45 protein-coding genes and 1 tRNA gene (2 of these 46 running past the window's edge) are annotated in these 57,671 nt (G+C 62.5%); 22 read left to right on the forward strand and 24 right to left on the reverse strand.

Annotation, left to right across the window (positions count from 1 at the left end):
* The 6 genes from DXT74_RS02910 to DXT74_RS02935 form a co-directional block, all read left to right on the forward strand.
* Nucleotides 1-356 carry the 3' portion of a fimbrial protein gene (locus DXT74_RS02910; RefSeq protein WP_043641161.1) on the forward strand. The gene continues 229 nt to the left of window position 1, outside the view, so 356 of the gene's 585 nt are visible here — the last part of the coding sequence; its start codon lies off the left edge, out of view; its stop codon occupies nucleotides 354-356.
* Nucleotides 357-405: 49 nt separating this feature from the next.
* Complete coding sequence (locus DXT74_RS02915; RefSeq protein WP_256870453.1) at nucleotides 406-1,137, forward strand: fimbria/pilus periplasmic chaperone; 732 nt, start codon at nucleotides 406-408, stop codon at nucleotides 1,135-1,137.
* A gap of 89 nt (nucleotides 1,138-1,226) precedes the next feature.
* Nucleotides 1,227-3,947, forward strand: a complete 2,721-nt coding sequence (locus tag DXT74_RS02920) for a fimbria/pilus outer membrane usher protein (protein WP_194427283.1) — start codon at nucleotides 1,227-1,229, stop codon at nucleotides 3,945-3,947.
* 18 nt (nucleotides 3,948-3,965) lie between these two features.
* Complete coding sequence (locus tag DXT74_RS02925) at nucleotides 3,966-5,663, forward strand: ShlB/FhaC/HecB family hemolysin secretion/activation protein (RefSeq protein ID WP_194427284.1); 1,698 nt, start codon at nucleotides 3,966-3,968, stop codon at nucleotides 5,661-5,663.
* A 71-nt stretch (nucleotides 5,664-5,734) separates the two neighbouring features.
* Nucleotides 5,735-8,797: a GLUG motif-containing protein gene (locus DXT74_RS02930; RefSeq protein WP_194427285.1), complete on the forward strand. Its 3,063-nt coding sequence runs from the start codon at nucleotides 5,735-5,737 to the stop codon at nucleotides 8,795-8,797.
* A 108-nt stretch (nucleotides 8,798-8,905) separates the two neighbouring features.
* Nucleotides 8,906-10,021 (forward strand): fimbrial protein, encoded by a 1,116-nt coding sequence (locus tag DXT74_RS02935; RefSeq protein WP_194427286.1) that lies wholly within the window; start codon nucleotides 8,906-8,908, stop codon nucleotides 10,019-10,021.
* A gap of 68 nt (nucleotides 10,022-10,089) precedes the next feature.
* Here DXT74_RS02935 and DXT74_RS02940 read toward each other — a convergent pair whose 3' ends face one another.
* The 3 genes from DXT74_RS02940 to DXT74_RS02950 all read right to left on the reverse strand — a co-directional run bounded on the left by DXT74_RS02940 (nucleotide 10,090) and on the right by DXT74_RS02950 (nucleotide 13,429).
* Complete coding sequence (locus tag DXT74_RS02940; protein ID WP_194427287.1) at nucleotides 10,090-11,205, reverse strand: alkene reductase; 1,116 nt, start codon at nucleotides 11,203-11,205, stop codon at nucleotides 10,090-10,092.
* A 69-nt stretch (nucleotides 11,206-11,274) separates the two neighbouring features.
* Nucleotides 11,275-12,081: a 2,5-didehydrogluconate reductase DkgB gene (gene dkgB / locus DXT74_RS02945; RefSeq protein WP_194427288.1), complete on the reverse strand. Its 807-nt coding sequence runs from the start codon at nucleotides 12,079-12,081 to the stop codon at nucleotides 11,275-11,277.
* Nucleotides 12,082-12,226: 145 nt separating this feature from the next.
* On the reverse strand, nucleotides 12,227-13,429 hold the full coding sequence (locus DXT74_RS02950; RefSeq protein ID WP_194427289.1) for an MFS transporter: 1,203 nt from the start codon (nucleotides 13,427-13,429) through the stop codon (nucleotides 12,227-12,229).
* Between the two features lie 100 nt (nucleotides 13,430-13,529).
* Here DXT74_RS02950 and DXT74_RS02955 point away from each other — a divergent pair, with 100 nt between their 5' ends.
* Complete coding sequence (locus tag DXT74_RS02955; protein WP_194427290.1) at nucleotides 13,530-14,456, forward strand: LysR family transcriptional regulator; 927 nt, start codon at nucleotides 13,530-13,532, stop codon at nucleotides 14,454-14,456.
* Nucleotides 14,457-14,606: 150 nt separating this feature from the next.
* Here the strand turns inward: DXT74_RS02955 and DXT74_RS02960 are convergent.
* A tRNA-Ala gene (locus tag DXT74_RS02960) sits at nucleotides 14,607-14,682 on the reverse strand.
* Nucleotides 14,683-14,850: 168 nt separating this feature from the next.
* Here DXT74_RS02960 and DXT74_RS02965 point away from each other — a divergent pair.
* Nucleotides 14,851-15,477 (forward strand): glutathione S-transferase family protein, encoded by a 627-nt coding sequence (locus DXT74_RS02965; protein WP_194427291.1) that lies wholly within the window; start codon nucleotides 14,851-14,853, stop codon nucleotides 15,475-15,477.
* 23 nt (nucleotides 15,478-15,500) lie between these two features.
* Complete coding sequence (locus tag DXT74_RS02970) at nucleotides 15,501-17,867, forward strand: ATP-binding protein (protein WP_194427292.1); 2,367 nt, start codon at nucleotides 15,501-15,503, stop codon at nucleotides 17,865-17,867.
* Between the two features lie 58 nt (nucleotides 17,868-17,925).
* Here DXT74_RS02970 and DXT74_RS02975 read toward each other — a convergent pair whose 3' ends face one another.
* The 8 genes from DXT74_RS02975 to metH all read right to left on the reverse strand — a co-directional run bounded on the left by DXT74_RS02975 (nucleotide 17,926) and on the right by metH (nucleotide 29,918).
* Complete coding sequence (locus DXT74_RS02975; RefSeq protein ID WP_194427293.1) at nucleotides 17,926-18,144, reverse strand: hypothetical protein; 219 nt, start codon at nucleotides 18,142-18,144, stop codon at nucleotides 17,926-17,928.
* 75 nt (nucleotides 18,145-18,219) lie between these two features.
* Nucleotides 18,220-18,351 carry a hypothetical protein gene (locus DXT74_RS23010; protein WP_255524777.1) on the reverse strand — a complete coding sequence of 44 codons (132 nt, stop codon included), beginning with the start codon at nucleotides 18,349-18,351 and terminating at the stop codon, nucleotides 18,220-18,222.
* Between the two features lie 847 nt (nucleotides 18,352-19,198).
* The gene (locus DXT74_RS02980; protein WP_194427294.1) at nucleotides 19,199-19,822 is read right to left on the reverse strand and encodes a hypothetical protein; all 624 of its coding nucleotides are present in this window, start codon (nucleotides 19,820-19,822) and stop codon (nucleotides 19,199-19,201) included.
* 188 nt (nucleotides 19,823-20,010) lie between these two features.
* The gene (locus DXT74_RS02985; RefSeq protein WP_194427295.1) at nucleotides 20,011-22,668 is read right to left on the reverse strand and encodes a cytochrome c peroxidase; all 2,658 of its coding nucleotides are present in this window, start codon (nucleotides 22,666-22,668) and stop codon (nucleotides 20,011-20,013) included.
* Between the two features lie 205 nt (nucleotides 22,669-22,873).
* On the reverse strand, nucleotides 22,874-24,055 hold the full coding sequence (locus DXT74_RS02990) for a DUF1566 domain-containing protein (protein WP_194427296.1): 1,182 nt from the start codon (nucleotides 24,053-24,055) through the stop codon (nucleotides 22,874-22,876).
* A 390-nt stretch (nucleotides 24,056-24,445) separates the two neighbouring features.
* A complete protein-coding gene (locus tag DXT74_RS02995) occupies nucleotides 24,446-25,195 on the reverse strand; it encodes a S1 family peptidase (RefSeq protein WP_194427297.1) in 750 nt (249 codons plus the stop codon).
* 489 nt (nucleotides 25,196-25,684) lie between these two features.
* Nucleotides 25,685-26,215 (reverse strand): DUF2878 family protein, encoded by a 531-nt coding sequence (locus DXT74_RS03000; RefSeq protein ID WP_194427298.1) that lies wholly within the window; start codon nucleotides 26,213-26,215, stop codon nucleotides 25,685-25,687.
* Nucleotides 26,205-29,918 carry a methionine synthase gene (metH, locus tag DXT74_RS03005; protein WP_194427299.1) on the reverse strand — a complete coding sequence of 1,238 codons (3,714 nt, stop codon included), beginning with the start codon at nucleotides 29,916-29,918 and terminating at the stop codon, nucleotides 26,205-26,207. The genes DXT74_RS03000 and metH overlap by 11 nt, the downstream gene beginning before the upstream one ends.
* Nucleotides 29,919-30,035: 117 nt before the next feature.
* On the opposite strand from metH, the gene DXT74_RS03010 reads away from it, so the two are divergent.
* Complete coding sequence (locus DXT74_RS03010) at nucleotides 30,036-30,803, forward strand: ABC transporter substrate-binding protein (protein ID WP_194427300.1); 768 nt, start codon at nucleotides 30,036-30,038, stop codon at nucleotides 30,801-30,803.
* A 25-nt stretch (nucleotides 30,804-30,828) separates the two neighbouring features.
* Here the strand turns inward: DXT74_RS03010 and DXT74_RS03015 are convergent, their stop codons facing one another.
* From DXT74_RS03015 to hemA, 5 genes are all read right to left on the reverse strand, one after another.
* The gene (locus DXT74_RS03015; protein ID WP_114152862.1) at nucleotides 30,829-31,251 is read right to left on the reverse strand and encodes a MarR family winged helix-turn-helix transcriptional regulator; all 423 of its coding nucleotides are present in this window, start codon (nucleotides 31,249-31,251) and stop codon (nucleotides 30,829-30,831) included.
* Nucleotides 31,244-32,824, reverse strand: a complete 1,581-nt coding sequence (locus DXT74_RS03020; RefSeq protein WP_231138262.1) for an MFS transporter — start codon at nucleotides 32,822-32,824, stop codon at nucleotides 31,244-31,246. The genes DXT74_RS03015 and DXT74_RS03020 overlap by 8 nt, the downstream gene beginning before the upstream one ends.
* Nucleotides 32,825-33,110: 286 nt before the next feature.
* Nucleotides 33,111-34,031 carry a transcriptional regulator GcvA gene (gene gcvA / locus DXT74_RS03025; RefSeq protein ID WP_019102440.1) on the reverse strand — a complete coding sequence of 307 codons (921 nt, stop codon included), beginning with the start codon at nucleotides 34,029-34,031 and terminating at the stop codon, nucleotides 33,111-33,113.
* 633 nt (nucleotides 34,032-34,664) lie between these two features.
* Entirely contained in the window at nucleotides 34,665-35,741 is a 1,077-nt protein-coding gene (gene prfA, locus DXT74_RS03030) for a peptide chain release factor 1 (protein ID WP_043636449.1), read from the reverse strand.
* Nucleotides 35,741-36,994: a glutamyl-tRNA reductase gene (gene hemA / locus DXT74_RS03035; RefSeq protein ID WP_019102442.1), complete on the reverse strand. Its 1,254-nt coding sequence runs from the start codon at nucleotides 36,992-36,994 to the stop codon at nucleotides 35,741-35,743. The genes prfA and hemA overlap by 1 nt, the downstream gene beginning before the upstream one ends.
* Before the next feature lie 218 nt (nucleotides 36,995-37,212).
* Here hemA and pdxH point away from each other — a divergent pair, with 218 nt between their 5' ends.
* From pdxH to DXT74_RS03050, 3 genes are all read left to right on the forward strand, one after another.
* Nucleotides 37,213-37,854 (forward strand): pyridoxamine 5'-phosphate oxidase, encoded by a 642-nt coding sequence (gene pdxH / locus DXT74_RS03040; protein WP_043636452.1) that lies wholly within the window; start codon nucleotides 37,213-37,215, stop codon nucleotides 37,852-37,854.
* 578 nt (nucleotides 37,855-38,432) lie between these two features.
* Nucleotides 38,433-39,926, forward strand: a complete 1,494-nt coding sequence (locus DXT74_RS03045; RefSeq protein ID WP_114152861.1) for a M4 family metallopeptidase — start codon at nucleotides 38,433-38,435, stop codon at nucleotides 39,924-39,926.
* Between the two features lie 95 nt (nucleotides 39,927-40,021).
* A complete protein-coding gene (locus DXT74_RS03050; protein ID WP_194427301.1) occupies nucleotides 40,022-41,275 on the forward strand; it encodes a M28 family metallopeptidase in 1,254 nt (417 codons plus the stop codon).
* A gap of 75 nt (nucleotides 41,276-41,350) precedes the next feature.
* Here DXT74_RS03050 and DXT74_RS03055 read toward each other — a convergent pair whose 3' ends face one another.
* Nucleotides 41,351-41,818, reverse strand: a complete 468-nt coding sequence (locus DXT74_RS03055; protein ID WP_081556664.1) for a GNAT family N-acetyltransferase — start codon at nucleotides 41,816-41,818, stop codon at nucleotides 41,351-41,353.
* Between the two features lie 166 nt (nucleotides 41,819-41,984).
* Between DXT74_RS03055 and parC the strand changes: the two genes are divergently transcribed.
* From parC to DXT74_RS03080, 5 genes are all read left to right on the forward strand, one after another.
* On the forward strand, nucleotides 41,985-44,354 hold the full coding sequence (gene parC / locus DXT74_RS03060) for a DNA topoisomerase IV subunit A (protein WP_081556665.1): 2,370 nt from the start codon (nucleotides 41,985-41,987) through the stop codon (nucleotides 44,352-44,354).
* Entirely contained in the window at nucleotides 44,351-45,904 is a 1,554-nt protein-coding gene (locus DXT74_RS03065; RefSeq protein WP_081556666.1) for a PAS domain-containing sensor histidine kinase, read from the forward strand. Before parC ends, DXT74_RS03065 begins: the two co-directional genes overlap by 4 nt.
* Nucleotides 45,897-47,228 (forward strand): sigma-54 dependent transcriptional regulator, encoded by a 1,332-nt coding sequence (locus DXT74_RS03070; RefSeq protein ID WP_043636466.1) that lies wholly within the window; start codon nucleotides 45,897-45,899, stop codon nucleotides 47,226-47,228. The genes DXT74_RS03065 and DXT74_RS03070 overlap by 8 nt, the downstream gene beginning before the upstream one ends.
* A gap of 390 nt (nucleotides 47,229-47,618) precedes the next feature.
* Nucleotides 47,619-48,377: an ABC transporter substrate-binding protein gene (locus DXT74_RS03075; RefSeq protein WP_052370474.1), complete on the forward strand. Its 759-nt coding sequence runs from the start codon at nucleotides 47,619-47,621 to the stop codon at nucleotides 48,375-48,377.
* Between the two features lie 311 nt (nucleotides 48,378-48,688).
* Nucleotides 48,689-48,904 (forward strand): YdcH family protein, encoded by a 216-nt coding sequence (locus tag DXT74_RS03080; RefSeq protein ID WP_043593468.1) that lies wholly within the window; start codon nucleotides 48,689-48,691, stop codon nucleotides 48,902-48,904.
* 213 nt (nucleotides 48,905-49,117) lie between these two features.
* Here the strand turns inward: DXT74_RS03080 and DXT74_RS03085 are convergent, their stop codons facing one another.
* Both DXT74_RS03085 and alr read right to left on the reverse strand, forming a co-directional pair.
* A complete protein-coding gene (locus tag DXT74_RS03085; RefSeq protein WP_081556668.1) occupies nucleotides 49,118-49,411 on the reverse strand; it encodes a hypothetical protein in 294 nt (97 codons plus the stop codon).
* 117 nt (nucleotides 49,412-49,528) lie between these two features.
* A complete protein-coding gene (gene alr / locus DXT74_RS03090; RefSeq protein ID WP_194427302.1) occupies nucleotides 49,529-50,758 on the reverse strand; it encodes an alanine racemase in 1,230 nt (409 codons plus the stop codon).
* A 336-nt stretch (nucleotides 50,759-51,094) separates the two neighbouring features.
* On the opposite strand from alr, the gene DXT74_RS03095 reads away from it, so the two are divergent.
* Nucleotides 51,095-51,910, forward strand: coding sequence for a transporter substrate-binding domain-containing protein (locus DXT74_RS03095; RefSeq protein ID WP_043636630.1), 816 nt, complete (start codon nucleotides 51,095-51,097; stop codon nucleotides 51,908-51,910).
* A gap of 215 nt (nucleotides 51,911-52,125) precedes the next feature.
* Here DXT74_RS03095 and DXT74_RS03100 read toward each other — a convergent pair whose 3' ends face one another.
* Both DXT74_RS03100 and DXT74_RS03105 read right to left on the reverse strand, forming a co-directional pair.
* Nucleotides 52,126-52,596: a hypothetical protein gene (locus DXT74_RS03100; RefSeq protein WP_052370476.1), complete on the reverse strand. Its 471-nt coding sequence runs from the start codon at nucleotides 52,594-52,596 to the stop codon at nucleotides 52,126-52,128.
* A 304-nt stretch (nucleotides 52,597-52,900) separates the two neighbouring features.
* Nucleotides 52,901-53,155, reverse strand: coding sequence for a hypothetical protein (locus DXT74_RS03105; protein WP_156038937.1), 255 nt, complete (start codon nucleotides 53,153-53,155; stop codon nucleotides 52,901-52,903).
* 384 nt (nucleotides 53,156-53,539) lie between these two features.
* On the opposite strand from DXT74_RS03105, the gene ompR reads away from it, so the two are divergent.
* Both ompR and DXT74_RS03115 read left to right on the forward strand, forming a co-directional pair.
* A complete protein-coding gene (ompR, locus tag DXT74_RS03110; RefSeq protein WP_043636475.1) occupies nucleotides 53,540-54,265 on the forward strand; it encodes a two-component system response regulator OmpR in 726 nt (241 codons plus the stop codon).
* A gap of 3 nt (nucleotides 54,266-54,268) precedes the next feature.
* Nucleotides 54,269-55,573 carry an ATP-binding protein gene (locus DXT74_RS03115; protein ID WP_194427303.1) on the forward strand — a complete coding sequence of 435 codons (1,305 nt, stop codon included), beginning with the start codon at nucleotides 54,269-54,271 and terminating at the stop codon, nucleotides 55,571-55,573.
* 173 nt (nucleotides 55,574-55,746) lie between these two features.
* On the opposite strand, the gene DXT74_RS03120 is transcribed toward DXT74_RS03115, so the two are convergent.
* A complete protein-coding gene (locus tag DXT74_RS03120; RefSeq protein WP_019103774.1) occupies nucleotides 55,747-56,166 on the reverse strand; it encodes a hypothetical protein in 420 nt (139 codons plus the stop codon).
* A gap of 97 nt (nucleotides 56,167-56,263) precedes the next feature.
* Between DXT74_RS03120 and DXT74_RS03125 the strand changes: the two genes are divergently transcribed.
* Nucleotides 56,264-57,127 carry a LysR family transcriptional regulator gene (locus DXT74_RS03125; protein WP_194427304.1) on the forward strand — a complete coding sequence of 288 codons (864 nt, stop codon included), beginning with the start codon at nucleotides 56,264-56,266 and terminating at the stop codon, nucleotides 57,125-57,127.
* Nucleotides 57,128-57,140: 13 nt separating this feature from the next.
* Here DXT74_RS03125 and DXT74_RS23110 read toward each other — a convergent pair whose 3' ends face one another.
* Nucleotides 57,141-57,671, reverse strand: partial view of a methylated-DNA--[protein]-cysteine S-methyltransferase gene (locus DXT74_RS23110; protein WP_043636484.1) — the 3' portion only. It continues 330 nt past the right edge of the window; the window shows 531 of its 861 coding nt (coding positions 331-861); its start codon lies off the right edge, out of view; its stop codon occupies nucleotides 57,141-57,143.

Below are 57,671 nucleotides of genomic sequence, written 5' to 3' on the forward strand. Positions count from 1 at the left end.
GCCAATCCGACGTGTGCAACGCCTCCCGCGTGCAGATCGCCTTCAACCCCAACAACCAGAACGTGAACAAAGAAACCGGCCGCCTGAAGCTGAGCGGACCGAGCGCCGCGTCCAACCTGGAAATCGAACTGTACAAAGGTTCTGGCGGCAGCGCGGTCAAGATTCCGCTGGGCTCCACCAATAGCGCGGACATGCCGAGCGCGGCCTTGGCTCCCGATGTTCCGACAACAGGCCAGCCAGTACAACGCTCCGCCAATATCCCCTTGTCGGCCAAGCTGCAGCGCGTCAACACCGGCACCGTGCCGGGCAGCGGCGCGGTATTCAGTCAGATCGACTATGTGCTGGCTTACCAGTAATCAGCACGTTTTTCTGACTGTCAGCTAGGGAGGAGCGGCCATGGCATGGATGGCGCGCAAGTATGCGGGAATAGCGGCTGTGTGTGCTGTGGCGGCTTTTTGCTGGACGAGCGCCGTGGAAGCGGCGCTCGTGATCCGCGGGACGCGGATTATTTATCCCGCTCAGGAACGGGAAGTGAGCATCCAGCTGGAGAACAAGGGCAAGGACCCGATCCTGGTTCAGTCCTGGCTGGATTTGGGCGACGCCACCGTCGCGCCCAGCGATATTCAGGTGCCCTTCACCTTGTCGCCGCCGATTGTCCGCCTGGACGGCGACAAACGACAAGTGGTGCGCATGGTGTACAGCGGGGACGCTTTGCCGCCAGACCGCGAATCGGTGTTCTGGATCAACTTTCTGGAAGTTCCGCCCAAGGCGGCGGGGGACAACTACCTGCAATTTACCTACCGCACTCGGCTGAAAGTGTTTTTCCGGCCCCAGGCCTTGACGGGCGAGCCCGCGCTGGCGCCGAAAAAAATGCAATGGCGAGTGGTGACGGAAAACGGGCAGCGTTATCTGGAAGCCCAAAATCCCACGCCGTTCTTCGTCTCCCTGTTCCAGGCCAAGCTGGCCGCTGACGGCGCCAAACCGGTCGAGGTGGCGGTTGATATGGTGAAGCCTTTCTCCTCAGAACGGTTTTTGATCAAACGGCAAGCTCACGCCTTCAAGACTGGAGCCTTACTGCAATTTCAGGCCGTCAGCGACTTTGGCGGAACCATAGACGCGGAGGCACGGCTGCAATAAGTCCGGCGCGCGTTCTCAAGATTTCCATCCCCAACCGCCGACAAGGGCTCGCCCCTGCCGCGGCGGCACAGCGCAATACGAGGCACTTCATGATCGGCTTGAGCGTAAGCGACAAAGCCCGGGCGCGTGCGCCCAAAACCAAGCCTCTGGCTTGGTGGGCAGCGGGTGTGTTTGGCGGCATGCTGGCCGGCGCGGCGCCCTCCGTTGGCGCGTCCGGCAATACGGGTACGGCCGATTTGCCCGACTCCGCCGAAGCCCACAGCGCCGCGCTGACCGCCATCCGGCAGCCCGCAGCCCCCGCCGCAGGCCATGCGCGCGGACTGGTGTTCGACTCCGCCTATCTGTTTACCGGGACGGGCGGGCCGCCGCTGGACCTCAGCCGCTTTGAGCAGGAAGGAAAAAACCCGCCGGGGACCTACCGTCTGGAAATCAGCGTCAATGGCCGCTGGCAGGGCATGGAAGACATCGAATTCGTCGAAACGGCATCCGGGACGGGGGCGCGCCCCTGCTTCCGCAGGGAGCAGTTGGAGCGGCTGGGCATCGATATGGACAAGGCCGCGCGAGGCCAAAGCGGGTCAGACGAGCTCAACCCCATGCCGGACGCCTTGTTCTGCGGCGATCTGGCGCAATACGTTCCAGGCGCCAGCGTCAATACCGACATGGCCGAGCAAAAACTATCCTTGCAAGTGCCGGCCATCTTCGTGCATTTCGCCTCCGCCAGCACCTACGTTGGCCCGGAAAAATGGGAAAACGGCGTCACCGCCGGCCTGCTCAACTACAACGTCAACCTGTACAGCAGCGAAAACCAGGGCAAGCGCTCCAATAGCGGCTACCTGGGCCTCAACGGCGGCCTGAACCTGGGCGCGTGGCGGCTGCGTCACAACGGTGCCTTGTCTTGGGGGACAGGACGCGCCGCTCGCTATCAAAGCGGCTCGGTCTATCTGCAAACCGATGTGCCGGCTTGGCGTTCGCAGCTAGTGCTGGGCGAAACCGCCAGCAGCGGCGAGCTGTTCGACAGCCTGTCCTTCCGCGGCGTCCAGCTCAGCAGCGACGAACGCATGATGCCGGACACCCAGCGCAATTACGCGCCGGTGATTCACGGCACGGCACGGACCAACGCCAAAGTCAGCGTAAGCCAGCGCGGCTATCTGATCTATGAAACCACCGTGGCGCCCGGCGCCTTCACCATCAGCGACCTGCAGGCCAGCGGCGAAGGCGGCGACCTGCTAGTCAAAGTCACCGAGGCCGACGGCCAGGAATACACCAGCGTGGTGCCCTATGCGGCCACGCCGCAGCTTTTGCGCGGCGGAGTCCAGCGTTACAGCCTGATCGCCGGCCAGGTCAAGCAGCCCGGCCTGACAGACGACCCGCTGTTCGCCCAAGCCATTTACCAGCGCGGCCTGAACGGCATGTGGACGGCTTACGCCGGCGCGACGGCCTCCCAGGGGTACGCCTCGGGGCTGTTTGGCGTGGCGGCCAATACCAGCGTCGGCGCTTTCGCCGCTGACCTGACCCGGGCCGAAAGCCGCTTGTCCGGCGACCGGCGCATCCAGGGCAACAGCCTACGGCTGTCGTACAGCAAAAAGCTGAACAGCACCGGCACCAACTTCTCGCTGCTGGCCTATCGCTACTCCACCTCCGGTTATCTGAGCCTGACCGAGCGCATCGTCGCGGAAGATCAATACCAGCGCCGGCGGACGCTGAACGCGATCGTGCGCCAGCGTCATCGCTTCGACGTCAACATCAGCCAGCAACTGGGCGGCGGCTCCTTGTACGCCAATGGCTCCATGCAACAGTTTTGGGGCAGCGACAGCAAGGAGGTCAACTTCTCGGTGGGTTACGGCGGCAGCGTGGGCTCCGTCAGCTACACCCTCTCCGCCCAACGTGCGCGCAACCTGGCCCAGGACCAGACCACGCAGGAACGCAGCCGGACCACCTATGCGCTCAATGTAAGCGTTCCCCTGGGCGACAGCCGGCGTTTCCCCACCCTCAGCGGCTTCCTTTCCCATGACTCCGAAAGCGGCTTGCAAACCACCACCAGCCTGGCCGGCACGCTGGGCGACGACAACCGCGGCAGTTACTCCGTCTCCGCCAGTCATTCCGAACGCGGCGGCGGCAGCGGCAGCGCCGGCCTGGGGTATCAGCTGCCTTACACGCAGTTGAACGCCAGCGTCAGCGCGGGCCGAGGCTACAACCAGTATTCCGCCAGCGCCGCCGGCGCCCTGGTGGCTCACCCCGGCGGCGTGACGCTGGCGCAGACATTGGGAGAAACCCTGGCCGTGGTGCGAGTGCCGGACGCGGAGGGCGCCTTGGTCGGAGCCGCTCGGGCGCGGGTGGACGCCCACGGTTACGCCGTGGTGCCCAGCCTGACGCCTTATCACCTCAACACCATAGAAGTGAATCCCAAAGGCATGCCGCTGGATGTGGAGCTAAAGCAGTCCACCAGCAAAGGCCTGGCCCCGCGCGCGGGTTCCGTGGTGATGCTGTCCTACGCCACCGAAGTGGCGCGCGCCACCCTGATCGACAGCCGGATGCCGGGCGACAAGCCGCTGCCCTTCGGCGCCGCCGCGCGCAACGCCCGGGGCGACAACGTCGGCGTGGTAGGGCAAGGCGGCCGCCTCTTCGCCAAAGGCTTGGAGCCCAACGGCTGGCTCATCGTCGAATGGGGCGGCGCGCCGGAACAGCAATGCCGCATCGACTATCAACTGCCGGAAAAACGCGCCGGCCGCCAACAGCGCTACGACATGCTCGTCGCCCCCTGCCTGCCTCAGGCGCAGGCGGCGGCATCCACATCCCAGCCTTCGCCATAACGATAAATCGAAAAACAGATGAAGAACCCACTCCGCCTCCCGTCCCGCGCGCCCAGATTCAAGCAGCGCGCCCATAGCCTGCTGTTAACAGCCGGCCTGGCCCTGGTTTGGAGCGCGCCCAGCCTGGCGCAACGACCGGACGCCGGCCAGTCCTTGCGCGACATTGAGTCGGCGCGGCCGCAACTGCTGCCTACCCCGGCGCCGCAGCTGGAGCTGACGCCGCCGGCCGCCGAATCCCCAGCCGCCGAGGACGCCGGCCCGCGCCTGCTGGTGACCGGTTTCCGCTTCAGCGGCAACAGCGTATTCCCTCAAGACACGCTGGCCCGGCAACTGCAAGCCTTGGCCGGCCAGGAACTCAGCCTGGCCGAACTCCACGCGGCGGCCAAGGGCATCACTCGCTTCTATCAGCAACATGGCTATCTGCTGGCCCAAGCCTATCTACCGCCTCAGGACATCGAGGGCGGCTGGGTGCGCATCGACATTCAGGAAGGCCGTTACGACCAAGTGACGCTGGACAACGCCTCCGCCGTGCGCAACGAGGTGCTTCAGGCGCCGCTGCGCGCTTTGGCGGGCCAACTGGTGGAGCGCGACGCGCTGGACAGCGCCCTGTTGCGCTTGAACGACCTGCCCGGCGTCAAAGTGCGCTCCATCCTGCGGCCCGGCACCCAGGCCGGCAGCTCCGATCTGCTGGTGCAGGCCCTGCCTGGAGACCGGTTGAGCGGCAGCGTCGAACTCGACAACTACGGCAGCAAATACACCGGCGAATACCGGCTGGGCGGCAACCTCAACTTCAACAATCCTCTGGCGCTGGGCGATCAGCTCAGCCTGCGGGCAATGGGCAGCGACGGCCGCCAGCAATACCAACGCCTGTCCTATCAACTGCCGGTCGGCCCCTGGCTGACGCGGGTGGGCGCCGCTTACTCCAATATGGAATACCGTCTGGGACGGGACTTCACGGATCTGGAAGCCCACGGCAACGCCCGCATCCAAAGCGGATTTCTCTCCCAGCCGCTGTGGCGCGGCCGGAATGCCAGCGTCTACGCCCAACTGATGTATGACGACAAGCGGCTCAAAGACGATATCGACTTGACTGACAGCCGCAGCGACAAACACGTGCGTCTATGGACCGCCATGCTCAGCGCCAACGGTCAGGACGGCTGGGGCGGCGGCGGCATCAGCCAGGCTTCTCTGGCCTACGGTTACGGCCGACTCGGCATTGACAACCCGGTAGCGCGGAGCAACGACCGGCTGACCGCCGATACCCAAGGCCATTTCAGCAAGCTCAGCCTCAGCGCCGTCCGCCTGCAACGGCTCAGCCAACGCTTCAGCCTCTACGCTCAATTCAACGGCCAGTGGACGGACCGCAACCTGGATTCCTCGGAAAAAATCAGCTTGGGCGGCCCGTACGCGGTGCGCGCCTATCCGGCCGGCGACGCCAGCGGCGACCAAGGCTGGATAGGCAACCTGGAGCTGCGCTACGCCGCCTGGCCCGGCGTGGAAACCGCCTTGTTTTACGACTATGGCCTAACCCGCGCCAACAAGCGCGATTGGGGCGGTAGCAACCCCGTCCTGAGCCGCGCCGCGGCGGGGCTGGGCCTGAACTGGCTGCGCGACAGCCTGAGACTGAATGTGAGCGCGGCCTGGCGCGTCGGCAACGACGGCGGCCAGAACACGCGCAACCCCGCTATCTGGGCGCAGGCGACCTGGCAACTTTGACGTCGCCGCGCTGGATACCGCCTCCCTCACACGGGAGCCTGCATTTCGCTTATCAACAAGATGGAGTTGTCATGAATAAGAATTACGCTCTGATTTGGAATTCCCTGCGCCAGTGCTGGAGCGTTGGCAGCGAACTCAGCCGCGCTCGCGGCAAGCCGGGCAGCGGCAGCCGCCTGCTGGCGCGCAGCCTGCCGGCTCTGGCCCTGCTGCTGACGGCGCACGTCCAGGCGGCCAACTTGCCGGACGGCGGCAACATCAAGGCCGGCAACGGTAACATCCTGGTGTTCGACAACGGCAAGCAAATGTCCATCAATCAATCCAGCGACAAACTGGCGATCGACTGGAACAGCTTCAATATCGGCAACGGCCATAAAGTCACCTTCAACCAGCCCAACAGCGCCTCCATCGCCCTCAACCGCGTGGTGGGCGTGGACGGCAGCAACATCATGGGGCAGTTGAACGCCAACGGCCGCGTGTTCCTGGTCAACCCCAACGGCGTGCTGTTCGGCAAAACCGCGCAAGTCAACGTGGGCGGCCTGGTCGCCTCCACTCAGGACCTCTCTGTTGAACGCTTCATGGCCGGCAACTACCGTTTTGAAGGCAACTCCGCGGCGGAAGTCTCCAATCAGGGCACCCTCGCAGCCCAAAATGGCGGCGCCGTGGCGCTGCTAGGGGCGCGCGTCAGCAATACCGGCGTGATCCAGGCCAACCTGGGCAAAGTGGCCCTGGCCGGCGGCAAGGCCTTCACCTTGAACTTCGACGGCTCCGGCCTCGTGAACCTGCAAGTGGATGAAGCGGCGATCAACGCCGAAGTGCGCAACGGCAACCTGTTGCGCGCCGACGGCGGAGAGGTGCTGATGACCGCCCGCGCCAGCAACACCCTCCTGAGCAACGTCGTCAACAACACCGGCGTGATCGAAGCCCGCACCCTGCAAAACCGCGCCGGCAAGATCGTGCTGGACGCCGGCGACAATCAGCGCGTCAACGTGGCCGGCACGCTTAACGCCAGCGCTCAAGGCAGCTTCCTGGGCGACGGCGGCCAGATCGAAGTCAAAGGCAAGGCCGTGACCGTTGCACTGGCCACCAACGTGACCACCGCGGCCAGCAACGGCCGCACCGGCACGTGGAAAGTCAGCGCCGAGCAACTGGACCTCAGCCCCTCCGCCTCTACTCCGGTATCCAGCGGCCTCTACAGCGACACCGTCTCGCGCAACCTGGCCAACACCAATATCGAGCTGGTCAGCACTCAGGGCGACCTCAACGCCAACGGCAAGATCAATTGGTCCAGCGGCAACAAGCTGACGCTGCGCTCCGACCGGCAAAACGTCAATCTGAACGCCGACCTCAACGCCAGCGGCGCAGGCGCCGCGGTGAATCTGACCGCCCAAAAGCAGGTCATGCTCAACGCCAACCTCAGCCTGAGCGGAGCCGGCGCCTCGCTGGCGCTCAACCACGAAGACACCACCGGCCAAGGCCGCGTGGTCGCCGCCGGCAAGCGCGTCACCCTGTCCGGCAAGGGCGCCGGCTTCGAATCCAACGGCAAGCGTTACACCGTGATCCAGGACGTGGCCCAACTGCAAGCCGTCAACACCAATCTGAACGGCCTCTATGTGCTGGGCAACGCCATCGACGGCTACGGGCGCGTGTTCAACTCCATAGGCGGCAACGGCGGCGCGGCGTTCTCCGGCGTGTTCGACGGCCTGGGCAACAACATCACCCGCCTGAACATCCAGAACGCCGGCCCGGCGCTGGGCTTGTTCGCCAACAACGCCGGCGTCATCGGCAACGTCAACCTGATCAACAGCTCCGTAACCGGCTACGCCAATTACACCGGCCGCGTCGAAATCGGCAGCCTGGTGGGCCGCAACACCGGCACCGTCCACAACGCCACCAGCAACGCCACCGTCAACGCCTACGGCAGCCCGATGAACATCGTCGGTGGCCTGATCGGCGCCAATACCGGCGACGTGTTCAACTCCGCCTATACCGGCAACGTCTACGGCAACGGCTACACCCAAGTGCTGGGCGGCCTGGTGGGGGAAAACCGCGGCGTCATCCATGCCTCCCGCACCGATGCCCGCGTGTACGCCTACTACATGCCGCGCAATGAAATCGGCAGCGGCGGCGTGGGCGGCCTGGTGGGCCTCAACAACGGCGGCACAATCAGCGGCTCCAGCGCCGCCGGGGCTATCGACGCCCGCGCCGGCGTCAATGTCGGCGGCCTGGTGGGCTACGCCAAAGGCGGCCGGATTATCGACTCCCAAGCCAGCAACAGCGTATACGCCACCTACGACAGCCGCATCGGCGGCCTGGTGGGCCACAACGAAGGCGGCCAGATCGTGAAATCCAGCGCCAGCGGCAAGATCACCGGCGTGGGCAGCTCCGCCATTGGCGGCCTGGTGGGCCTTAACCAACGCGGAGAGCTGGAAGACGTCAGCGCCACCGGCACGGTGTACGACACCTCCGGCGCCAGCCTGGGCGGCCTGATCGGCACCAACAACGGCGGCAACATCCGCACAGCGGAAGCGCGCGGCGCGGTGACCGGCGGCCATAACAGCCGCGTGGGCGGCCTGATAGGCAGCAACAACAGCGGCAACGTCAGCTATGCGCGCGCCAGCGGCAAAGTCAGCGGCTGGACCAATAGCCAAGTAGGCGGCCTGGTGGGCTACAACGGCGGCAACCTGGAATCCGTGGATGCTTCCGGCGACGTTTCCGGCGGCAACACCAGCCGCGTCGGCGGCCTGGTGGGCGTCAACAGCAACAGCGAAAACGCCGGCCGCATCACCACCGCCCAAGCCACCGGCAATGTGCGCGGCGAATACCGCAGCATCGTCGGCGGCCTGGTAGGGCTCAATCAGAGCGAAATCCAGAGCTCCGTGGCCAGCGGCGCGGTCAGCGGCGGCGTGGAAAGCATCCTGGGCGGCCTGGTGGGCATGAACGAAGACGGCGGCACCGTCGACTACTCCACCGCCAGCAGCAAGGTCAACTTCGTCAATGGCTGGCGCCAGACCTATGGCGGCCTGGTGGGTTGGAACTACGGCCTGATGCGCGCCAATGAAGTAACGGGCAATGCGCTGCTGGTGCCGCTGTACGGCGTCAACCAGGGCACCATCTCGTCTTACTACTACTTCTAAGCCCCGCCCGGCCGTCGGTCTATCCGGCGGCCTGACCAGGCTGTAATCCGGTTCGCGCCGCCTCCACTGGAGCGGCGCGGACCGTCATCGGTTCCCAAGGAAGGAAAAATGGCCCACGCAATCCGCTCCACTCCACAAGCGCGGCTTATCCGGCGCGCATGCGCGGCCTGCCTGACCGCCCTTTTGCTTAGCCATGGCGTCACAGCCCACGCGGCGGCGGCGCGCAACTGCACTCTCGCCAACACCACGCCCGGCCCCTGGAACGGCTTGAGCGGCAGCGCCATCACCATTACCGCCGACACCCCGCCGGGCACCGTGCTGGCCAAGCGCGGCATTGCCGTGCGCGGGGAATATCAAGGCCAGGCCGTCGGACCGGACATCGTTCGCATCCACGGCGCCTGGACCAACGGCAACGGCGGCCAGCTTGGGCTCCATGAAACCATGCCCACCAATATCGCCGGCATCGGTTTGCGCTGGAGCTACCGAGCAGAGAACGGGGAGCCCTCTCTGCCGTACGACCCCACTATGGAGCGCGTGTTGACCTCGAAACTCGCCGAATCCACGAGTGGCGGCGCATTCGACACCCTAACCTTGCAGCTGTACCAGGAACTGATCTTGACCGGTCCCACGCCGGGCGGCACCGTGGGGAACGTGCCCGGCGCCGGCGCCTCCTTCTACATTGACGCCACCCGCCACGGCAATGTAACAAGAGATTGTTACCAGCAGGCCTCTTTTGGCGAACTGTTGAACATCAACGTGCCCGTGGCCAACACCTGCGAACTGCAGACCGCCAACATCACCGTCCCGATGGGACAGTACACCCCGGCGGACTTCCCCGCCTTGGGCCAGCCATCCACCCGAGCGCCCCAGCAATTCTCGCTGCAGCTCAGCAAATGCGCGGCGCAAGCCCGGCCCAAGATTCAATTCAGCGACGCCAACCAACCTGGCAATCGCAGCCGGCTGCTCAGCATCAACGCCAACCCAGAAGGAGGCGTCGCCGCCGCCCAAGGCCTGGGGCTGCAACTGAGCCGGAGTCTGGCCGGCGCGGAAAGCGACATCATCGCGTTTGGGCCGGAAAACGATGCCGGCACGCCCAGCTTCGACATGGGTTCGCCCCTGGACGGAATGGTCAGCATGCCGCTGTTCGCCCACTATGTGCGCACCGGCAATGTCACCGCCGGCCACGCCAATGCCAAGGCCGTCTTCATCATCACCTACCCCTGAGCCCGCGCCATGGAGCGGATCAAGGAGAACGGAACAGCCATTCAGCGCCGTCCTCGCGGACGGCTGGCTCAAGCCAACGACTCGGCCAGCACCGGATAGTCTGTCAGCCCATGCGCGCCGCCGCCAAACAAGGTTGCGCGGTCATGCGTCGCCAACGGCGCGCCGGTGCGCAAACGCTCAGGCAGATCCGGGTTGGAGACGAAGGGCCGGCCGAAGGCGATCAGATCGGCCCAGCCGGCGGCAATCGCCTCGCGCGCCCGCTCCGCGGTGTACTTGCCCGCGTAGATCAGCACGCCGGGAAAAGCCGCGCGCAGCTTTTGCTTGAAAGCCAGCGGCATCAGCGGCGCGTCGTCCCAGTCCGCTTCCGCGATATGCAGATAGCCGACGCCCAACTCGCCTAGCAGCTTGGCCGCGGCCAAGTAGGTGGTTTCCGGATCGTCGTCTACGCAACCGTTCGCCGTGGTCAACGGCGCCAGCCGGATACCCACGCGCGACGCGTCGCCGCAGCCGTCGATCAAGGCCTGAGCGACTTCACCGAGAAAACGCAGGCGCTTAGGCAACGAGCCGCCGTATTCGTCGGTGCGGGTATTGGCGTTCGAATCGATGAACTGATTCACCAGATAGCCGTTGGCGCCGTGCAGTTCCACGCCGTCAAAACCCGCCGCCATCGCGTTGCGGGCGGCGGCGCGATATTGCTCCACCACCTCGCCAATCTCGGCCACGCTCAAGGCGCGCGGCGCCGAGGCCTGGACGAAGCCCGGCGTGCGGCCGTCTTCGCCGGCGATGAACACCTGGACCCCGACGGCCTGGATCGCCGACGACGACACCGGCTGCTCGCCGCCAAGCAAGCTGCTGTGGCTGAGCCGGCCAACATGCCAGAGCTGAGCGAAAATGCGGCCGCCGGCCGCGTGCACCGCCTCGGTCGTCTTGCGCCAGCCGGCCACTTGCGCCGGAGTATGAATGCCCGGCGTCCACGCATAGCCCTTGGCCAGCGGCGCGATATGGGCGCCCTCGCCCACGATCAAGCCGGCGCCGGCCCGCTGAGCGTAATACGCGGCCATCAGTTCATTGGCCTCGTCGCCTGGCTGGCTGGCGCGCGAACGCGTCATCGGCGGCATCACGATGCGGTTGGGCAGCGTCAGCGCGCCAAGCCGCAGTGTTTGAAACAAAGGATCATGGTTCATGCGGTATCTCCGGTTTCCGTCGCGGCCTGCCGGCCGCGGCGGCATTGATTCAAATGCGGCGCGGCGCGCTCAGTCCCACTGCGGCGCCAGGCCGGCGGGGTCCACCTGGCGGCCGTTGCGCTCCAACGCGGAGATCCGCGCCATGTCCTCCTCGCTCAGGCGCAGGCGCTGCGCCAGCAGATTGCTGGCCAGGTTCTCTCGCTTGGTGGACGACGGAATCACCGAATAGCCAAGCTGCAGCGCCCAAGCCAGCGCCACCTGGGCCGGCGTGGCCTGGTGCCGCTGCGCAATGGCGGCGATCACCGGATCGCCTAGCACCTTGCCGTAGGCGAGCGTCATGTAGGACGTGACGTGAATGCCTTGGCCCTGCAGGAAGTCCACCAGCTTGCGGCTTTGCAGATAGGGGCTCAGCTCGATCTGGTTGGTTGCAATCTCCTCCTTGCCCACCGCGGCGATCGCCTGACGGGTCAGCTCGATATTGAAGTTGGACACGCCGATACGGCGGGTCAGGCCCCTGGCCTTGGCCTCGGCCAGCGCGGTCATGAACTCCTCGACCGACACGCCATTGCCCGGCGCCGGCCAGTGGATCAGCGTCAGATCGACATAATCGGTGCGCAGTTTGGCCAGGCTCTCCTCCAGGCTGGGCAACAGCTTGTCCTTGGCGTAGTGGTCGACCCAGATCTTGGTGGTCAAAAACAGCTCGTCGCGGCGCACGCCGGAAGCGGCGATCGCGGCGCCGACTTCCGCCTCGTTACCGTAAATCTGCGCGGTGTCTATGGCGCGGTAGCCTAACTCCAAGCCATTGCTAACCGAGTCGATGACAAGCTGATCTTGCAGGCGGAACGTGCCGAGGCCAAAAGCGGGAATGGTGTTCATGATGCGTTCTCCATAAAAAAAGTAGTGGGCGGCTAAGTCGATAACAGGGTTGTGCCCATCCCGCCCATGCGAAAAACAGCAATAAGCGCTTGCCTGCAAACAGCGGCAGCGGAGCAGGTGTCGTCATGCGGGCGGCGGGCAACGCTCAATACGCCGGTTCAGCGGCTTCGGCGGTGCGCGCGGGCAGGCCGTCGCGCTGGTCCAGCGCGCCGCTCCAAGCGGTCAACGCGAAAGCGCCCAGCGTCACAGCCGCCGCAATCCACGGCGTATGAGCCAGGCCGATGCGTTCCACAATCAGCCCGCCCAGCGAGGAACCGCCGGCAACGCCGAGATTAAAGGCGGCGATATTGAAGCCCGACGCGATGTCCGCCGCTTCCGGCGCGAAATGCCGCGCCTGCTTGACGACGTAGACTTGCAGGCCGGGCACATTGCCGAAGGCGACGGCGCCCCAGGCCAGCATCGTCAGCACCGCCAACCCGGCGAAGTGAACGGTGAAGGTCAAGGCCAGCAACACCAGCGCCAGCAGCAGGAAAATCCGCTTCAACGCCTTGACCGGACCGGCGCGGTCCGCCAGCTTGCCGCCCCAGACATTGCCGAAGGCGACCGATACGCCGTAGCCAACCAACACCAAGCTGATCTGAGCCGGGGTGAAGCCGGCAATCTGCTCCAGCAGCGGCGCCATATAGGTGAAGGCGATCAGCGAGCCGCCGTAGCCCACCGCCGTCATTGCGTAGACCAACAGCAGCCGCGGCTGGGTCAGCACGCGCAACTGCCGCGCCAGCGGCGCCGGCTCCGTCTGCGCGATACAGCGCGGCATGAAGATCAGGGAGCCAACCAAGGCGACGAGGCCAAACAGCGCGACGACCAGGAAAGTAGCCCGCCAGCCAAAGTGTTGGCCGATGAAGGTGCCGAGCGGGATGCCGGCGACAAAGGCCACGGTCATGCCGCTGAACATGGTTGCAATCGCGCTGGCGGCCTTGTCCTTGGGCACCAGCGTGGTGGCGATGACGGAGCCGACCGAGAAGAACACGCCGTGGGCGAGGCCGGTGAGAATGCGCGCGACGATCAGCGACTCATAGCCGGGCGAACGCCAGGCGACCAGATTGCCAACGGTAAACAACGCCATCAGCGCGGCCAACAGCGTCTTGCGCGGGACGCGGCCGGTCAGCGCGGTCAACAACGGCGCGCCGATGGCGACGCTGAGCGCGTAGAGACTGACCAGCAAGCCGGCGGAGGGCAGGCTCACCTGAAGGTCGGACGCGATGGTTGGGATCAGCCCGACAATGACGAATTCGGTCGTCCCGATAGCGAAGGCGCTAATGGTCAGCGCGAGTAGAGCAAGTGGCATGTTTGAATCCATGGTCCTTAAGGAATGGATGCAGTGTGCCCGCTTTACTTTTGCGCAAAAACCAGCTTATAAACGAAATTATCTTGAATTAAATTCAACAATGAAAGTCACGCTAGACGAACTTCAGGCCTTCGTCGCCGTGGTCGACACCGGTTCCATCACCGCCGCGGCCCAGCAACTGGAGCTCACCGTCTCGGCCACCAGCCGCTCGCTGGCCCGGCTGGAAGATAAGCTGAATACCACGCTGCTGCGCCGGACCACGCGCCGCCTGGAGCTGACCGAGGAAGGCCGCGCCTTCCTGCACAACGCCCGCGCCATCATCGAATCGGTGGACAACGCCGAGGAGCAAATGTTGGCGCGGCGCGAACAGCCGTCCGGGCGGCTGCGGGTCGATGCCGCCACCCCCTTCATGCTGCACGTGATCGTGCCGCTGGTGCGCGCCTACCGCGAGCGCTACCCGCAAGTGGAGCTGGAATTGAACAGCAATGAAGGCATCATCGACCTGCTGGAACGCCGCACCGACGTGGCGATCCGCATCGGCCGGCTGAAGGACTCGACGCTGCACAGCCGCCTGATCGGCCATAGCCGGCTGCGCATTCTCGCCAGCCCGGCTTATCTGGAAGCCCACGGTCAGCCGCACGATGTCCAAGCGCTGAGCCGGCACGCGCTGCTGGGCTTCAATCAGCCCGAGACGCTGAACAACTGGCCGCTGCTCGGCGCCGACGGCGAGACCTACCGGATTGAACCGGCGGTACGGACCTCTAGCGGAGAGACGCTGCGTCAGCTTGCGCTGAACGGCGCCGGCATCGTCTGCCTGTCGGATTTCATGACCGAGCAAGACCGCGAATCCGGCCGTCTGGTCCAAATCCTCATACCGGACACCCTGGACATGCGCCAGCCGGTCCAGGCCGTCTATTACCGCAACACCGCGGTATCGTCGCGGATCGCCTCCTTCATCGACCACCTGATCCAGTCGCTCAACAACAAGACGCCCGCAGAGCGGGCGAGGCGATGGGCCGATAAATAACTCCCGCTCAAGAGCCTTTAGCGCAACTGGGGCGGTTCAAAGCGTGACGACGGCGGAACGGATACGGCGAGCAAGATGAAAGCGGAGGATAAGCCGGCAGTTTGGCCAAGACAGGCTTACGGTCACATGGGGAAATAAGGGAGGGGAAGATGGTGGACCGAAGGAGGATCGAACTCCCGACCTCTGCATTGCGAACGCAGCGCTCTCCCAGCTGAGCTATCGGCCCAAATCGACAGCCATGATATGACAAGGGCCTTGCGCTTGCCAAGCCCGACCCGGCGGCGGCTGGCCAAGCTGGCGCATCCCCGCCACAACTATCCATTTCAATGGCATGCCCGCCCCCGGCGAGACTACACTGCTCCGGTTCATCCCAACATCATCGCCGGAGATTTCCATGCTGCGCATCCTGGGCCGCACCAGTTCCATCAACGTCCGCAAAGTGCTGTGGACCTGTCATGAAATCGGCATCGACTACCAACGCGAAGACTGGGGCCGCGGCTTTCAGTCCGCCAGCAGCCCGGAATTCCTGGCGCTCAACCCCAATGCGCTGATTCCGGCGGTGGTGGACGACGGCCTGGTGCTGTGGGAATCCAACACCATCTGCCGCTACCTGGCCGGCTCGCGCCGGGCTAGCCACTTGCTGCCCACCGATCCGCGCAGCCGCGCCCAGGTGGAAAAATGGATGGACTGGCAGGCCACCGAACTGAACGGCTCCTGGGGCTACGCCTTCCACGGCCTCAGCCGCCGCAGTCCGGAACACCAGGACCCGGCGCTGATCCAGGCCAGCATTCAACAGTGGGGCCACTATATGGCGATTCTGGACCGCCAACTGGCCACGCAGGATACGCCCTACATATGCGGCGACGATTTCACCCTGGCCGACATCGTACTCGGCCTGTCCATCCACCGCTGGCAGCTGACGCCTTTCGACAAGCCGGAACTGCCGCATGCGCACGCCTATTATCAGCGCCTGATTCAACGGCCGGGGTTTGTGACGCATGGGAGCGTGGGTATAGCTTAACTATTACTGAAAGACTTAGAAAAATGTACAGCATTTTTGAAGAAAAAATAACCATCGCCAAATTTGAAATAATAGACGAAGGCTCAAAATACAATTTCTCCTTATCCATATTTCGCTCCATTCTAACTTACATTGCATTCTCTTCAATTCAACACATATATAAGCACGGGTTTTATGAAAAAAGTAATTTAGCAGAAATTCTTGCAAACATTTTAAAACCATCTGATGGAACATTAATTTCTGCCATCGATAGTTTGTTACCCATCTTATGGGAAGGTAATTTACACCACGAATCAAAAAAATGGTTTCAAAACGAGATATCAAAAAAATGCTATCAGGTGGTTACGGATAGAAACAATCGTGTCGGTCATGGGGCATTCGACAAAGAAACGGCAAGAAAATATAGTGCCATTCTTGATCTATGCAATGAAATAATTGAAATATTTTCTCATCTTCTTCCAAAGCCAAGCGAAACTCAACTGTGCATAAAATCAGAACCATTTATACTACCACTCCCCAAAAACAACATCTATTGCATACGTGAAATAGCTCAAAAAGCTAGTGGCTGGAAACTAAGGGCTCAAGAAATAGATTACAACTCCTCACTCGAAGAAAATTTTTTCCTTCCCCAAGACAACATAATAGAAGATATTCTTGCTGAAAAAAGAGATTGCTTAAGTTCAAGAAAAATTGAAGACTGGAACATAACATTTGTCTTTCCAAACCCACAAACGAACTATTTTGTTGGACGAGAAGAGGAAATCAACAGACTTGCTGAGTGGTGGGATGACGAATACTCTAGAGCATGCCTAATATATGGAGAAGGTGGTATTGGCAAAACAACTCTATGTCTTGAATTTGTTAATCAAATTCTAAGTGCACATCGAGAAGTCCATTGGAAGCCTGAGTATATTTTCTTCTTCTCATCTAAAAAAACCCGCTGGGGAGTTAATGGGCTAGAAGAGATTCCTAATGTTGAGGCCAACATAGCAGAAGCCATGAGGCAGCTTGTTGACTCACTAAGTTTATTCAAAATGGATTATCGTTGGCTAACTGAATCAGCAAAAACATGTATTCAACGAACAGGAACAATTATTTCAGAACTTGGATTAAAGGATAAAGTACTCGTCGTAATAGATAATGCTGAGAACCTTGTGCAAGATAAAATACAAGAAGAAGAACTTGCTCGGCATTTAAAAAGTATATCCCGGCTTGTTGGGCGCCTTATAGTTACATCCAGAAGAAGAGAACAGTTTGAGTCAGAGCAAGTCAACATCTTACCTCTTGAAGAGCCAGAGGCAATTCAGCTCATAAAAAATCTTGGCGAACAATATCAAGCTATAGAAATCAACGAAGCAACGGAACAGGAGTTATTGGCCACTGTCAATAAAATAGAAAAAAAGCCCATACTGATAGAATTTCTGGCAAAGTATATTTCCGTAAACCGTCTTTCTATTAAAAAGGGGGTTGAAGAAATCCTTAGACAAGAAACTGAAAGCCTCGGTCAATTTTTATTTTCTGACAGCTGGCAACGCATCCAGGAAGATATGCAAAAAGTTTTTATTGTCATGTGTCAGCTAGGAGGCGTAATTGATAGTACACTGCTGGGAATAATTTCAACGGAATGCCAAGTAAGAAAAGAAACTTGGTTAGTCGCATTTGATGAAACACGCTATGGAGAAACCCACTACTATTCGAGTGAGGTAGAGATCATTATTGATGAAGGTGCCAAAAAATTTATACAAAGCAGATATGGATCTTTAGATAAAAGTAGAAAGCAGTTTATTGATACCATCTCTAGAAAATGTAGAGATACGTATAATAATTACCTAACAGCCAAGAGAACTGAAGTTAGAGACAGGGTCGAAAAGGCTTTTACGAACCCTATTGCACGACAAGCTAAGCTGACTGCAGACCGGGGTAACTACGAGCGAGCAGAAGAACTTTACGACCAAGCCATACTAGCAGACCATAACAACCCTTACTTACTTGATAGATTTGCATGGTTTTTACTTATCAAAACAAAAAATCTACCCAAATCAGAAATTATAATACAAAAAGCAATATCCATGCACAAATCCAGTGCTGACATATACTTCACTGCAGGTATGTTATATGCAAGAAAAGGAGATCCCCACAATGCAGAAAACTATCTAAACCAAGCCCGTACTCATGGGAAAGAAAGACACTTAATTCTTTTACAAACAGCTTGGGCCTACTATAATTATGTTTGGAAAAATAACCAAGAGCACAACATATCTATAAAAAACAAAATCAATGACTTGCTCTCAAATGCACACATTGGAACACCAATTCTGCATGCCCACTATAAACACAATAATGAAATTACAAACTTAAAAAGAAAAACAAATAGCTTATTTAAAAAATAAGCAAATATTCTAATAGACAAAACCGCAGAGCCCCCGCGGTTTTGGTCTTAAAAGTTAATCAAAATCTTTTCTTCCCCTCCAGTTCAAAACTCGCTTCCACCGCCCAGTGGTAGTCGTGCTGGCCATCGACATGGGCGAACACGTCCAGCCGACGCAAGCCCAGTGCCAGCACGCGTTCCAGATGGTTGAAGAAGGCGACCCAAACGCCGCGTTGCTGTGCGTTGGTGAAGTCGATGTCGCGGGCGATACGGCCGAGCAGGCCGGAACCGACCAGCAACGGATTGTCCTTCAGCCATTGCAGCAGATGGGCGGCATATTCGCGGCCGTCGGCGCAGGCCTGTGGATAAGCATCTTAGCTGGGCTCGATTTGCCAGTAATGGGGATAAGTACGGCCGGGGATGAAGCTGACGAAGGGCAACAGGGTTTCGACAGCTTCTCTTGATACGCCTTTGTAGCGGCGGCGCGGGGGGAAAAATGGATTCATACACAAGCTCCTGAGCAAAGCCTGTCGCTGAACTTGCGCAGTTCAGCGCCAAGACCACATGAAAATGAAAAATGCGAATCTGATTTCATTTACCCATGTAGTTCTCTGAACCCATCGTGATGGGAACAAACCAGAACGTAAGGGATTGGCGTACAGCCGTCACCATCGTGGCCGCGCAACGCTGCGCGATGGTTGGCACACGCGCGGTTAGCAACACGTGTTCCTTACTATTCAGGTTTGCACTCCCGGTGCCACCATTGCGCGGCACAAGGCGGATTGTTGCCGTTGTTCCAAGAGGGGTCAAGGGAGCGGCGACTGGATTCACACTTGCACAAGCGAATGTGACGTTAAGAACGTGTTTACGATCTCGCGAGCAAGAGCGAGACAAGGCGAAAACCGTTGAGAAAGCGGAATGTACAAGCGGTACATGAGCATTTCGAAGGGGTTTTCAACGCGGTATCGCCGCAGCGCAGCAGATCGTAAACAGGTTCGAAGAAAACCACGTATTCGACGCGCCCCAACCCCCTTCAAGCCTGCCGACGGGTGGCAGGCCCGAGGTTTTAGCTACGCAGAAACTTCGCTTCGCTCGTTTTAAGCGGCTGCTTGTTCGAGCAGCGCGACGTTAGCGCGCCACTGAGCGAATCAGAGATTCGCACGCAGAGAGTTCAGCCGCGCCTCGGGCCTGACGGGAACCGGCGGGAAGCCGTAGGCCAGGCTTGCAGGGCGGCCTTTGGGGTAAAGGGGAATTTGGCCGCGCCAATTCCCCTTTCCTTTTCCCGGGCGGAACCGGCCCTAAATCATCATCCGCGAAGCGGATTCAAACTCTCAAAAATCGTAACTTCGCAAATCACGCCCGCATATGCAGCCCGTAGTACATGGTCTGGTCCCAGTAGCCACCGGTCAGGCCGGCCAGGTATTGCGCCGCGCGGAACAAGTCCGCCGCGCTGCAGCAGCCGGCGCTGACATTGCCGCGGTAGAGCCCGCGATTGGGATCGAACACCCAGATGTAGTCGCTGCCCTTGTAGACGCCGACGGCGTGGCCGGAAGCGCCGCCGTTGCGCATCAGGTTGAGAAACAGGGCGTCGCCGCGCACCATCCGATTTTCGATGATGTCTTGCCAGGCTTGGGCGCTGGCGCCGTGGGCGTTGTTGCTGTAGTGGCAGAAGGTGAGACCGAAGGTTTCCGCATGATTGGCGTCGCCCACCCGGTTGTGGGCGGCCACCGAGGGGTAGACCTGCTGTTCCAGATAGGAGGCGAAGCGGAACAGGTAGGCCCCGTTGTCGAACTGCTGGTAGAGCGCGTCCGCCTGTGCGGTGGTGGGCAGGTAGTCGCCGGCGCTGCTGCCCATATTGAATTTGCCCACGCGGTCTTGAATGTGTTTGAGCCACAGGCAAACCGCGGCCTCGCACACCCCGGCGGCGTTGGCGCCGTTCCCGGCATTATTGAAAGCCCTTTGCAACGACCACGCCATCGCGTTCCCCCTTGTTGCTCACTGGTTTCAGATTTTCAAGACACGCGCATGTCATGGCGCGATATTTTGAAATAAACCGTAAACGGTGTTTGCGCCAGTGGATTCAAGCGTGACCACGGCCCGGCGGCGATGCCGGACCATGGCGTTTCAACACCGTATATCCAGCGCGGCGGATCGTAAACAGGTTCTCAGCGCCGGAACAGCTCGGCCTCGCTGGCCGGCTGCAGCCGCGGCGGGCCGGACAAGGCTTGCAGGAAGGCGTGCAACGCCTGTTTTTCCGCGGCGCTGAGGCCCAGCGGCTTGAGCAGCGGCGTGGGCTTGGGCAGCGTGTATTTTTCTACGCCCACCGCCTCCACCAGATTGCCGCCGTTGTTGTAGAACTCGATCACGCCGGCGCCGTCCTCGTCCAGCGGCATGTCGCCGGTGTGCATGTAGTCGCCGGTGTAGAGCAGATCTCGCAGGGTGGGGGTGCGGAATTTGCCCAAGTCGGCGCGCAGGCCGGTGACGCCGCCGCGGCCCAGGTCTTCCTTGTCGCGGCCGATGTAGTTGAGGCCGGTGTTGTGGAACTGGTTGTCGGACAGCAGCGGGCTGTTGTGGCAGTTGATGCAGCGCGCCTTGGTGCGGAACAGGTGCAGGCCCCACAGCGCTTGGTCGTTCAGCGCGGCGCGCTCGCCTTTGAGGAAGCGGTCGAAGGCGCTGTCCTGGCTGATCAGGGTGCGCTCGAAGGTGGCGATGGCCTTGGCCATGCGGTCCAGGTCCACGCGGCTGTCGCCGTAGGCGGCGGTGAACAACGACGCATATTCCGGCGCGGCGGCGATCTTGGCCACGGCCTGGCCCAGCGGCTGGTGCATTTCCAGTGGATTGGCCACCGGGCCCTTGGCTTGCTCTTCCAGGCTGGCGGCGCGGCCGTCCCAGAATAGCGCGCCGACGTAGGCGGTATTGAGCAGGGTCATGGCGTTGCGGCCGCCCAATTGGCCAATGTGGCCCTGGGACACCGAGCGCGGATCGCTCCAGCCGTGTTCCGGCGCGTGGCAGCTGATGCAAGCGATGCGGTTGTTGCGGGACAGCCGGGGGTCGCGGAACAGTTTGTCGCCCAGCGCCGCTTTGGCGGCGCTGTAAGGGTTGTCGGCGGGAAACGGCGCCGCCGGCAGCAGGCCCAGATCGCGGAAACCGGCTTGCGCCGCTGTATCCAATGTGGGCGCGGGCCAGGCCGCTTGGCGGTCCGCGCCGGGCTGGTATTGGCTGTAGCGGGTCCGCCATTGCGCCAGCTGGGCGGCGTCCGGCTCCTCGCCGTCGCTATCCGGCAGCGGCGGTTTGGCCGGCCGGATGGAGAGGGCGACCAGCAGCGGTTGCTCGGCCTGGCCGGCGAGATGGGCCGCGCTCTGTTTTCCGCCGTTTCGGTCCAGGCCGTAGAGCTCGCCGCTCGCGTCGCGCGCCCATACTCGGGCGGCAGCGTTGGCGGCGGGGTAGTCCTGATCCTGTTGCAATTGCAGCCAGCGGATGGCCTCGATCACGCTGGGCAGCCGCCAATTGTCCTGTTGGCACAACCGTTGCTGTTGCAGCGCGGCTAGCGCCGGATTGAGGCTGGCCGCGCTGGCCGGCCGCGGCCGGGCTTGCCACAGGATGATGTCGCGCCAGCTGTCCGGGTGCAGGTTGTCGTCAACGCAGGCAGCCTGGGCCGGCGCGGCCAGTTGGCCGTCGGCGCTCACCGGGATGTAGGCCGGCTGCGGCGGTGGATTGTCTTCCGGGTTGGGATCGTCCGCCAGCTTGGGGCCGCGCACCAGACGCAGCCGCGCCGGCTGGCCCAGGCTGAGACTGACGCTGGACAGGGTGCGGTGGGTATCGTCAAAAGCCACCGCCACTGCGCCTTCGCCGCGGCGGCTGGTGGCGGTCCAGTAAAAGGCGGCTTCGGCGTCCGGGAAGGCATGGCGGTCCATGGCTGGCAGGCCGCGCGAACGGTCGTACTGGCTCCAGTCCAACAGGGTTTTCAGTTCTCGCTCGGTGGGCAGCCGCCAGCCGCGCTCCGCGGCGATGTCGTCTTCGCTGTCTTCGAAGCCGCAGAGTTTTTGCTTGTTCACGGCTTCGGTGTAGGTAACGGCCAGGCAGTCTTCCTGGCCGGGCTCGCATTGGGCCGGGCGTTCCGGCTTGCGGCTGGCGCTGGCGTAATAGCTGTGGAACTGGCTGCGCAGGCCCTGCACGGACTTCACTTCCCAGATCAAGCCGGTCTGCTTGTCTTTCACGCAGCCGGCGCGTTCGCCCGCGTCGCTCAGGGGCGCGCCGTCGGTTTCGGCCAGCGGGGTAAAGCGCGGACCGGGCGGCTGTTCGCGCAGCGCGGCCAGGCTCAGGCGAAAGTGGCTGGCCGCGTAGTCGGCGGCCACTACGCTGCGGGCAATGCCGGCGGCATCCAGCAAGGTTTGCAAATCGCCGGCCTGTTCCAAGCGCATGCTGCGACGGAAGCGGCCTGCAGTGTCAGCGCTGATCTGGATGCCGTTGTTGGGGTTGTCGTCTTCGTCCAGCGTCAGCAGCAGCTGTACCTGACGCAGCACTTTGGGATCCGCCGGGTTCTGGCTGCCAACCAGTTGCAGCGGGGTAAGCTGGGCCGCACCCAGGCCACGGCCCAGTTCCAGCTGACCGATGCGGAAGACGACGATTTCGCCGTCCAGGTAGTGGAATTCGCCGCTGGCGGTGGTTTTGCCGGCATGGCTGCCGCTGTCGTAGTCCAGGCCCGCTACCGGGCTGTCGACGAAAATGCCGGTCCGGACCGGCTGGGCGGCAGGGCCGCCGGAGCAGGCGGACACGGCCAGGCTGCCTGCCAGGATGAAGGGAAGAACAAGGCGCGAGTGCATTTTTGTAATTAATAATCATTTTTATTTGAAGACGGGGATTATGCGTTTGTAGAGTTGTTCGTACAAGAAGCATGTCGGGAATAGACAAGGCAGGGTCGCGCCTTGCCCGCCCGCGGTGACATAGGGCTGGGCTTGGGGTTCTAGATGGGAGTTGAGAGCCGCGCCTTTCTAGGCGCGGCAACAAGGTGTGGCGAGCCGCCGATAATCAGAGCGGACGGCCCGAGGCATGGAGGATGGATGGCCCCTCGGAGCGAACCGAGGCATAAGCCGACAAGGGTTTGTCCATGCCGTGCGGCGACGGTTCGTCGGCCAGCTTGGGACCTCGCACCAGACGCACCCGCGCAGCCTGGCCCTGGCCCAGGCTGATGCTGGCCAAGCTGCGGTGAGTATCATCAAAGGCAACCACCACGGTGCTTTCTTCCGAATGGCTGGTGCCGGTCCAATAGAAAGTGGCCGCCGCATCCGGAAACGCGTAGCGGTCCAATGCCGGCAGGCCAAGCGCTTTGTCCCGCTGGCTCCAATCCAGGAGCGTTTTCAACTCCCGTTCTGTTGGAAGCCTCCAGCCACGATCCCCGCCCGCCGTCTCATCGTCGAATCCGCAAAGCCTCTGCTGCCTGACAGACTGGACATAGGTGGCGACCAGGCAATCCCCTTGGTCGGATTCGCATTTGGCCGGCTGCGCCGCATTTCCGCTAGAGCTGGCGTAGTAGCTATGAAACTGGCTACGCAAGCCTCGCTCGGCTTTCACTTCCCAAATCAGGCCGGTCCGCTTGTCCTGCACGCAGCCGGCGCGTTGCCTGGCCCCATCCAACGGCGCACCGTCGGCTTCGGCCAAGGGCGTGAAGCGCGGGGAGGGCGGCTGCGCACGCAAGGAGGCCAGGCTGAGCTGGAAATGCTGGGCAGCGCGATCGGCACTGACCAGGCGACGAGCAATGCCGGTCTGATCAAGCAGGGTTTGCAGATCGCCAGCCTGTTCCAGGCTTTGGCTACGGTTAAAGCGGGCGGCGATTTCCGTCTCAATCTGAATGCCATTGTCGGGATTGCCGTCCTGATCCAGCGTCAGCAGCAGCTGTACCTGACGCAGCACTTTGGGGTCCGCCGGGTTCTGGCTGCCGGTCAATTGCAGTGGAGTAAGCTGGGGCGCGCCCAGGCTGCGGCCCAGTTCCAGCTGACCGATGCGGAAGACAACGGTTGCGCCGTCCAGGTAGTGGAATTCGCCGTTGGCGGTGGTTTTGCCGGCATGGCTGCCGCTGTCGTAATCCAGACCCGCTACCGGGCTATCGACAAACACGCCGGTGCGGACCGGCTGGGCGGCTGGACCGCCCGAGCAGGCGGCTAGCGTCAGGCTGGCCGCCACAACAAGTGAAAACTGAGAATACCGGATCATTCTGACAACAAAATATCATTTTTAGGACGATTGATTATGCGTTTGTAGATTCGTCCACACAAGGAAAATGTCCGAAACAAGCAAGCGAAGGTCGCGATCAAGCTTTTGGCATACGATATGTTAGGCAAACATCGCGCGATCTAGACGATGCGCAGCGTCGGAACGCGCTGGCAGCAACAGCAGACCCCTCCAAGCAGTTCAATGCCTGCTGCGCTACGGCGATACGACGTTGAAAACGGCTTCACAATGCCCATTTAGCATATTTATATTTTGCTTTCTCGGCCGTTTTCGTTCTGGCTTGCGGAACTAAGCACAGACACAAAGAGCCGGAGCGCAATGACTGAAACTAAAAAAGCAGCCCTTGGGCTGCTTTTGTATTTGCGCTTCGTTTCAGCGCAATGCGGCGTCCGGCCATACCCAGTCCCCTGGCGGCGGGACTTGGCTGCCGGACGGACTTAATACTTCGGACCAGGCCTTGATGCTGCCCGCGTATTTGCACAATGCGGCGAAGGCGGAGACGTTGCCGGCATTGCCGTTGTATACACCCACCTGCACCCCCTTGGGCGACAGCAGCGGGCTGCCAGAGTCCCCGCCGCGGCCCACCCTGCCGTTGGCAAGCAAGGACAGGCCGTTGGCCAAGGGCGACGGCCCCAACTGCTGGATATTGGCGACGCGGACATCCATCAGACTGGTCGCCAGCTGGCCGCCGGTCTCCGCCATGCGTAGATTGGCCTGCATTGCGCCTATCCCGCCGTTGCAGTCCTCTTGCGCCACTACCGGCACTGCCCTGGCTCCGTCTAGGCCGGCGATGGGGCGGGACAGTTTAAGTAAGGCCAGATCCACCGCCACGCCGTTATGGTCGAACTTGATCCAATTGGGCTTGGCATTGTTGCGCGTGGTTTCCACGCGCTGGGCGAAGTGGCGGCCGTAATAAGCGGTCACACCATTCCAGTTGTCCAGGATGCAATGCGAGGCGGTCAGCACCAGATCCGACCCCACCAGCGAGCCGCCGCAGATATTGCCGCCGGACGAGCCGCGAAAATCGAGCTTGACGTAGTGGGTTTCGGCTGGAGAGAAAGGCGCGGCGGCGACCAATTGCGCACTGGCCAGCAGGCCTGCGGCAAAGATAATTTTCTTCACGGAATATCCTTTTCAAAATCGTTATTGCGGTTTTCATCATCCAAAAAGACCGGCCGGGCCGGCTCGCTTAATTCAAGCTGGAATCTGCCCATTCCCCATCGCAAGCTTTCCCGGTCGGTTGCAATGATTATGTGATTTGCAAAACGATTTTTATGTGTGAATTTTCCATGCTTCGTCGCCACAAAAACAACAAAGTCATAGGTTTTTATTAAAACCAATTACCCTGTATACCGCAAAATAGCCTGTGGCGGGCTCTGATGTTTTTTAAGCGGCGCTTAAATAGCTGCTTTGTTAATTTTCACCGATTAACCGTTAAATTTAATAGTCCTCATTTAATTAATCTCGAATGATTTATTATTTTTGTGGAGTAAATAAAAAACGCATCGTTAACAATGCGGTTTTTTACGATTCTGGCCGGCGCCAAGCAATATTCAGCGCATGAATACGGCGGGCTACCCATTTATCCACAGGATGCCGAGAATGACGTTCTTATCCACAGTCACGCGCTTGGCCCAGCCGACTGTCCTCCCCCGGCAGCAAACGCGAGGTCCACGCCAACAATGCCGCCCATAACGGGGCCAGGATCAGCAGCGCCAGCCACGGCGGCGCGCCGGCTTGCAGTGCGCGCAGTTGCAGCCCTCCCCAGCAGACCAGAGGTCCCGCCAGCTCGCCGATGAGCGCCAGCAGACGCGGCGACGGCCGCCAGACAGCCAACAGCCTCAGCCACCAACAGCTGAAGCTCAGCCACAAGACAACCCTCCACAAGGGCAGGACGCCAACGCCGACAAAGCGGTAGAGTCCCAAGCCGGCAATGGTGAAGTCCAACAGACAACCCGCCGCGGTCAACAGCAGCGCGCGGGCTTTGAGCCCGGCCGGTAATCCTTGCCAGGCCAACAGCGCGCCGGCCAGCAACAGCACCACGTAGCGGTCGCGGAAACTGAGCAACAGCCAGGCGGCGCCGCCGAAGAGCAGGCCGCCCAGCAGCAGCCTGGGCCATGGCTTGCCCGCCTCAGGCGTCATAGCCCAGATTGGGGGCAAGGTCGCGCTCGGCCTGTTCCACGCTGACGCCGCGGCGTTCGGCGTAGCTGGCCACTTGGTCGCGCTCTATCTTGCCCACGCCAAAGTAGCGCGCGGCAGGGTGACTGAGATAAAAACCGGACACGGCGGCGGTGGGCAGCATCGCGTAGCCTTCGGTCAGCGTCATGCCGATGGCCGGCGCGTCCAAGAGTTCGAACAGCGCGGTCTTGACGGTGTGGTCCGGACAAGCGGGGTAGCCGGGCGCGGGGCGGATGCCCTGGTACTTTTCGTCGATCAGCGCTTCGTTGTCCAGTTGCTCGGCGACCGCATAGCCCCAGAATTCCCGGCGCACCCGGGCGTGCATCAGTTCCGCGAAGGCTTCGGCCAGCCGGTCCGCCAGCGCCTTGAGCAGGATGGAGGAATAATCGTCGCCGGCGTCTTCGAAGCGTTTGACGTGCGGCTCGATGCCAATGCCGGCGGTAACGGCGAAAGCGCCGATGTAATCCTGCACGCCGCTGTCCCGCGGCGCGATGTAGTCGGCCAGCGCCCAGTTGGCCTTGCCGTCCATCTTGGGCAGTTGCTGACGCAGCCCCACCCAGCTCATCAGGCTGGCGCGGTTGTCCGGATCGCGGATTTCGATGTCGTCGTGATTGACGCTGGCGGCCGGGAACAGACCGATCACCGCGTTAGCCCCCAGCCAGTTCTCGGCGATGATCTGCTTGAGCATCGCTTGCGCGTCCTCGTACAAGGCGCGCGCGGATTCGCCGACAATCTCGTCGTTCAGAATGCGCGGAAAGCGGCCGGCCAGCTCCCAGCTCTGGAAGAACGGAGTCCAGTCGATATAAGCGGCAATCTCGGCCAAGGGGTAGAGCTCGAAGCGGCGCACGCCCAGCCATTTCGGCTTGGGCGGCTGGTAGGCCGTCCAGTCTATCGCTTCCTTATTGGCGCGCGCGCGCTCCAGGCTGACCACCTTGCGGCTCGCCTTGTTGGCGTGGCCTTCGCGGGCGCGGTCTTGCTCGGCCTGGTTTTCCAAGACGAAGGCGTCGCGCAGCGTATCGGACAACAGGTTGGAGCAGACGCCGACGGCGCGGCTGGCGTCCGGCACGTAGATCACCGGATGTTGGTAGTGCGGAGCGATCTTGACGGCGGTGTGGACCTTGGATGTCGTCGCGCCGCCTATCAACAACGGGATGGTGAAGCCCTGGCGCTGCATTTCCTTGGCCACATGGCTCATTTCTTCCAGGCTGGGCGTGATCAGGCCGGACAGGCCGATGATGTCGGCCTTGTGCTCAATGGCGGCGTCCAGGATTTTCTGGCAGGGCACCATCACGCCCAGATCGATCACCTGATAGTTATTGCAGCGCAGCACCACGCCGACGATGTTCTTGCCGATATCGTGGACGTCGCCCTTGACCGTGGCCATGATGATCACGCCCTTGGCCGGCGCGTCGGCCAGGCCAAGCCGGATTTTTTCCTCCTCGATGAAGGGCTCGAGATGAGCGACGGCGGCCTTCATCACCCGCGCGGATTTGACCACCTGCGGCAGGAACATCTTGCCGGCGCCAAACAGATCGCCCACCACGTTCATGCCGTCCATCAGCGGACCTTCAATCACGTGGATGGGACGTGCGGATTTCTGCCGCACTTCCTCGGTGTCTTCGACGATGAAGGTGGTAATGCCCTTGACCAGCGCGTGCTCCAGCCGCTTTTCCACCGGCAGCGCGCGCCAGGCCAAGTCTTCGCCCTTTTTCTCGCCGGCGGCTTCCCCTTTGTATTTTTCCGCCAGCGCGATCAGGTGTTCAGTGGCGTCGCCGCCGTCCTTGGGCACGCGCATCAGCACCACGTCTTCAATGCGTTCGCGCAGTTCCGGGTCTACCTCGTCGTAGACTTCCAGCGCGCCGGCATTGACGATGCCCATGGTCATGCCGCGCTGGATGGCGTGGTAGAGGAAGACGGCGTGGATGGCCTCCCGCACCTTGTTGTTGCCGCGGAAGGAGAAGGAGACGTTGGACACGCCGCCGGAAATCTTGGCGTGCGGCAGCTGCTGCTTGATCCAGCCGGTGGCTTCGATGAAGTCCAGGCCGTAACGCGCGTGTTCCTCGATGCCGGTGGCCACGGCGAAGATATTGGGATCGAAGATAATGTCTTCCGGCGGGAACCCCACTTCGTCCACCAGAATGCGGTAACTGTTCTCGCAGATTTCTATCTTGCGGGCATAGGTGTCGGCCTGGCCGGCTTCATCGAAAGCCATCACGATCACCGCGGCGCCGTAGCGGCGAATCAGCCGCGCCTGCTCGACGAATTTGTCCTTGCCTTCCTTCATCGAGATCGAGTTGACGATGCCCTTGCCCTGTATGCACTTGAGGCCTGCCTCGATCACGTCCCATTTGGAGCTGTCGATCATGATGGGCACGCGGGCGATGTCCGGCTCGGAGGCGATCAGGTTGAGGAAGCGCACCATGGCGGCGTGGGCGTCCAACATGCCCTCGTCCATATTGATGTCGATCACCTGAGCGCCGTTCTCCACTTGCTGCCGCGCCACGTCCAGCGCGGTGGCGTAGTCGCCGTTCAGAATCAGCTTGGCGAAGGCCCGGCTGCCGGTGACGTTGGTGCGCTCGCCTACGTTGACGAACAAATCCCCGTCGCCGATGTTGAACGGCTCCAGGCCGGACAAGCGGCACTTGGCTTCGATCTGCGGCAACGGCCGCGGCGCGACACCGTCCACCGCGCGGGCGATGGCGGCGATGTGTTCCGGCGTGGTGCCGCAACAGCCGCCTACGATGTTGATCAGGCCGGACTCCGCCCATTCGCGGACAAACTCGCCCATCGCATCCGGCTCCAGATCGTAGCCGCCGAAGGCGTTGGGCAGGCCGGCGTTGGCGTGCACCGATACATAGCCGGCGGACACCCGCGCCATTTCCTCGACATAGGGCCGCAGCAGGTCGGGGCCCAGCGCGCAGTTGAGGCCGTAGCTGACCGCGTCGGCGTGGGACAGCGAGTTGTAAAAGGCCTCGGTGGTCTGCCCGGTCAGGGTGCGGCCGGATTGATCTGTGATGGTGCCCGAAATCATGATGGGCAAACGCGGCGTGTCCGGGCGCTCGTCGAAGTATTGGTGGATGGCGAACACCGCCGCCTTGGCGTTCAGGGTGTCGAAAATGGTTTCCACCAACAGCAGGTCCGCGCCGCCCCGCACCAGGCCGTCTATCGCCTCGGTGTAGGACGTCACCAGTTCGTCGAAGCTGACGTTGCGGTAGCCCGGGTCGTTGACGTCCGGGCTGATGCTACAGGTACGGTTGGTGGGACCGAGCACGCCGGCGCAGTAGCGCGGCTTGGCCGGATTGGCGGCACTGGCCTTTTCGCACAGTTCCTTGACCAGCTTGGCCGCGGCATGATTGATTTCCCAGACCAGGCTTTCCATGGCGTAGTCCGCCATGGCGATGGAGGTGGCGTTGAAGGTGTTGGTTTCGATGATGTCGGCGCCGGCGTCCAGATACGCCTGGTGAATGCCGCCGATCACATCCGGGCGCGTCAGCGCCAGCAAGTCATTGTTGCCCTTGACGTCGCAAGGCCAGTCGGCAAAGCGCTCGCCCCGATAATCGGCTTCCTCCAACTGATGGCGTTGGATCATGGTGCCCATGCCGCCATCCAGAATCAGAATGCGTTGGGAGAGGTGTTGCCGGAGGGGATGCGAGAATGTTTTTGTCATGGCGGCTGAACTTTTTTTGTCTACAACGATAACAAGCGCAACGGACTCAAAAGGTCATCTTAACACTCGCAATCAACTGTCCGGTCGCTTGCTTAAGAATAAAGAGAGAACATCCATATGGCCATTACGAATAAGCTGTGGCTGCTCGCGGGGCTGGCGGCGGCAGGGTGCGGGGAGGCGTGGGCGGCGGGTAGTTTGCGGATAGGCGTGGCGGATACCGACGCGGCGCCGGTCGTGATGCTGTCGCCGGACGGCGAGCATCTGCGCGGCGGCTTGTCCAAGGACCTCGGCGAGATGCTGGCGGCGGAATTGGGCCTGCGGCCGGAGTTCACCCTGATCGCCCGCAAGCGGGTGGAGTCCTCTATCGAATCGGGCCGGGTGGACATTATCTGCAACGCCAATCCGGACTGGTTCGGCAACGCGGCGCGTCTGGGCTGGACCCATGAAATCTACCCGCAATTGGAACGGCCGTTGACGCTGAAGCAGCCGACGGAGTTGCGCCAGGTGGGCGACCTCGCCGGCAAGCGCATCGTCACCATCCGTGGTTACAACTATCCCACGCTGGAACGCTTCTGGCGCAGCAGCCCAGCCTTGCACAACGAGGAGGCGCGGATAGAGTTGCTGATCAAATCGGTGCAAAAACGGCTGAGCGACGTCGCCATCGTGTCTGAACTGGAGTTCGCCGCCTGGGCGCGCGCCTGGCCGCAGGATGCGGCGCAATTCAAGCTGCACTCGCTAGTGGTGACCTTCATGCCCACCATGTGCGCGGTGGCGCCGCATTCCGATATCAAGGTGCCGCAGCTGAATCAGGCCATAGACCGCCTGCAGAAAAGCGGCCGCATCAAGGCGGTGTTGAAAACCTATCAGTGGCAGCCGCAGGAATAAAAGCCGTCGGCCGGCGGCGCCGGCTCTAATCCTGGCCGCGGAAACGCTGTTCCAGCCGGTGCAGCACTTCCAACGTGGTTTCCATCTGGCTGGCGGGTATGTCGGCCAGCGCATGCTGGAAAAAAGCCTCGCGCTTGGGTTGCACCGCCTCTATCAGCGCCTGACCCGCCGGCGCCAACGTCACCAAGGTCTGGCGGTTGTCGGCCGGGTCGGTGATGCGCCGCACCAACTCTTCCTCCTCCATCCCCTTCAGTTGCCGCGTCAGCGCGCCCGGATCCATCATCAGCCGGGTAGCCAGCTGTTTCTGCGTCGCCTGCTCCAGATCGGTCAGCGCGGCGAGGATGCGCCAGCGCGGCAAGGGGTAGCCCACCTGTTGCTCAAACGCCGCGTACATGGCGCGGCCTGTGCGGCCGATTTGCTGCAGCAGATTGGGGGCGCGTTCAGTCATGGATTACCGCCGTCTTGGTTTTGACATCGCGCAATTCTACATGCGGGACTCGACGCACAAGCAATAAGCCAAGCACAACCAGCGCAGCCACCAGCCACTGGCTAAGGTGGATGGCGTCCACCAGCGCCAGCCGGGAAGCGCCGAGCAAGGCGCCGCCATTGATACGAGCCGCCGTTGTCAGCTGTTCGAAGCGAGCGGCGGTTTCCGGGCTGAGCAGGATTTGCGGATCGCGCAGCCAGGCAAGCCATTGCGGTTCGGTCGACAAGACGTTGACGCCGGCGACGTAACGGTGGGTGACGAACACACCCACCAGCGCGGTGCCCAGCATGCCGCCTATCATCCGCGTGGACTGGATCATGGCGGTGGCCACGCCAAGCTGTTCTCGCGGCGCGCTCTGTTGAACGAAGATGGTCAGATTAGGCAGCAGCAGGCCCAAACCCAAGCCGCCCACCGCCATCAGCATGGCCACCACCCCGTGTCCGGTGGCGGCGTTCACCCAGCCCAGCGCGCCGGCGGTGAAGGCGAACAGCAGCAAGCCCAAGCCCAGCAACAGGGTGGGGCGGCGCACCCGGGTGACGATGCGGCCGTTCAGGATGCTGCCCAGAGTGATGCACACCACCAGCGGCGTCACCAGCAGGCCAGCCTGGTTCGGGGACAAGCCAAAACCGCCCTGAAACATCAACGGCGCGTAATACATCACCGCAAACATGCCACCGCCCAACAGCAAAGACAGGCCGAACAAGGGCGCCAGGCTGCGGTGGCTCAACATGTCCAGCGGCAGCAGCGGATTGGAACAACGCCGCTCCCACCACAACAGGCCGGCCAAGGCGGCAAGGCTGCTCAGCCCCAGGCTGGCCATCAGCCAAAGCGGCTTATGCAGCGGCAGCCATTCCACCAGCAATTGCATCGAGCCCAGCAGCGTCGCGATCAGCAAGCCGCCCTGCCAATCCAGCTTGGACGCGGTTCCGGCCCGGCGCATCGCCGGCAAATAGCGCCAGACAAACCACAGACTGGCCAGGCCCACCGGCAGGTTGACGAAGAAGACCCAGCGCCATCCCAGATATTCGGTGAGAAAACCGCCCAGGGTCGGGCCCACCGCGTTGGCCAGGCCGAAAGCGGCGGTCAGCATCACCTGCCAGCGCAAGCGCTGCGCGGTTTCGGGAAACATGTCCGGCACGCAGGCGAAGGTGGTGGCCACCAGCATGCCGCCGCCCACGCCTTGCAGCGCGCGCGCTAGCACCAGCTCCAGCATGTTCTGAGCCAGGCCGCACAGCATGGAGGCGACGGTGAACAGGATGATGGCGGTCAAGACGAAGGGCTTGCGGCCGTGGTCGTCGCCCAGCTTGCCGAAGATGGGCACGGTGATGACCGAGGTCAGCAGATAGGCGGTTCCTACCCAGGCGTAGAGATCGAAGCCGTGCAGCTCCGCCACCACGGTGGGCATGGCGGTGCCCACCACGGTCTGGTCCAGCGCCACCATCAGCAGCACGAAACAGAGACCAAGCATGGCCAGCACTTTCTGGCGGAAATCCAGCGCGCCGGCCGCTCCAGCGCTTGCGGCTAAAGTGCTCATTTTTGTTGACCTATCAATAATTGACTAGTCAATTATTTTGCACCGATAACGCCCTGGAATCCAGAACCGGACACAAAGATTTACAAAGCAGGCTTGGGACGGGCTTTTAGAACCTGTTCAAAGTCTCGCGAGCAAGAGCGAGACAAGGCGAAAACGGCAGAGAACACGGAGTGTACGCACCGTATATGAGTATTTCGAAGGCATGCTCACCGTGTCAGGCCTCCACGACGCGCAACAGATCGTGAACAGGTGCAGAGGCGGCGGCGCGGGCACGCCGCCGCGCGCTTCAATAGCCGCGCCGCGCCAGCCAGCTGCTGGCTTCGCTCTTGGCCAGGATGGCCACCAGCCAGTCGCGGAACACCTTCACCTTGGGCAGCTCCGCCAGCTCGTGCGGATAGACCAGGTAATAGCTCCACTCGGTTTCCAGCACCGTGTCGAAAGGCATGACCAGCCGGCCTGAATCCAGGTCCTGGGTCACCATGGACACCTGGGCCAGGGTCACGCCCATGCCGGCGACGGCGGCATGCAGCGCGTATTCGGAGGCGTCGAAGGTGACGCCGCTTTCCGGGTTCACGCCATTGACGCCGGCCAGTTTCAGCCAGCGCTTCCAGGTGTCCTGATCGCGCCAGGGGTGCAGCAGGGTGTGGTGGCGCAAATCGTCCGGGGTGTTCAGCGGATGCTTGCCGTTAAGCAGGGCCGGCGAACAAACGGGAATCAGCTTCTCGCGGCAGATGCATTCGGTGCGCAGATCCGGCGCCACCTCGGCGCGCGCCATGCCCACCACCGCCAGATCGTATTCCGCCCGGTTGAACGGCTTGTCGTGAATCAGTTGAGTCACCAGGTGCAGCGTGTACTCCGGATAGCGGGTCTGGAAATCCGGCAGATTAGGCAGCACCCAGCGCATTGCCGGGGTGGGAGGCATGCGCACGCGCAAATCGCTTTGCCGCAGCCGCAGCGCTTCGCTGGCTTCGTTCAGCAATTGAAAGGCTTCGCGCGCCGGCTTGATCAGCGCCTCGCCTTCGGCGGTCAGCGACAGCCCGCGCGCCTGCCGGGTGAACAGCGTGGCGCCGTAGTATTCCTCCAGCGTTTGCACGTGGCGGCTAACCGCCCCTTGGGTGAGGCTGAGCGCGGCGGCGGCGCGGGTAAAGGACAAATGCTCGGCGGCAACGACAAATACGCGTAATGCATTCAGCGGTGGCAGCTTCATCTTACATGCCTTTTTATCATGGTTATCATGAAATTAACTGCTTTGTCATGCCAGGCGCAACATCGTATGCTAGGCATGCCGGACACGGCTGGGCTTTTGAACGGCGCTCCGCGGCATGCAGACCGCCGTCATGCAACAATGGCATGGCGATTCGCTCTCCCCGCCGATTGAGCCGTCTATGCCGCGCTCCCCGATTTCCAACGCGGCGTCCACAGCCAAAACCAAGCCCGGCCTTGGCTTGCCCGGAAACGGAATCGTCATTCCCGAGCCTAAGGCTTTATCCGTACTGAAATAGTAACGGATTATAAATATTACAGGATGACATCCGCTTGCAACGGAGAATTTTCCACCGCTTACCGCGTGTCGCCGCAAGATGCGGCGGCGTCGCCAGATTGACTGCCAATCCACGTTGGGCATTGCCGGGTTCAGACAGGGCCCGGCTTTTTTTTGCCCGCTCTCCGGTGAACGGACAAGAAAAAAGGCCACGCGAGTGGCCCAAAGTTCGGAGAATAAGCCCGCGCGACAATCCTGCCCGCGGGCGCGGGCGGCAAACCGCCCGTTCTTGAGTTTGCGAGTGTAGCGCGTTGCGCCGACAGCGGCAACGCAATAATCCTTGCTAGTACCGACCCGCGGTCACTCTCCCAATTCCGCCAGCAATTCCGCCTGCTGTTCTGCGATCAAAGCGTCGGTCAGTTCGCTCAGGTCGCCGTCCATCACGTAATCCAGCTTGTACAAGGTCAGGTTGATTCGATGGTCGGTGATGCGGCCCTGTGGAAAATTATAGGTGCGGATACGCTCGGAGCGGTCGCCGGAGCCAATCAGGCTCTTGCGCTCGGCCGCCTCCTTCTGCTGCTGCTCGCGGCGCTGAATGTCCATGATGCGCGCCGCCAACACTTGCATCGCGCTGGCCTTGTTGGCGTGCTGGGAACGGCCGTCCTGACACTCCGCCACAATCCCCGTCGGAATATGGGTGATGCGCACCGCGGAGTCGGTCTTGTTGATGTGCTGGCCGCCGGCGCCGCTGGCCCTGAAGGTGTCGATGCGCAGGTCGGACGGGTTCAGCACCACGTCGGCCAGTTCGTCGGCTTCGGGCATCACCGCCACGGTGCAGGCGGACGTGTGAATGCGGCCCTGGGTCTCGGTCACCGGCACCCGCTGCACGCGGTGGCCGCCGGACTCGAACTTGAGCCGGGAAAACGCGCCGAAACCAATCAGGCGCACAATCACTTCCTTATAGCCGCCCAAGTCGGATTCGCTGGCGGAAACAATCTCCACCTGCCAGCGGTTGCGCTCCGCGAAGCGGGTATACATGCGCAACAGGTCGCCGGCGAACAGCGCGGCCTCGTCGCCGCCGGTGCCCGCGCGGATTTCCAGAAAGATGTTTTTCTCGTCGTTGGGGTCCTTGGGCAAGAGCAGCTTTTGCAACTCCAGTTCCAGCGCCGCCAGTTTGTCCTTGCCCTCGGCGATTTCCGCCTGGGCGAATTCCTTCATCTCCGGGTCCGACAACATGTCTTCCGCCGCGGCGATGTCGCTCTCGCACTGGCGATAGCTTTGGTAGGTTTCCACCACCGGGGTGAGTTCGGCATGCTCGCGGGTGAGCTTGCGGAACGCATCCATATTTTGAGTAGCCGCTTCGCTGGCCAGGAGGTGGGTCACCTCTTCCAGACGGTCGGCCAGTTGCGCCAGTTTGGCCGCAATTGACGCTTTCATTACGACTCCGGGTGTAAACGATAAAGACGCGCCACGGCTTCCACCTGCGCGTCGTGCTCCGCGCCGCGCCCGGACGACAAGGCCCGGGTGGGGGGATGCATCAATTTATTGGTCAGTTGCACCGACAGGGTTTCCAGCACCCGCTCCGGCGCTTCGCCGCGCGCCAGCTGCTTGAGCGCGGCGTCGAGCGCGGCGCGGCGCAACCGGTCGGCGTCGTCGCGCAGAGCGCGGATCAGCGGCACGGTTTCGCGCTTTTTCAGCCAGTCGCTGAATTCGCAGACTCGCGCCTGGATGATGGTTTCGGCCTCCGCGGCCGCGCTCTGGCGCGCTTCCTTGCCCACTTCCACCACGCTGGCGATATCGTCGACGCTGTACAGGAACACGTCGGCCAGCTTGCCCACTTCCACTTCGATGTCTCGCGGCACCGCCAGGTCCAGCATGAAGATGGGCCGGTGGCGACGCGCCTTGATCGCCCGCTCCACCATGCCCTTGCCGATGATGGGCAACTGGCTGGCGGTGGAAGTGACCAGCACGTCGTAGCGCGGCAAGATGTCCGGCAGCTCGGCGAGGGTGACGGCGTTACCGCCGAACTGCTCCGCCAGCCGCTGGCCGCGCTCCAGCGTGCGGTTGGCCACGGTGATACAGGAGGGGTTGCGCGCGGCAAAGTGGGTGGCCACCAGCTCTATCATTTCCCCGGCGCCGACGAACAGGATATTCAGTTCGCCGATGGTGGGGAAAATCTGCTCGGCCAGCTTGACCGCCGCCGCCGACATCGACACCGAGCTGGCGCCCACCGCGGTATTGGACCGCACTTCCTTGGCTACGGCGAAGGTGCGCTGGAACAGGCCGTTGAGCAGGGTGCCCATGGTGCCGGCGTGTTCGGCGCTGCGCACAGCGTCCTTCAACTGGCCCAGGATCTGGGTCTCGCCCAGCACCATGGAGTCCAGGCCGGAAGCGACGCGGAAAGCGTGACGCGCAGCGTTGGCCTCGTCCAGTTGATAAAGATAGGGCTGCATCTCCGCCAGCGCCAGGCCGTGAAACTTGGCCAGCCAGCTGAGCGCCGCCTGCGGATCGCTGCCGGTGCAATAGATCTCGGTGCGGTTACAGGTGGAGACGATGGCCGCCTCGCGCGCCGCATGCGAGCTGACCAGGCTGTCCAGCGCCTTGGGCAACACCTCCGCAGGAAAAGCCAGCTTTTCCCGGATGGAGAGCGGTGCGGTATGGTGGTTCAAACCAAGGGCGAACAGATGCATGGGCGGATAAGCCGCGGAAAGAAATGGGGTATTTTAGCCTAACTTGAACCGCACGTCCTGCGCTGCGGGGGCAAGCCCCGCCGGTCCGTCGTCAGCGCCTTATATGACATAGCAGAATCCAGCGCCGCGCGCCGTCTAAAATAGCGCGCTCTTCTTGCGCAAACCCCTATATGGTCCAAGCGGAGCTGGCATAAGATAGCCCCTTCAAGGAGGACGAAATGTCGCTGAACCTCGCAGACATCCGCAAGGATTTTTCCAAGCAAGAACTATCGCCGGAGGAGTGCCTGCCGGACCCGTTGGCCCAGCTGGAGAACTGGCTGAACCAGGCCATCTCCGCGCAAGTGCCAGAGCCTACGGCGATGAACCTGGCCACGACCGGAGCGGACGGACGTCCCACTTCGCGCATCGTGCTGCTCAAGGGCGTGGAGGACGGCCAACTGCTGTTCTACACCAATTATCTAAGCCGAAAAGGCCGCCAGTTGAACGACAACCCTTATGTGGCGCTGACCTTCTTCTGGCCGGAGCTGGAGCGGCAGATCCGCATCGAGGGCCGCGCGGCCCAGGTGGCGCCGGAAATCTCGGACGCCTATTTCGCCAGCCGGCCTTACACCAGCCGCGTGGGAGCCTGGGCCAGCGAACAGAGCAGCGAGATCAGCTCCAAGAGCGTGCTGGTGTCGCGCGCGGCGATGTTTGGGGTCAAACACCCCTTGAACGTGCCCCGGCCGCCGCACTGGGGCGGTTACGCGGTGACGCCGGACCGGCTGGAATTCTGGCAAGGCCGCCCCAGCCGGCTACATGACCGAGTGCAGTATTCCTTGCTGGAAGACGGCGCCTGGAAGATTGCGCGGCTGGCGCCTTGACCCTACCCGGGTGAGAACAACTCATTGATATCATGCGCTTTATGCATGAGCAAAAAATTGCAACCATCCATAATTAGACAGTTTGTCCGCTTTTATAGCGATTTGGATGTTGCCGCATAGCAACAAGCCGCATCCGGATGATGCGGCTTTTCATTTTCTTGATGTTTCCCTCTCTTCTCCTTGTCTACCAAGGATTCGACGCCCTGCTTTGATTTCGGTCATGCCCGCCGCCGCAAGTATCCAGGCAACTGGCACTTAGAACAGATGCATATCAAGGCGGAAAAACCAATACATAATTTATGCATTTGGCAAGTGGTCGTCAGAACAAACCAAGCCAACGTCCTCTGATTTCAGCAACTCCTTTCCCATGTTCAGAGCGATGTCCCATGTCGGGAACGCATAAGGGACGCAGAGAATTTCAACCCCGCCCGATGGCGGCAGCCATCTTCGGAGAGATTTCCAAGCGTCCGAAAGGGCAGGCGCAAGCCTGTCTGGCGCCGGCGGCCTTTACGCAAGATCCGCCGGCTTGACGCGGGCCATTACCGTGTCCCGCTGATCTACATTGGAGAAAATTCGTGATGAAAACCCAAACTGCGATGGTTCGCGTATTGGTGTTGTCCGCGCTGGCTCTGGCTTACGGCTCCGCCCAAGCCGCCGAGCGCGTCAATCTGGATGCGCTGAGCAAATCCAGCAAACTCGCCGCCGGCACCAGCGCGTTCAGCGCCGCCGGCATCAACCAGGGCGAACTCAAGGCGCAGCGCAGCTCGCAATTCCCCAACGGCAAAGTCATCACCCGCTACCAGCAGTACTATCAGGGCGTGCCGGTATGGGGCGAAGCCGTCGTAGAGGAAAAGCAATTCGCTAAGGGCTCGTCCACCGCCGCGGCCAGCAAATTGTCCGGCTACTATGTGCGTGGCATCGCCTCCGACCTGGCTTCGGTCAAGCCGGCGCTCAGCGCCTCCCAGGTGCTGGCCAACGCCAAGGCACTGAAGGCCAACGGCTATGAAACCCGCAACGAGAAGACCGAACTGGTGGTGCGCCTGGACAAGCGCAACACCGCCCAGCTGGTCTATCTGGTGTCCTTCCTGGTGGAGGGCGGCAAGGAACCCAGCCGTCCGCACTTCATCGTCGACGCCAATAGCGGTCAGGTGCTGAAACAGTGGGAAGGCCTGAACCACAACGACGCCAACGGCCCCGGTGGCAACGCCAAGACCGGCAAATACCTGTACGGCACCGACTACGGCCCGCTGGTCGTCACCAGCGATTGCAAGATGGACAGCGGCAATGTCGCCACCATCAACCTGAACGGCGGCACCAGCGGCACCACCCCGTACAAGTTCGCTTGCCCCACCAACACCTACAAGGCCATCAACGGCGCCTACTCGCCGCTGAACGACGCCCACTACTTCGGCAATGTGGTGTTCAACCTGTACAAGGATTGGTTCAACCTGCGTCCGATCAACCAGAAGCTGCTGATGAAGGTGCACTACAGCCGCAACTATGAAAACGCGTTCTGGGACGGCAGCGCGATGACCTTCGGCGACGGCGCCACCCGCTTCTACCCGCTGGTATCGCTGGATGTGTCCGCTCATGAAGTCAGCCACGGCTTCACCGAGCAGAACTCCGGCCTGGTCTACAGCGAGCAGTCGGGCGGCATCAACGAAGCGTTCTCCGACATGGCCGGCGAAGCCGCCGAGTACTACATGAAGGGCAAGAACGACTTCCTGGTGGGCGCGGAGATCTTCAAGAAGACCGGCGCGCTGCGCTACTTCGCCGACCCGACCAAGGACGGCCGCTCCATCGGACACGCCAATGACTACACCAGCGGCCTGGACGTGCACTACTCCAGCGGCGTGTACAACAAGGCGTTCTACCTGATCGCCACCAGCCCCGGCTGGAACACCCGCAAGGCCTTTGAAGTGTTCGTGGACGCCAACCGCCTGTACTGGACCGCCAACGCCACTTACAACAGCGCCGCTTGCGGCGTGGAGAAAGCAGCCGAAGCGCGCGGTTACAACAGCGCGGACGTCACCAAGGCCTTCTCCACCGTGGGCGTGGCTTGCGACAGCTGATGACCGTCTGACGGCGCGGTCATGACGATTCGCGCCGTTTCTCCCATCCGCCGGCCATGGTCCGCCCATGGCCGGCATCGCTCAGGAATTCCGGAATGCTCACTCTCAAACCAAGTCTCGTCGCGCTGCTGGCCGCCACCAGCCTGGCCAGCGCCGTCCAGGCCGCGCCGGTATGGATTTCCATCGGCGACAACGCCTACCAATTGCTACAACAAGTCAGCCCGAAAAGCCGCAGCCAGGAAAGCCGCCAGCTGGCGGTGAACGCGCTGCCGGCCGGCGTGTCCGCCAAGGGCGTGGCCACCGAAAAAGTCCATCTGGTGCAAGTGGACGACAGCGTGCTGCCGCAGTTGTCGGACGCCATCCACCACAGTCTGCGTCATTGCGGCGGCTTCATCGTGCACAAGGATCTGCAGGACGCGCGCACCGCGCTGAAGGCGCCGGTGGCCGGCACGCTGCTGCCCAGCTACCAGATCAACGACCAGGCCACCGTCAACAAGCTGTTGCCACAGCTGCAGGACAGCAACATTCTCGGCACCATCCAATCCCTGTCCAACTACCAAAACCGCTTCTACACCACCAGCCACGGCGTCAACGCATCCAACTGGATCGCCAATCAATGGCGGCAGTTGGCCGCCGGCCGCAGCGACGTGACCGTGGAGCAGTTCGCCCACAGCGCCTGGCCGCAAAAATCGGTAATCCTCACCATCAAGGGCAAGGACAATGCCGCTGAAACCCTGGTGTTGGGCGGCCACCTGGACTCCACCGTGGGCAGCGGCACCGGCGAAAACAGCCGCGCGCCGGGCGCCGACGACGACGCTTCCGGCATCGCCAGCCTGACCGAGGTGATCCGCGTGCTGCTGGCCAACAACTATCAGCCGCGCCGCACCATCAAGTTCATGGCCTACGCGGCGGAAGAAGTGGGCCTGCGGGGTTCCTCCGACATCGCCAACCGCTACAAGCAACAGAAGGTCAACGTGGTGGGCGCCTTGCAACTGGACATGACCAACTACCAGGGCAGCGAGGACGACATCTTCCTGTTCACCGACTACACCAACTCGGCGCAGAACACCTTCCTCGCCAATCTGGCCGAAACCTATCTGCCCAATCTGACCGTCGGCTACAGCTCTTGCGGCTATGCGTGCTCCGACCACGCCTCCTGGCACAAGAACGGCTATCCGGCATCCTTCCCGTTCGAATCCGCCTTCAACCAATCCAACCCCAACATCCACACCGTGCGCGACACCCTCGCCAGCGCCGGCAACCAGGCTCGCCACGCGCTGAAGTTCTCGCAACTGGCGCTGGCCTACGCGGTGGAATTGGGCAGCGACGGCCCGGCGGTCAAACGCTGAGTCCGCCTTTCCGCTTGATGCGCCCACCCCTTTGCGGGGTGGGTTTTTCATTGCGGAAGGCTCGATGAAATGGTTTTAAGCGCCGGCCTCGCGCCGCATATCCACATGCAGAATTCCGCCGTCGTCGTAAGGCTCGGACACCGCGTGGAAGCCGAAGCTCTCGTACAAGGCCTGCGCGTCGGTCTGCGCCGACAACATGATGGCCGCCTGGGGGAAATGCGCGCGGCACTGCGCCACCGCCTGCGCCAGCAGCGCCTTGCCCAGGCCCTGGCCGCGCGCCTCCGGCGCCACCACGACCCGGCCTATCGCCGCCGCGTCCGGGTATTTCTCCCCCGGCGCAATCAAACGCGCGTAAGCCAGCAGCCGTCCGCCGTCGTCGTGCCCGGACAGGTGCAGACAGTGCACATCCACGCCGTCCACATCGCCGTAAATCGACTGCTGCTCCACAACGAACACCTGGTCGCGCAGCTGCAAGGCCCGATACAACGCCAGCGGCGTAAAACCATCGAAACGGTGGCAGTGCCACGCAACTCGGTTTGCCATAGTAGAATTCCCCTGAACTGATTCATTATCATCGGCCGGCTTGCGGCGCGTCCGGGCCAAGCTTACGACAACGCGTCCTCGCCAGCTATAACCGTGAGGACAGGCTTTGCCGTGGCGCAAACGCCGGCCGATGAACGCTAACCGATTCACCTCCTGCCTTGCCCATATGAACGATAACGATCTGTTTGCCGAGAATACGCCGGACGGCGCCGCCGCCCTGACCCCGCCGCCGCCCACTCCGCCCGCGGCGGACGCCAACGACGGCGAGTGGATTCCACTGGACCTCTACGCTGAGCGCGCCTATCTGGAATACGCCATGAGCGTGGTCAAGGGCCGCGCGCTGCCGGAAGTGGCCGACGGCCAGAAGCCGGTGCAGCGGCGCATCCTGTACGCGATGCGCGACATGGGCTTGGCCCACGGCGCCAAGCCGGTGAAATCGGCGCGCGTGGTCGGTGAAATCCTGGGTAAATACCACCCGCACGGCGACAGCTCCGCCTACGAAGCGCTGGTGCGCATGGCGCAGGATTTCACGCTGCGCTACCCGCTGATCGACGGCCAGGGCAACTTCGGCAGCCGCGACGGCGACGGCGCGGCGGCGATGCGTTACACCGAGGCGCGGCTGACGCCGATCGCCGACCTGCTGCTGTCGGAAATCGACATGGGCACGGTGGACTTCGTGCCCAATTACGACGGCGCCTTCGAGGAACCGCGCTTGCTGCCGGCGCGCCTGCCCATGGTGCTGCTCAACGGCGCCTCCGGAATCGCCGTGGGTCTCGCCACCGAAATTCCCCCGCACAATCTGACCGAAGTGGCCAGCGCCTGCATCGCCTTGCTGGACAACCCTGAGCTGGATACCGCGGCGCTGATGCAATACGTGCCCGGGCCGGACTTCCCCGGCGGCGGCCAGATCATCACCCCGGCAGAAGACATCCTCGCCGCCTATGAGAGCGGCCGCGGCAGCGTGCGCGTGCGCGCCAAATGGGAAGTGGAAAAGCTGGCGCGCGGCCAGTGGCGCGTGATCGTGTCCGAGCTGCCGCCCGGTTCCAGCGCGCAGAAAGTGCTGGCGGAGATTGAAGAAGCCACCAACCCCAAGGTCAAGACCGGCAAGAAGGCGCTGACTCAGGACCAGCAAAACCTGAAGAGCCTGATGTTGTCGCTGCTGGACCGCGTGCGCGACGAATCCGACAGCGAGTGTCCGGTGCGCCTGGTGTTCGAACCCAAGTCCAGCCGCCAGGACCCGGACGAGTTCATCAACATCCTTCTGGCGCAGACCAGCCTGGAAGGCAACACCTCGATGAACCTGGTGATGATAGGCCTGGACGGCCGGCCGGGTCAGAAAGGCCTAAAGCCCATTCTCAGCGAGTGGCTGGACTTCCGCCGCGTTACCGTCACCCGCCGCCTGCAGCACAGGCTGGCCCAGGTGGAAAAACGCATCCACATCCTGGAAGGCCGGATGATCGCTTTCATCCATATCGATGAAGTGATACGCGTGATACGCGAATCCGACGAGCCCAAGCCGGACCTGATCAAGGCCTTCGGCCTGACCGAGATCCAGGCGGAGGACATCCTGGAAATCCGCCTGCGTCAACTGGCGCGGCTGGAAGGCTTCAAGCTGGAGAAAGAGCTGTCCGATCTGCGCGAGGAGCGCGAAGGCCTGCGCCACGTGCTGGACACGCCGGACGCGCTGCGCAGCATGATGCGCGAGGAAATCCAGGCCGACGCCGCCAAGTACGGCGACAAGCGCCGCAGCGAGATCAAGACCGCCGAGCGCGCGGTGCTGACCCAGACCATAGCCGACGAACCGGTCACCATCATCCTGTCGCAGAAGGGCTGGATCCGCGCCCGCGTCGGCCACAACGTGGACCTCGCCGCGCTGGCCTTCAAGGACGGCGACGCGCTGCACACCGTGGTGGAAACCCGCACTGTGTGGTCGGTGATCGTGCTGGACAGCAAGGGCCGCGCCTACACCGTGGACCCGGCCGACGTGCCCACCGGCCGCGGCGACGGCGTGCCGGTGGCGTCGCTGGTGGACCTGCAGGACGGCGCCAAGCCGGCCCAGATGCTATCCGGAAAGGACGAGGCCCGCTTTGTCGTCGCCGGTTCCGGCGGCTACGGCTTCATCGCCAAGCTGGGCGACATGGCCGGACGGGTCAAGGCCGGCAAAGCCTTCCTGACGCTGAACCCGGAAGAAACCGTGCTGACCCCCGCGCCGCTGCCGGCCGCCGGCATCATTGAAGCCACCCAACTGGTGGCCGCCGCCGACAACGGCCGCCTGCTGGCCTTCCCGGCCGCCGAACTCAAGGAGCTGGCCAAGGGCCGCGGCTTGATGCTGATGGCGGTGGAAGAGGGCGAAGCCGTCACCGCCATCGGCCTGGTCAACGGCGAAAAAGCGCTGCTGTCCACGCTGTCGGTGCGCGGCAAGGCCTCCGATGAAAAACTGGCGCTGGCGGAGTTCGCCGGCAAGCGCGGCAAGAAGGGCAAGCTGATGCCGAAGAAATGGAGCGTCAGCGCCATCAGCGAGCTGCCGACGACATGAACCAGGACCGCCCGCCGACGCCGTTGACCCCGCGCAGCGGGCTGGTCTTCATCAACAGCTTCCGGGCGGCGCTGCTGCTGGTGCTGCTGGCGATGTCCTTGTTCGCCAACCGCGAAGGCGAATCGCTGGTGGCCGGCGGCAAGGCCTTCTATCTGTGGAGCGGCGTCTACGCCGCTCTGATCGGCGCCTGGTTCCTGCTGCGCAACGGCCGGCTGGCCCACACCCTGCAACTGACGCTGGCCATCGCCGCCGACATCGCGATGATTGTGCTGCTGATGGGCATCAACGACGGCGTGCGCAGCGGCTACGGCATCCTGCTCTTGCCCTATCTGGCGGTGGCCGGCCTGCTGTCATCGGGCCGCTATGCGCTGTTCTACGCCTCCATCGCCACTCTGATCCTGCTGTCCTTCGTCGGCGTCGAGCAATACCTGGGCATAGGCCGCGGCTCGGATTTCTACTACTCCGCGCTGCTGGCCACCGCCGGCTTCATCACCTCCATCGTTACCTGGAAGCTGGGCCGCGTGGCGCGCGACTCCGAAGCGCTGGCCACCCGCCGCGGCGGCGAGATCGCCAACCTCAACCGCCTGAACGAACTGGTGTTGCAAAGCCAGCGCGACGCGGTGGTGGTGCTGGATCCCTCTGGCCTGCTGCGCCAGTTCAACAATCAGGCGGCGCGCTACTTCGGCGCCATGCGCCGCGGCCACGTCGTTCCCGAACTGCTGCCGCTGGTGGAGCGCTGGCGGCACAACGGCTGCCAGCCCAATCCCAGTTTCATCGACCGCAACATCCGCGGGCGTCAATTGGTGGGCCGCATGGTGCCGGTACTGGTGGGCGACGACCACGCGCTCCTGCTGTTCATGCGCGACATGGCGGACATGGCGGAGGAGGGCAAACGCGTCAAACTGGCGGCGCTGGGGCGACTCACCGCCAATATCGCCCATGAAATCCGCAACCCGCTGTCGGCGATCAACCACGCGGCCGACCTGCTGGCCGAAGACGAAACCGACCCCGCGCGCCAGCGGCTGATCCGCATCGTGCAGGGCAACAGCAAGCGCATCAACCACATGGTGCAAGAAGTGCTGGCCTTGAACCGCCGCGACCGGATCAAACCCGAGCCGATACGGCTGCAGCCCTTTCTAGACGAGCTGCTGGACCACTTCGGCGTAGTGGAAGCCGCCGCCGCCGGCGCAATCTGCTGCGTCTACCAGGCGCAGGCCGCCGCGGTCCAGTTCGACCGTGGCCACTTTGGCCAGATTCTCAACAATTTGCTGGCCAACGCCTGGCGCTACTCCAGCAAACAGCCGGGCGCGGTGCGCATCGAAGTGGGCGAAGTGGAAAATCACCTGACCATCAAGGTAATGGACGATGGCCCAGGCATGAGCGAAGATGCCCAGGCCCGCTTGTTCGAACCCTTTTTCACCACGGAAAGCGCCGGCACCGGACTGGGCCTGTACATCGCGCGCGAACTGGCGGAAGCCAACGACGCGCGCTTGGACTACTGCCCGCCCGGCGGCGTGTTCCGTCTGATCTGTCACAAGGCTTATGGCTAAATCCTCCCTGCGCGTGCTGGTGATCGACGATGAACCGGACATCCGCGAACTGCTGGAACTGACCCTGATCAAGATGGGGCTGGACGTGGCCACCGCCGCCAGCGTCGGCGCCGCCAAACTCAGCCTGAACAGCCAGCCCTTCGACCTGGCACTGACCGATATGCGCCTGCCGGACGGCGAGGGCATCGAAGTGGTGCGCCATATCGCCGAACAGGGCCTGGACGTGCCCATCGCCGTGATCACCGCCTACGGCAACACCGACAACGCGGTGCTGGCGATGAAGGCCGGCGCCTTCGACTATCTGCAAAAACCGGTCAGCCTGGCTCAATTGCGCAGCCTGGTGAAATCCGTGCTGCGTGTGGACAACGGCAAAACCGAGGCCGCGGTGCGGCTGGACGGCGAATCGCCGGCGATCCAGGAAGCGCTGCGCTTGATCGGCAAGCTGGCGCGCAGCCAGGCCGCGGTTTACGTCAGCGGCGAATCCGGCACCGGCAAGGAACAGGCGGCGCGGATGATACACGAGCACAGCGCGCGCGCCGAACGGCCATTCATCCCGGTCAACTGCGGCGCCATCCCGGAAACGCTGATGGAAAGCGAATTCTTCGGCTATCGCAAAGGCGCGTTCACCGGCGCCGACAACGACCGCGACGGCTTCTTTCAACAAGCCAACGGCGGCACGCTGTTTCTGGACGAAGTGGCCGACCTGCCGCTGGCGATGCAGGTCAAACTGCTGCGCGCGATTCAGGAAAAGAAAGTGCGCCGCCTGGGCAACGCCCAGGAAGAAGCGGTGGACGTGCGCATCATCTGCGCCACCCACAAGGACCTGGCGGCGCGGGTAGACGCCGGCAACTTTCGCCAGGATCTGTACTACCGGCTAAACGTGCTGCCGCTGCGCATGCCGCCGCTGCGCGAACTGCGCGAGGACCTGCCGCGCTACATCGCCAGCCTGCTGGAACGCTTTTCCCCCGACGAAAAGCCGCGGCTGGCGCCGGCGGCGCTCAAGGCCTTGCTGGAATACAACTATCCGGGCAACTTCCGCGAACTGGAAAACATCCTGGAACGCGCGGTGGCCCTGGCCAACGACGCCCGCATTGAATTGCGGGATCTGCAACTGCTGCCTAGCGATCACGGCGGCCAGGGCGATGGAGAGGCGCCAACTTGCGCCGATGGCGAGGCGCTGCAGGATTTTCTGGACCGGGTGGAGCGCGAAGCCATCCTCAAGGCGCTGGAGAGCACCCGCTTCAACCGCACCCAGGCCGCCAAGACGCTGGGCGTCACCTTCCGATCGATGCGCTATCGGATGGAAAGGCTGGGCATCAAGTAAGAGCCTGTTTACGATCTGCTGCGCGTCATGAAGCGTTACACGGTGAGTACCCCTTCGAAATGCTCATTTACCGCTTTTGTACATTCCGCTTTCTCAGCCGTTTTCGTCTTGTCCCGCTCTTGCTCGCGAGATCGTAAACAGGCTCTAAGCGCGCTGTGGATAAGCACGGTATTGCGCCAAACTCTGTGGATAAGCCATATTCTCGCTTTTTGCCGGCTCTCCGCCGGAAACCTGGGAAGCACTGCCTCGCAATCGCTACAATGCGGCAGCCGCGGCCCGCGTCCTCTCATCAGACAAGGCCAGACCCGAGCCAGCGGCTATAAAGAACCTATTCGACGGCCCCGCCCGCGGGCGCGCCATTGCAACCATATCGATATTCGCTACCGGCCCATGGCTTTCACGCCGCTCCATCTCGTCCTCCGCGCCCTGCCGGCCCTGCTGCTCAGCGCCCAGATCGGGGCCCTGCCGTCGCTGCGGGTGGCGCTGGGCGAAACCAAACAACCCTATATCGACGCGGAGCGCGGCAAGGGCGTGGAATACGACATCGTCAGCCAGGCCTTGAGCCAGGCCGGTTATCAGCCGCGGATCCGCTTCGGCCCCAATCTGCGCGCGCACAACTGGCTGGCAAGCGGCCAGGTGGACGCCGCCATCGCCAACAGCGGCGGCCATGTTTCCGAGCCCTACATCGTTTACCAGAACATGGCGATCACGCTGTGCAAACGTCGCATCCACCTGCAGCGGCTGGAGGACCTGGTTCGCTTCCGAGTGGCGGCCTTTCAGGGCGCCCACCTTTATCTCGGCCCCGCCTTCGCCGCGCTGACGCCGCAGATTCCGTCCTATCGCGAGGAATCGCCACAGATCACCCTCAACCGCCTGTTGTACAGCGAGCGCGCCGACGTGGCGATTTCCGACGTCAATATCTTCCAGCAGTTTAGCCACGATCTCCGCCGCGAGATCGACATCAAAGCCAGGCTCTGTCCATACGCGCTATTCACGCCCACTCATTACCGGCTGGCCTTTCGGGATGTCCGCGATCGCGACCGTTTCAATCTGGGCCTGCGCCGCTTCGCCGCCGCCGGCGGCTACGAGAAACTGGCCAAGCGCTATCAGCTTCCCACCCAGCACGGACGCCCTTGGTTCAAGCCCTGAGAACCTGTTCATCGTCTGCTACGCATCGGCGATACCACGTTGAAACCGACTTCGAAATGCTCATGTACCCCATGTACACTCCGCGTCGCGCTCTTGCTCGCGAGACTTTGAACACGCCCTGGAAACCTGTTGCTGCGCCTGGCTGGCCTAAGGGTGGGTATCTGCTCTGGATCAATAACCTTCGCCGCTGCGCGGTGTTAGCATGGTTTGGCAGTATCCGATCGCTGACGACCACAGGATTTTGCCCTCACGCTTCGCTCAGGCCCGTGTCGTTAGCCGCTCCATGTATCCACCCGCCCAAGGAGTCGCCCATGTTTCCCGAATACCGCGAATTGATCAGCAAGCTGAAAACCGAAGACGATCACTTCACCCGCCTGTTCAACAAACACAACGACCTGGACCAGAAGATCAAGAATATGGAAGCGCGCATCGAGCCTTCCGCCGACTTCGAAATCGAAAACCTGAAGAAGGAAAAACTGCGGCTCAAGGACGAGTTGTACGCCATCCTGAGGAAGGCGGCCGATTAGAACGTGTTTACGATCTCGCGAGCTAAGGCGAGACAAGTCGGAAACCAGCGAAAAAGCGGAATGGTCAAGTAGTACATGAGCATTTTTAACTCGTGCTCACCGTGCAACGCTTCACGACGCGCAGCAGATCGTAAACAGGTTCTTAGGTCCGGCGTCTCCGCGCAATGACGAAGCCCGCCATCTGGCGGGCTTTTGCATGAGCCATGTACGGAATCAGACCTTGGGCGCGCCCTTATCCAGCTCCGCCAGGATCGCGTCCGGCTCCTGGGTGACTTCCAGCACTTTACGGATGCGGTTGAACGCCTCGCAGGCATCGGCCGGGTACTTGCCGAACGGCGTCAGCCCGCCATGGCTCCAGCCCGCGGCGGCCAGCACATCCTTGCGGAACTGCGAGCCGTCGGCGCTCCCGCCGGCGATCTGCTGCAAGGCCCGGTCAATCAGAATATGTGGAAACGGGTTGCGGGACAGCGTGGTGAAATGCTCGGGGCGAACTTCGTCGAACTGCATGGCTTACTCCTGATGCGGGGACATGATTCATCTAAGTCCAAACCAAGGCAATTCGCCAGCAGACTGTGAAGACTCACACTGCCGCCGCCGCTGGCGGCGGCGGCGACGCGTCCCGATTTAGCGGTTCACCAGCAGTTTGGGATTGGAATTGCCCCACACGGTGTAGAGGTCCGCCAGCAAGGCCCCGTTGATGTCCTCCAGCTCGGCGGCGCTGATTTCGGCCTTGCCCTGCTTGCCAAACAACACCACCTCGTCGCCTATCTTGGCGCCTGGAATCTCGGTCACATCCACCATCAAGGTGTTCATCGACACTTTGCCCACCACCGGCGCGCGCTGACCATTGATCAATACATGCGCCTTATTGGTGAAAGCGCGGCGATAACCGTCGGAATATCCGACCGGGATGTTGGCCAGCAGAGACTCGCGCTTCAAGGTGTAAGTGCGGTCATAGCCCACGGTATTGCCGGCCGGATAACGGTTGACCGCCGCCACTCGCGATTTGAACGCCATCACGCGCAGATACTCGGTATGGCTGGGCACGGTGTCGCCGAAGATGGCGCCGCCCGGGCGCACCATGTCCAGCCGCGCTTCCGGCACTTCCAGCGTGGCGAAGCTATTGGCGCAGTGCAGGGTGATCTTGCTACGGTCCAGCCCGCCGGCCTTGATCAGCCAAGCGCTTTCCTCATTGAACGCCGCCAGGCCTTTTTGCACGTCGGCCTTATCCTCCACCGGGAAGTGGGTCATGATGCCCACCACTTGCAGATTAGGCAGCTTGAGCATGGCCAGCGCGTCGCGGCGGCCTTGCTTGCTGGCCAGTTCCACGCCGTTGCGGCTGATGCCGGCGGAGTTGATGGCCAGATGGATTTGCAGCGTCTTGCCCTGACGCTTGGCCAGCGCGGATGCTTGACGCGCCAGCTCCAGATTGCCCACCAGTTCTTGCATATCGTATTGCAGGCCGTCTGCTATCTCTTCCTGCGTGGCGCTGCGCACGCGCGCCACCACGCCTTTGTAGCCGCTGGCGCGAGCCACGCGGGCCTCTTCATTGCTGGCGATGCCCACGCAGGGAATGCCCTGAGCGATGATGGACGGCATAACGTTGGCAATGCCGTGGCCATAGGCGTCCGCCTTCAAGATGGCGCACACCTTGGTGTCTGCGCCCACCAAACGCTTGAGCTCGGCCAGGTTGTGATCCAGCGCCGCCTTATCAATTTCCAGCCAGGCGTTGCCGCGCGCGGCTTCCGCGGTGGAGCCGCTGTTGGCGGCGGTCAACGGCGGCGCCGCCATGGTCAGCGCGGGCGCCAAGGCCAGGCCCAGCGACAAGGCCAGCAGTGTTTTTTTGAATTGCATAAGTCGTCCCCCGAGTGTGAATGCCGCTTGCCGACAAGGCCGTTCCGGCATCCGGGAGATGATAGGAGGCTGGTATATTCATGTCGATATGAATATTCACTGCTAGTCCTTGTTTTGCATAATCGCTTGACCGCACGCAAACCCGGCAACAGCGAGCGACCCTTGCGCGCCGCGGCGCCGCTATCCATGATGAAGAAGCGGAGCACTGCGTCTGCGCGCTTTTTCGAGGTTCTTCCGATGCGGCAATCCCTATTTCTACGCCGGTTGGCCGGCTGTTGGCTGGCCGTCCTCGTCGCGTTCGGCTGTGGGTCGCCATCATCCGCCCTGGCTGCCGGCATGATCTATATCGGCCACTCGCCGGAAACCTCCGTCGATGAACGCTACGACTACCATTGGGCCATTCTGCGCGCCGCGTTGGACGCCACCCGCGCCAATTGGGGTGATTACAGTCTGCGCTTCGCGCCGCGCATGAACGAAGCGCGTCAATTGCAGGAACTGAGTCATCCCCGCGGCCGGCTCAATGTAGTGATCCGCGAAACCAACCGCGACTACGAACGTCGCTATTTTCCGGTGCGGATTCCGATAGACCGCGGCTTGCTCGGCTATCGCGTGCTGTTGATCCGGGACACGCGGCAAGCGGATTTCAACACGGTGGCCAGCTTGGCGGACTTGCGCCGCTTCAGCATCATCCAAGGCGATGGCTGGGGCGACAACGCCATCCTGAAACAGGCCGGGCTGACCGTGGTGACCGACCCCAATTACGACGGTCTGTTCCGCATGTTGGAGCGCGGCCTGGGCGACGCGTTTTCGCGCGGCGTGGCGGAGGTGGAGGAGGAAATCCGCGTGTACCAGCCGCAATATCAGCACATGGCGCTGGAGCGGTCTTTATTGCTGTACTACCCACTGCCCACGTATTTTTGGTTTGGCCGCGACGCGGAAGGGCAACGGCTGGCGCAACGCGTGGATCAGGGCATGAGACAAATACTGCGCAACGGCGAGTACCAGCGGCTATTCCAGAAATACCATGCCGGCCTGATCCAGCGGCTGGACCTGAAGCATCGGCGGCTGATCCGCATCGACAACCCCTTCCTGCCGCCCAGCACGCCTTTCGCCGACCGCAGCCTGTGGTTTGATCCGACCACGGCTAAATGACAGCGCTCACAAGAGCTCGCAAAGAACCCGAGCCAAGGCGCACCGGCGCAGGCAGTACCTGTGGGGATCAGGGGTTTGCTTAAGAACTGGTTCAAAACCTCTCGAGCAAGGGCGAGACAAGGCGAAAACGGCTGAGACAGCGGAGTGTACATAGGGTACCTGAGCATTTCGAAGCCGTACTCACCGTGGGGCGTCTCACGACGCGCAACAGTTTCTTAGTCCGGCTGCAAAGCCTGACGCACGCAAAGCCGCTGAGCGATCTCACGGTCCGCGCATTTGAGTTCGGCTTCAGCGCGGGCTCGGCAACGCGCGGGATTGGCGGAGCGCGCGCAATCCGGCGGCGGCAGCCGCTCATTGACGCAGACGCGTCGCGCCTTGCCTTCCAACCCGTCGCAAGAACTGTGCGCCGCCCGCAAGGCTTCGCAACGCTTGGCGTCGCGCTCTCGCAGGCAACTCAAGGCCGGAGTGTAAAACTGCATGCAGGCGTGCCGGCCGTTGACCGGCAAATCATTGCAGGCCATGGCGCCCTGGCGGTACAGCTCGCAACGCTGCGGCGCGGTAGCGCGGCTGCAATCCCATTGCGCCGCCGCTGCTTCCGCCAGCCAGCACAAGGCCAGCCCCAGTCCCCAGGCGCGCCGCAACGCGCCGTATCCCCTATTGTTTTTCAAGGCATGCCCCTTGCGCATGACCGGTTATCTCCGCGCCCGCCTTTGAAGCTGTTCAATGTTTGCCGCGTTCCAGCGATACGCCGTGTCCGCACGCCGCAGCCCCCGACTCGCGGGATCATGAACAAATTCTATTGGGCGAAAACGACGCTGCGCGCTATCGGCGCGGCGGATGGCCAGCCAGGCTCATGCCCGCGAAATCGGTTTGCTTCGCAAAACGTTCCGGCAATGAGAATTTGAATTGGAATGAAAAGGCTGGCGTACTCTATTCAAAGCTTATCAATAGAAATCCCGCTTCGCCAGCCGGGCTTGACGCTGAGAAGGCTCATTCCGAACCATGTTTGCGGCGGTCTCGCCAGAAATGAGGCTTGATGCGATCAGGCGGCGGCGGCGGCGCGGCGCCGTCCGGGCTCATCCGCCAATACGGGGGCGGCGGCCGGTGCATCTGCTCCTTCGGCAAATCGCCGTCCTGCACGGCCTCGCGCAGGCGCAAATTGCGCAGACGACGCAATTCCTTGCAGTCCGGATCGGGCTGCGCCTGGCAGCGGCGGCCCTGCGCCGGTTCCATATCCGGCGGCATGGGGCCGCGTTCCTTCCCTCGCGCCAGGGCCGGTGCGCCGGCAAGCGCTTGCAGCAAGGCAAATATGAGAAGAATCGGCAACCGCATCATGAAACCTGTTTTATCCTGTCGAACATGCTGGAAAAGGGACTCCGGACCCAAGTCCGGCGAGGGCGGACAGCATACACCATGCGCCGCGGATGCCAAAGGCATCGAGAACCGCCCAAGGCGCCGGAACACTTCATTACGGAGCCTAGACTCGCGGCATGAGGGAGACATGAGCGACAATCTCTGATTTGTTAAGGTGTGTGATCGCGAGAACGGGCTTAACATATCTTCATCAGGCGCGCTGCCGCAGCCCGGGGCCAGCCGCTAAGCTGACACACCGCTCCGAGGAAAAATCGCATGGAACACAATAAGATACTGGTCGTCGACGACGACGCCAAGCTGCGCGAGTTACTTACCCGCTATCTGAGCCAACAGGGCTACGCGGTGGAGGCCCTGCCGGACTCCAAAGACCTGGACCGCAAGTTGGCGCGCAATCGCCCGGACCTGATGGTGCTGGACGTGATGATGCCGGGCGAAGACGGCTTGGCGGTGGTGCGCCGGCTGCGCGCTCAGGGCGAAACCATTCCGGTCATCATGCTCACCGCGCGCGGCGAGGACATCGACCGCATCCTCGGCCTGGAGATGGGCGCCGACGACTACCTGCCCAAACCGTTCAATCCCCGCGAACTCACCGCCCGCATCCAATCGGTGCTGCGCCGTCATCACGCCACGCCGGCGCTGGGCGCGCGCCACGACGCCGACGAGGAAGTGAGCTTCGGCGAATTCGTGCTCAACCTAGGCCAGCGCGAATTGCGCAAGGCTGGCCAGCCGGTCACGCTGACCAGCGCGGAATTCGCGGTGCTGTCGGTACTGGTCAGCCACCCGCGCCGGCCGCTGACCCGAGAGCAACTGATGGAAATGGCTCTGGGCAAGGGCAACGGAGAATCGTTGGACCGCAGCATAGACGTACACATCTCCCGGCTGCGCAAGGCGCTGGAAAGCGGCGACAGCCAGCTGCGCTTCATCCAGACGGTATGGGGCTACGGCTATGTGTTCGTGCCGGACGGCACGCCGCGGGAGTAAGCCGTGCGCAAGCTGACCGGCTCGCTGTTTTTCCGGCTGGCCGTGCTGGTGGTGCTGGTGGTGCTGACCACTCAGTTCGTCACCCTGTGGATGGCCGCCGGCGAGCGCCACAAGCTCTTGGACAAGCAGCTGTATTCGCAAACGGTGGACACTCTGGCCTTCCTGGAAGGCACGATGGAGGCGATGACCAACACCGAGCGCGCCGAATTCCTGGCCGGCTACAACCGGCCCGGCCTGCCGCGGTTGCTGCCGATCAACGCCGATCAAGGCGTCAACTTCACCGACTACGTGCCGCGCTTGGGCGAAACCCTGGCGCAGCGGCTGTCGCACGGCCTCAACGAAGCGATCGAGGTACGCTACGCCCAGATCGACGACCGTCGCGAACTGTGGGTCAATGTGCACGTTCTGGACCAGGCTTACTGGCTGGTGCTGCCCTTCGGCCGCTACAGCGACCGCTCGATCAACACCATCATCCAGGCGGCGCTGTTGGCGTCCATCGTCGCCAGCTTGCTGGCCTTCGCCGTCGCCTGGCGCGTGGCGCGGCCAATCAGCCGCGTGGTGCTGGCCAGCCGAGAACTGGCCGCCGGCAACATGCCGGCGGCGGTGCCGGAGGACGGCCCGCGCGAGGTGAAAGTGCTGGCCCACAATTTCAACCTGATGGCGCAGGCGCTGGACAGCGCCGCGCGCGAGCGCAGGTTGATGCTGGCCGGCCTGTCTCATGATCTGCGCACACCGCTAACCCGGCTCAAGCTGACGCTGGAGCTGCAGCAGGACAGCCCGGACCAGCACGATATGTTGGCCGACATCGACGAGCTGTCGCAGATCGTGCGCCAATTCATCGACTTCGCCCGCGCCGAGGAAACCACCCGGCTGGAGCCGGTGGCATTGGCCGACCTCGCCGCCAGCGTGGTGTCCCGCTTCGCCCGCGAAGGCATGGACGCGCGCCTGGAGCGGCGAGCCGAGCCGGAGTTGCAGGGCGACGGACTGGCGCTGGAGCGGCTCTTGTCCAATTTGCTGGAAAACGCTCGCCGTTACGGCGCGCCGCCGGTGGAAGTCTGCGTCGAGCAAGTCGACGACTTCGCCGTGCTCAGCGTGCTGGACCACGGCAAGGGCATCCCGGCCGAGCTGCGCGAAATCGCGCTGGCTCCGTTTGAACGGCTGGCCGAACATCGCGGCACAGACGGCGGCAGCGGTCTTGGCTTGGCCATCGTCAGCCGCGTGGTCAAACAGCATAGAGGCCGGCTGGAGTTCTGCGATCAGTCCGACGGCTTCAAACTGGCCGTTTACCTGCCGTTGAACGCCGGTTGAGAATCGGTTTAAGAACCCGATCAGCTGCGCATCGTGAAACGTGGCACGGTGAGTACACCTTCGAAATGCTCATGTGCCACGTGACCATTCCGCTTTCTCAGCTGTTTTCGCCGTGTCTCGCTCTTGCGCGCTAGATCGTAAACACGTTCCAAGCGCCGCCCGCCGGGCGGCGCTCAACGGAAACGCAGCATCATCCACAAGCCGGCCATGCTCAAGGCCATGCCGCCAAGCTTGCCCAGCGACGGTTGCTCGCGAAACAGCAGATAGCCTAGCGGCAGCAACACCAGCGCGGTGAGCACATTGGAACTGAGCGCAGCGTAGCCGACATGCCAGCCGGCGCGATAAGCCAGCAAAAAGCCCAGCTCGATGCCGACAATGCCCGCCGCCACCCCCAGGCTGCTCCAATTCAGCGCGGCCAATCCGCGCTGGCCGCCTCCAGGCAACCACCACATTCCCAGCACGCACACCAACATGGCCACGCCATAACTAACCGCCAATGAAAAGAAGGGATTCGCCGCTTCCGGCACCTGCTTGATCGACAAGTGATAGACGACGGAGCCGGCGACCGCCAGCAGTAACGCCGCGATAAACATGTTTGCGCGCCTCATCAGAAATATTCGCCTACAGGCTAAACCTTCCCGCCAGTTATAGGTAGACTGAAAATTCAAGGGATTGTTATAAGAAAAAATCATGACCAGAGACTTGGACACCGGCTTGCTGCGCGCGCTGATCGCCGTGGCCCGCCGCGGCAGCATCAATCGCGCGGCAACGGACTTGGGACGCACTCAACCGGCTTTGAGCCTGCAATTGCGCAAACTGGAACAGCACTGCGGCCAAACCCTGCTGCAGCGTTCGCCGCGCGGCGTCAGCCTCACTGCGGCGGGGCAGCAATTGCTGCCCTACGCCGAACGCATCGTCAGCCTGACTGAACAAATGCGTCCCTCCACGCCGGTCGCGCCGGCCAGCCGCTGCCGCATCGGTTTGATCGAGGATCTGGTCAGCCGCAATCTGCCGCAGGTATTGGCGGACTTCGCCGCGGCTCGGCCGCAGCTGCAACTGGACATCCGAGTGGCGCCGGGGCGGGAATTGAGCGCGGCCTTCCAGCGCGAAGAGCTGGATTTGCTGATCGCCAGCCCGCGGGTGACGCAGCTGGACGCCACGCCCAGCTGGGAGGTGGAATGCCCGTTGCCCTGGTTGGCTCAGGACGGCAAGATGCCGGCCGCAGATCCCCTGCCGTTGATTCTGTTCGCCGCGCCCTGCAGTTGGCGCGACGCCATGCTGCAAGCGCTTGAGACGGCCGGCCGCCCCTACCGCGTGGTCCTGGAAAGCTCCAGCCTGCTGGCGGTGCAGGCCGCCTTGCAAGCCGGCCTGGGCATCGGCGCCTTGCTGTCGGACGACGAACTGCCCGGCGTCGCCCCGCTGCCGCGGGACTCGCTGCCGCCGCTGCCCGCGGTGCCGATGGCCTTGTACCGGCGGCCGGAGAGCCTGGGGGACTCCGCTCTGGATCAATTGGCGCGCTTGTTCTTTCAACAACTCAGCCAACGGACGGGATAACGGCGAAGCCGCATCAAGCCGGCTGCAAGCCGGCCATCACCGCGCCCTCCCAACCTATCAGTTCCACTTTGCGCTCCGCCCCCCAGCGGTATTCGCCCAAAGCGCCCTCGGCGCGAATCACCCGGTGGCAGGGAATCAACCAGGCCACCGGATTGGCGCCCACCGCGCTGCCCACCGCCCGCGCCGCCCGCGGCCGTCCCACCGTGGCGGCAATCTGACCGTAGCTGGCGAAACCGCCGTAGGGAATCGACAGTAGCGCGCGCCAGACCTGAATCTGGAAATTGCTGCCCTGCACCCGCAGCGCCAACGGCGCCTGGCCTTCCGCGCGCAGCGGTTCGAACATGGCGGCGGCCACCGCCGCGCCGCCGCCCGGAACGTGGCGCAGCGCGGCCTTGGGCCAGCGCCGGCTCAACCAGGCCACGGCCTCCATTTCATCCGCCACGAATTGCGCCGCGCACACGCCGCGCGCGGTCCGCGCCACCAGCACCGAACCAAAACGGCTGGCCTCCACGCTCCATTCGATTTCCAGCCCGGCCCCGCCGTT

Origin of the sequence: Chromobacterium sp. Rain0013 (assembly GCF_015291765.1) — a bacterium.
Lineage (GTDB): Bacteria > Pseudomonadota > Gammaproteobacteria > Burkholderiales > Chromobacteriaceae > Chromobacterium > Chromobacterium haemolyticum.

Excerpts from the sequence above, each read along its gene's own strand:
- DXT74_RS03105 (WP_156038937.1), bottom strand. The coding sequence starts at position 53,155 with ATGCCGCCGGATATGGAACCGGCGCAGGGCCGCCGCTGCCAGGCGCAG.
- DXT74_RS02940 (WP_194427287.1), bottom strand. The coding sequence starts at position 11,205 with ATGAACCATGATCCTTTGTTTCAAACACTGCGGCTTGGCGCGCTGACG.
- DXT74_RS23010 (WP_255524777.1), bottom strand. The coding sequence starts at position 18,351 with ATGAATCCATTTTTCCCCCCGCGCCGCCGCTACAAAGGCGTATCAAGA.
- hemA (WP_019102442.1), bottom strand. The coding sequence starts at position 36,994 with ATGCATCTGTTCGCCCTTGGTTTGAACCACCATACCGCACCGCTCTCC.
- DXT74_RS03125 (WP_194427304.1), top strand. The coding sequence starts at position 56,264 with ATGACCAGAGACTTGGACACCGGCTTGCTGCGCGCGCTGATCGCCGTG.
- DXT74_RS02955 (WP_194427290.1), top strand. The coding sequence starts at position 13,530 with ATGAAAGTCACGCTAGACGAACTTCAGGCCTTCGTCGCCGTGGTCGAC.
- DXT74_RS03100 (WP_052370476.1), bottom strand. The coding sequence starts at position 52,596 with ATGCGCAAGGGGCATGCCTTGAAAAACAATAGGGGATACGGCGCGTTG.
- DXT74_RS03045 (WP_114152861.1), top strand. The coding sequence starts at position 38,433 with ATGAAAACCCAAACTGCGATGGTTCGCGTATTGGTGTTGTCCGCGCTG.
- DXT74_RS03075 (WP_052370474.1), top strand. The coding sequence starts at position 47,619 with ATGGCTTTCACGCCGCTCCATCTCGTCCTCCGCGCCCTGCCGGCCCTG.
- prfA (WP_043636449.1), bottom strand. The coding sequence starts at position 35,741 with ATGAAAGCGTCAATTGCGGCCAAACTGGCGCAACTGGCCGACCGTCTG.
- DXT74_RS03080 (WP_043593468.1), top strand. The coding sequence starts at position 48,689 with ATGTTTCCCGAATACCGCGAATTGATCAGCAAGCTGAAAACCGAAGAC.
- DXT74_RS03070 (WP_043636466.1), top strand. The coding sequence starts at position 45,897 with ATGGCTAAATCCTCCCTGCGCGTGCTGGTGATCGACGATGAACCGGAC.
- DXT74_RS03020 (WP_231138262.1), bottom strand. The coding sequence starts at position 32,824 with ATGAGCACTTTAGCCGCAAGCGCTGGAGCGGCCGGCGCGCTGGATTTC.
- DXT74_RS03050 (WP_194427301.1), top strand. The coding sequence starts at position 40,022 with ATGCTCACTCTCAAACCAAGTCTCGTCGCGCTGCTGGCCGCCACCAGC.
- DXT74_RS02920 (WP_194427283.1), top strand. The coding sequence starts at position 1,227 with ATGATCGGCTTGAGCGTAAGCGACAAAGCCCGGGCGCGTGCGCCCAAA.
- dkgB (WP_194427288.1), bottom strand. The coding sequence starts at position 12,081 with ATGAACACCATTCCCGCTTTTGGCCTCGGCACGTTCCGCCTGCAAGAT.
- DXT74_RS02950 (WP_194427289.1), bottom strand. The coding sequence starts at position 13,429 with ATGCCACTTGCTCTACTCGCGCTGACCATTAGCGCCTTCGCTATCGGG.
- DXT74_RS02925 (WP_194427284.1), top strand. The coding sequence starts at position 3,966 with ATGAAGAACCCACTCCGCCTCCCGTCCCGCGCGCCCAGATTCAAGCAG.
- DXT74_RS03010 (WP_194427300.1), top strand. The coding sequence starts at position 30,036 with ATGGCCATTACGAATAAGCTGTGGCTGCTCGCGGGGCTGGCGGCGGCA.
- DXT74_RS03095 (WP_043636630.1), top strand. The coding sequence starts at position 51,095 with ATGATCTATATCGGCCACTCGCCGGAAACCTCCGTCGATGAACGCTAC.
- DXT74_RS02915 (WP_256870453.1), top strand. The coding sequence starts at position 406 with ATGGCGCGCAAGTATGCGGGAATAGCGGCTGTGTGTGCTGTGGCGGCT.
- DXT74_RS03120 (WP_019103774.1), bottom strand. The coding sequence starts at position 56,166 with ATGTTTATCGCGGCGTTACTGCTGGCGGTCGCCGGCTCCGTCGTCTAT.
- ompR (WP_043636475.1), top strand. The coding sequence starts at position 53,540 with ATGGAACACAATAAGATACTGGTCGTCGACGACGACGCCAAGCTGCGC.
- DXT74_RS03065 (WP_081556666.1), top strand. The coding sequence starts at position 44,351 with ATGAACCAGGACCGCCCGCCGACGCCGTTGACCCCGCGCAGCGGGCTG.
- alr (WP_194427302.1), bottom strand. The coding sequence starts at position 50,758 with ATGCAATTCAAAAAAACACTGCTGGCCTTGTCGCTGGGCCTGGCCTTG.
- DXT74_RS03015 (WP_114152862.1), bottom strand. The coding sequence starts at position 31,251 with ATGACTGAACGCGCCCCCAATCTGCTGCAGCAAATCGGCCGCACAGGC.
- gcvA (WP_019102440.1), bottom strand. The coding sequence starts at position 34,031 with ATGAAGCTGCCACCGCTGAATGCATTACGCGTATTTGTCGTTGCCGCC.
- DXT74_RS03085 (WP_081556668.1), bottom strand. The coding sequence starts at position 49,411 with ATGCAGTTCGACGAAGTTCGCCCCGAGCATTTCACCACGCTGTCCCGC.
- DXT74_RS02935 (WP_194427286.1), top strand. The coding sequence starts at position 8,906 with ATGGCCCACGCAATCCGCTCCACTCCACAAGCGCGGCTTATCCGGCGC.
- DXT74_RS03055 (WP_081556664.1), bottom strand. The coding sequence starts at position 41,818 with ATGGCAAACCGAGTTGCGTGGCACTGCCACCGTTTCGATGGTTTTACG.
- DXT74_RS02930 (WP_194427285.1), top strand. The coding sequence starts at position 5,735 with ATGAATAAGAATTACGCTCTGATTTGGAATTCCCTGCGCCAGTGCTGG.
- pdxH (WP_043636452.1), top strand. The coding sequence starts at position 37,213 with ATGTCGCTGAACCTCGCAGACATCCGCAAGGATTTTTCCAAGCAAGAA.
- DXT74_RS03000 (WP_194427298.1), bottom strand. The coding sequence starts at position 26,215 with ATGACGCCTGAGGCGGGCAAGCCATGGCCCAGGCTGCTGCTGGGCGGC.
- DXT74_RS02965 (WP_194427291.1), top strand. The coding sequence starts at position 14,851 with ATGCTGCGCATCCTGGGCCGCACCAGTTCCATCAACGTCCGCAAAGTG.
- DXT74_RS02980 (WP_194427294.1), bottom strand. The coding sequence starts at position 19,822 with ATGGCGTGGTCGTTGCAAAGGGCTTTCAATAATGCCGGGAACGGCGCC.
- DXT74_RS02985 (WP_194427295.1), bottom strand. The coding sequence starts at position 22,668 with ATGCACTCGCGCCTTGTTCTTCCCTTCATCCTGGCAGGCAGCCTGGCC.
- parC (WP_081556665.1), top strand. The coding sequence starts at position 41,985 with ATGAACGATAACGATCTGTTTGCCGAGAATACGCCGGACGGCGCCGCC.
- metH (WP_194427299.1), bottom strand. The coding sequence starts at position 29,918 with ATGACAAAAACATTCTCGCATCCCCTCCGGCAACACCTCTCCCAACGC.
- DXT74_RS02970 (WP_194427292.1), top strand. The coding sequence starts at position 15,501 with ATGTACAGCATTTTTGAAGAAAAAATAACCATCGCCAAATTTGAAATA.
- DXT74_RS02990 (WP_194427296.1), bottom strand. The coding sequence starts at position 24,055 with ATGATCCGGTATTCTCAGTTTTCACTTGTTGTGGCGGCCAGCCTGACG.